The organism is Ruegeria sp. CRTD044, assembly GCF_059613485.1.
On record NZ_JBXWSP010000005.1, the window covers coordinates 1 to 53,424 of the forward strand.

Below are 53,424 nucleotides of genomic sequence, written 5' to 3' on the forward strand. Positions count from 1 at the left end.
TTCGGCGTCGAGCTGATCGCCCCGATCGCCATGGAAAACGGTCTGCGCTTCGCCATCCGCGAAGGCGGCCGCACCGTTGGCGCAGGCGTCGTGTCCAAAATCATCGAGTAAGGCGCGCTTTTCGCGCCCGGTTGCGGCAGGCGGTTTTCCAAAGCGAAGCCAGCCGAAAGCAACTCGGTGAGAAATCAAAGAAGGCCGTCCCAAACCGGGGCGGCCTTTTTCGTTAAGTTCCCAAAACCATGGCTGCGCCGATCTTGGTGTTGCACGCGAATACGCCAAGCTTGCGTTGAGCGGCACCCCTCGACACAATTGCAGGCAGAAATGTCCTGTAGGGGAGGATGGTGGGATGACCAAGCATGTTGAAATCGGCCGGACTGGAGTCAGCTTGCCGCAAATAGGGTTCGGTTCAACAGGGCTGGGAAGCATTCCACAGATATATGGATACGAAGTAGACGAAAGCCGTGCACTGGATACCATCAGGACAATTCTCCAGCGTCCGGATGGCTTCATTGATACAGCGCGCGGGTATGCGTTGGGCCGAAGCGAAGAACGTATCGGGCAAGTCATTCGTGAACTGGGCGGGTGGCCCGAGGGCCGGGTTCTGTCCACGAAACTGGACCGGGACATGGAGAGTAACAGGTTTGATGCGGCACAAGCGCGAAGGTCGCTTGAAGCAAGCCTTGAAGCCCTTTGCGTTGATCACGTGGATATTCTTCACCTTCATGACCCTGAATACGCTGCAGATCTTTCCGAGGTGACCGGCAAGGGCGGCGCGCTTGATGAGCTGTTTCGGATGAAGGAAGAAGGCTTGGCGAAAGCTGTGGGGCTTGCCGGTGGTCGAATTGACGTCCTGATGCCTATGCTACGCGATCGTGAGTTCGACGTCCTTCTGACGCACAACAGGCATACAGTCGTCAACGTGAATTCCGCTCCGTTGATTGAACTCGCGCGTTCCAAGGGAGTGACCGTTCTGAATGCGGCGCCCTATTCCGGAGGAGTATTGGCCAAGGGAAGTTCCGCGCATCATTTCTACGTCTATCAGCCGGCGACCGAAGCGGTTCTGGGCCCGGTTCGTGCTGTCGAGAGTATCTGTTCCCGCTACGATGTCCCGTTGGGGGCGCTTGCGTTGCAATTCTCGATCAAAAACGCAGATATAGCTTCGACAATTTGCGGCGCGACATGGCCGCAGCACGTGGACCAGACATTCGAATGGGCCGGCTGGTCTATCCCGGATGCGGTCTGGACAGAGCTGGCGGAATTGGGGCAATCCCAAAACGATCCTGAAGCCGGGTAGGGTGTTCAAGGTTCAGCGCGGCGGCCTATCACTCGTTGGACAATCCGCATTTGGGGCTTGGTGGCATTTCCCCCTTGCCAAACAGCGCCAACCCCACTAAACCGCGCGAGTTCTCGGTGAGAACGTGAAGGCGGGGTGATTCCCGCCTTTTGGGTTCGATGAGGGTTGGCGATGAGCGCCCGTCCTCCTCTCAACTCCAACGCCTGAAAAAAGGCTGTTAATATGCAAAGCCAAAACATCCGTATTCGGCTGAAGGCATTTGACTATCGCGTCCTGGATGCCAGCACGCAAGAGATCGTCAACACTGCAAAGCGGACCGGCGCGAACGTGCGCGGCCCGATCCCGCTGCCGAACAAGATCGAGAAGTTCACGGTTCTCCGTGGCCCTCACGTTGACAAGAAATCCCGCGACCAGTTCGAGATCCGCACGCACAAGCGTCTGCTCGACATCGTTGATCCGACCCCCCAGACCGTTGACGCGCTGATGAAGCTCGACCTCGCGGCTGGTGTGGACGTCGAGATCAAGCTGCAGTCGTAAGATCGGAGGGTATTGATGATGCGCTCTGGTATTATCGCAAAAAAAGTCGGCATGACCCGCCTGTTCATGGAAGACGGCAAGCAGATCCCTGTGACCGTTCTTCACCTGGACAACCTGCAGGTCGTTGCACAGCGCACCGCTGACAAAGACGGCTACACCGCCGTTCAGCTGGGCGCCGGTGCTGCCAAGGCAAAACGCACCTCGAAGGCCATGCGCGGTCACTATGCCGCTGCCAAGGTCGAGCCCAAACGCAAGCTGGCCGAGTTCCGCGTGTCGGAAGACGCGCTGATCGAAGTGGGCGCCGAGATTTCGGCAGATCACTTCCTGGCTGGTCAGAAAGTTGACGTTTCGGGCACCTCGATCGGTAAAGGCTTTGCCGGTGCAATGAAGCGCCACAACTTCGGTGGTCTGCGCGCCTCGCACGGTGTTTCGATCAGCCACCGTTCGCACGGTTCGACCGGTCAGTGTCAGGACCCGGGCAAAGTGTTCAAAGGCAAGAAGATGGCCGGTCACATGGGTGCTGCCCGTGTAACCACCCAGAACCTCGAGGTCGTCAAAACCGACGCCGACCGTGGTCTGGTCTTCATCAAAGGCGCCGTTCCCGGACCAAAATCGGGCTGGGTCACCGTCAAGGACGCCGTCAAGAAGAAAGCACCGGAAGGCCTGCCTTTCCCGGCTGCTGTGAAATCGGCTGCAACCGAAGCACCTGCGGAAGAAGCACCCGCGGAAGGTGGTGAAGCATGAAACTTGATGTAATCAAACTGGACGGCGGTAAAGCCGGCAACATCGAGCTGGATGCAGACCTGTTCGGCCTGGAGCCGCGCGCGGACATCCTGCACCGTGTGGTCCGTTGGCAGCGCAACAATGCGCAGGCTGGCACCCACAAGGTGAAGACCCGCTCGGAAACCAGCTACTCGACCAAGAAGATCTATCGCCAGAAGGGCACCGGTGGCGCACGTCACGGTGACCGCAACGCGCCGATCTTCCGCAAAGGTGGCATCTACAAGGGTCCGACCCCGCGTTCGCACGGCCACGACCTGCCGAAGAAGTTCCGCAAGCTGGGCCTGCGCCACGCACTGTCGGCCAAGGCCAAAGCTGGCGAGCTGGTCGTGATCGAAAGCGCCGAAGCCGAAGGCAAGACCGCCGCACTGGCCAAGCAGGTTGCAAACCTGGGCTGGAAGCGCGCTCTGGTCATCGACGGCGCCACCGTGAACGAAGGGTTCGCCCGCGCAGCCCGCAACATCGAAGGTCTGGATATCCTGCCGTCGATGGGCGCAAACGTCTATGACATCCTCAAGCGTGACACCCTGGTGCTCACCAAAGCGGGTGTCGAAGCACTGGAGGCTCGACTGAAATGAGCGCGAAGGCAGAACACTACGACGTGATCCGCAAGCCGATCATCACCGAGAAAACGACCATGGCGTCTGAAAACGGCGCGGTTGTCTTTGAAGTGGCGATCGACAGCAACAAGCCGCAGATCAAAGAGGCCGTCGAGGCGCTGTTTGGTGTGAAGGTCAAGGCGGTGAACACCACCGTGACCAAAGGCAAGGTCAAGCGGTTCCGCGGCCAGCTGGGCAAGCGGAAAGACGTCAAAAAGGCCTATGTGACCCTAGAAGAGGGCAACACCATCGACGTGACCACCGGTCTCTGATCGGACCCGTCTTTGGAGAGAGATGAAGGCCCCCGCCGAAAGGCGGGGGTTTTTTGTTTTTTCCTTCAATTTCATACATGCATAGTCCGCGGGTGTGCGTTACATCCATAACGTGTTCTGAATGCAAACGGAGGATCTTTAAGTTGTCTCGCTGGTCAATAGATTTTGAGAAACACCCTTTGCATGAAACGCTGCGTCAGTCCGTTGAGTGGTTGGATGTTGATACCGGAGATATAGATGCAGAATTTGAAGAAGAGCGGCGGCGTCTCAGGAAGATCCTGAGCAATTTGCAAGAAATACTTGCAGGTATCGATCCAGAATTTTTTCCTCTGGCGTTGTTGAACCAACTCAACCAACACTTGAGGCATGGGAATTTTTTCCAGCAGCTTCAGAATTATTCAAACTCGCCACAAACTGCCCCTCTGCGGGCTGCAAACGATCATATTTCGCAGTATTCTCCTCAGATCTATCACTTGGCAGCTATGTCTAGGCTTCCAGAATCTCAGAAAGTCATTCGTCATACTGAGAAAGCCTTTCATTCGCTCGCTGTCGTGATGAACGACTTTAAAAGTAAGACAAAAGAACAAATCGGGGAGAGCGTGGGGAAACTGTCGGAGCTGACCGGCAAAGCGGACGAGTTCCGCCAGCGGCTTGATCTTTTGTCATCAGAAACGGAAACGAAACTCTCAGAGTGGCAATCAGAGTTTACAGAAAAGCAGACGGAGCGTGCTGAAGAGTTTTCCACGGTGCAAATTGATCGCGAAAAGAAATTTGAGAATCAGCTTTCCGAATGGACGAAGTCCATTGATCGGCAGCACTCCGAGATAGGCGCAGAGCAGGCAAAAAAACTTGAAGAGCTTTTAGTACACTTCGCAAGTGAAGGCGAAGAAATAATGAAAGACGTGAGAGAAAAGCACCAATCTGTGTTGGAAATTCACAGGCTGGTAGGTCGAGATAGCGTTGCCGGAGGCTACCAAAGTAGCGCGGAGGAAGAAAAAATGCAGGCTGACCTTTGGCGCTGGATTTCTATGGCGTCGCTTGCTGCAGCGGTCTTTTGGTTGGGCTTCAAGTACTGGATGGGCTTTGATCCTACTGTTTCCGGCTAGCTGAATTGGGCGAGCATCGTAACGGCGACATCGCTTACTGCTATTTTGCTTGTCGCCGCTGGATACGCCTCCAAACAGTCGAAGATGCATCGCGACAATGAGAAGCAAATGCTATCGTTTGCGCTTGAAACTAAGGCGCTTGATCCTTTCATGGCCGACCTAGAAGCGACAGAGCAACAAAAGATAAAAGCGGAACTAATCAAGCGCATGTTCGGTCAGCAGCACAACCAAACGGTTGCCTCTTCTGCCAGCGTAGACGAGGGAACTGTAAAATCGGTTGCAGCGATTTTGGCGCAGGCGTTTTCGAAAGCGGTGGACAAGGCTTAAAGGCGGTTCGAGAATAACTACTTGAGAAGGCGTTCTAGCTATTGCCCCCCACCCCCAACCCTGCTAAACGCTCCCAATCTTGCGGCCTCGGATTCGTTCCGGGGCCTCTGATATTTGCAACCGGGGACCTTCGGGGCCCTATAACCTGGGCACCTACGGGGGCCTCTCACATAGCGGGGATTGATCCTCGCGCTTGCTAAACGGAAGACAGAAAGCATGGCACTCAAGTCGTACAAACCGACGACGCCGGGCCAGCGCGGGCTGGTGCTGATCGACCGTTCGGAGCTTTGGAAAGGACGTCCGGTCAAGTCTCTCACTGAGGGTTTGACCAAATCGGGCGGCCGGAACAACACCGGACGGATCACTTCACGCCGCCGTGGCGGTGGCGCAAAGCGTCTCTACCGGATCGTTGACTTCAAACGGAACAAACTGGATGTAGCGGCAACCGTCGAGCGGATCGAATATGACCCGAACCGGACCGCGTTCATCGCACTGATCAAATATGACGACGGCGAGCAGGCCTATATCCTGGCGCCGCAGCGTCTGGCGGTTGGCGACAAGGTCATCGCTTCGGCCAAGGCCGACATCAAGCCCGGCAACGCGATGCCGTTCTCGGGCATGCCGATCGGTACCATCGTGCACAACATCGAGATGAAGCCCGGCAAGGGCGGTCAGATCGCACGTGCGGCGGGCACCTACGCCCAGTTCGTCGGCCGCGATGGCGGCTATGCTCAGATCCGTCTGAGCTCGGGCGAGCTGCGCATGGTACGCCAGGAATGTATGGCCACCGTCGGTGCCGTGTCGAACCCCGACAACAGCAACCAGAACCTCGGCAAAGCCGGTCGTATGCGCCACAAGGGCGTGCGTCCGTCGGTCCGTGGTGTTGCCATGAACCCGATCGATCACCCCCACGGTGGTGGTGAAGGCCGGACCTCGGGTGGCCGTACGCCGGTTACGCCTTGGGGTAAAGACACCAAGGGTAAGCGTACCCGCAACAAGAACAAAGCGTCCCAGAAGCTGATCATCCGCTCGCGGCACGCCAAGAAGAAAGGGCGTTAAGACATGTCTCGCTCTGTTTGGAAGGGTCCTTTCGTCGACGCTTACGTGCTTAAAAAAGCCGAAGCTGCGCGCGAGTCGGGCCGCAACGAAGTCATCAAGATCTGGTCGCGTCGTTCCACCATTCTGCCCCAGTTCGTGGGTCTGACCTTTGGTGTGTACAACGGCCAGAAGCATATCCCGGTAAACGTCTCGGAAGACATGATCGGTCAGAAGTTCGGTGAGTACTCGCCGACCCGGACCTATTATGGCCATGCCGCAGACAAAAAAGCGAAGCGGAAGTAAGTCATGGGCAAGGAAAAGAACCCCCGCCGCGTGGCTGAAAACGAAGCAATGGCAAAAACCCGTATGCTTCGCACCAGCCCGCAGAAACTGAACCTGGTTGCGCAAATGATCCGCGGCAAGAAAGTCGAGAAGGCTCTGACCGACCTGACTTTCTCGAACAAGCGTGTCGCGCAGGACGTCAAAAAGTGCCTGCAGTCCGCAATCGCGAACGCCGAAAACAACCACAACCTGGATGTCGACGAGCTGATCGTCGCCGAAGCATGGGTTGGCAAGAACCTGGTCATGAAGCGCGGTCGTCCGCGTGCCCGTGGCCGTTTCGGCAAGATCATGAAGCCGTTCTCGGAGATCACCATCAAGGTGCGTCAAGTTGAGGAGCAAGCCTAATGGGACATAAAGTCAATCCGATCGGCATGCGCCTTCAGGTCAACCGCACCTGGGACAGCCGTTGGTACGCAGATACCAAGGACTACGGTGATCTTCTGCTGGAAGACCTCAAGATCCGTGAGTTCATCAAGAAAGAGTGCAAGCAGGCCGGCATCGCCCGTGTGATCATCGAACGTCCGCACAAGAAGTGCCGCGTCACGATCCACACTGCGCGTCCCGGTGTCATCATCGGCAAGAAAGGCGCGGACATCGAAGTTCTGCGCAAGAAAATCGCGCAGATGACCGACAGCGAACTGCACCTGAACATCGTCGAAGTGCGCAAGCCGGAACTCGACGCGCAGCTGGTTGCCGAGTCGATCGCTCAGCAGCTGGAACGTCGTGTTTCCTTCCGTCGCGCAATGAAGCGCTCGGTTCAGAACGCCATGCGCATGGGCGCCCTGGGTATCCGGGTGAACGTCGCTGGCCGTCTGGGCGGCGCCGAAATCGCACGGACCGAATGGTACCGCGAAGGCCGCGTGCCTCTGCACACCCTGCGTGCCGACATCGATTACGCACATGCCGAAGCGATGACCCCCTACGGGATCATCGGGATCAAGGTCTGGATCTTCAAAGGTGAGATCATGGAGCACGATCCGCAGGCACGTGACCGTAAAGCACAGGAACTCCAGGACGGCCCTGCACCTCGTGGTGCTGGTGGCGGTCGTCGCTAAGGAGGGAAAGATATGCTTCAACCAAAGCGTACAAAATTCCGCAAGATGCACAAAGGCCGGATCAAGGGTGAAGCCAAAGGCGGCTCTGATCTGAACTTTGGCACCTACGGTCTGAAAGCCCTGCAGCCCGAGCGCGTCACCGCACGCCAGATCGAAGCTGCTCGTCGTGCCATGACCCGTCACATGAAACGTCAAGGTCGCGTCTGGATCCGGATCTTCCCGGATACTCCCGTGACCTCGAAGCCGACCGAAGTCCGTATGGGTAAAGGTAAAGGCTCGGTCGACTATTGGGCAGCCAAAGTGAAGCCCGGTCGCGTGATGTTCGAGATCGACGGCGTCAACGATGAAATCGCGCGCGAGGCCCTGCGCCTGGCTGCGATGAAGCTGCCGATCAAGACCCGCGTGGTGGTCCGCGAGGACTGGTAAGCCGGTCTTTCTAAGACTTCAGAAAACCCCGCCGAACCGGCGGGGTTTTTTGTATTTCGGATGGTTTGGGTTAGGCTCAGCTTCAGCTTTTGATATTTCGGAAAAGCCCAAAACAAGGACCCCAAATGACTTTGAAGTCAGAGATTGAAGAGATTGACGACGGCTTCTTTGCCGCACTGAACGCTATGTTCGAGGGTGACGTTGCACCGATGGAGGCGCTGTGGTCGCACGCAGACGACGTCATCTATATGGGGCCATCACCCGATCTGTTCCACATCGGGTGGAAGGTCACGGATCAGGATTGGGTCGCGCAGGGACGGGCGCATCTTGGTGGGTCGATCAAAGTGCTGAACCGGCATGTTGTGCTAGGGGATACGCTTGCCACCGTGCATCACGTCGCCGAGGCATCGGGGCAGGGCGATGGGTCCGGTATCCGGATGCGCGGCACGAATGTCTATCGCCATGAAGGTGGAGCGTGGAAGCTGATCGCGCATCACAGCGACCCGTTGCCCTATATTGACTTGTGACAGCTACAGCGGTTTTCCAAATTCGAAGAAAGTTCCTCTATCGCGCCTTGGCGTCGAATGGGGTAATGGACGCCCATGGCACAGATTGAATCACTCTTTGTTACCCGTCTCTACCGCGCCGCTCTGTCTGAGTTCGATCCAAGGATCGATCCGGAGGAGCTGGAGAACTCGTGCCTTGTCATCGCTGAGGATGACGAGGCCGGGCAGGAGTGGTGCGAAAAGAACGGCTATCCGGGTTACACCAGCTATGCCTCGTTGACTGATCTGCCCTGGCGGTTTCCGATCTTTCAGGATTTGGTGAAGACTTTGGATCAGCACGTGGCTGCATTCGCAAAAGACCTTGAGTTTGATCTCGATGACCGGGAATTGAAGCTGGAGGATCTTTGGATCAACATCCTGCCCGAGGGTGGAATGCATGCCAGCCACATCCATCCGCACAGTGTGATTTCTGGAACGACCTATGTGTCAATGCCGGAAGGCGCCAGCGCGCTGAAGCTTGAAGACCCCCGCTCAGGCCGCATGATGGCCGCGCCGGTGCGCCGCAAGGGCGCCCGACGCGAATTGCAGCCCTTCATTTATATGAAGCCGAAGGTCGGCGACGTTCTGCTGTGGGAAAGCTGGCTGCGCCACGAGGTGCCGATGAACATGGCCGAGGAAGAGCGGATTTCGGTAAGTTTTAACTATAAGTGGGAGTGAACCCCTAGGGGCGTATTCAACTGCCCGCATTGCGCCGGTTTGATCTGCGCCCATAGGCGACGACTGTCGTCGTCCTGCGAACCGAAATTGATGCGTGGCCGAATGCCCCATTCCGCAGCCGTTCTCTGGCGCCGGTCGGTTCGAGATGCCTATACCTTCCCTTTGAAAAGAAAGGCAGGTCCAGCGCAAGCCCCCTTTTGACCAGCTCCGCGCCGATGTCCTGCCCATTGGGTAGGTATCCAATTCCTACTAGCCGGTCGTAAGATGTTTCGCCGTTCAGCTTGACGGTAATCTCCTGACCTTTGCAGATTTCGACCATCGTCCACTTTGCCTTTAGACCCCATGGCATGTCCAGCTCGGGCGCATCAATGCCGGCTAGACGGATCTTTGTTCCACGGACAATGATTGTGTCGCCATCGATCACATAAGCGCGCCCCGTCAGAACGCGGTTGGAGGGAGCAACACTAGGCTGTTGTCGCGGGATTGCGCGTTTCCGTGTGGAGGCTTGCGGAGGTTTTTGAAGGCCTCTATGACGGGCGACAAAGCGTGGCTTTCTTGGTATTAAAACAACTAGAAGTGCCGCGAACCCAATTAGGACAACCAATTCCATTTTTTCCACCGTTCCTAAGTCAGCGGGATAAAGATACTTCAAGGGTTTCAAGTGTCTTTTGAGTTTCGGCCAAACCCGTTTCCACAAACGACAACGCGCAAGTGGTCAGGTTCTGACGTGACCCGTTGGTTGCCCGGTTCTGGCTGCAAAACTTTCCCTTGCCACCCACCCACCAAACCCTTATACGGCGGCATCCTGCGGTCTCCCGGCGTTGTCGGGCGATTCGCATGTCTATCATTCATCCACCAGGTCCAAGGTGACCCGTGTACGGGGCCTTCTGGTGTTTTGAGCAAAGGAAAAGGCGATGAACGCCCAAGAACTGCGTGAAAAGACCCCGGACCAGCTCCGCGAGGAACTGGCCAACCTGAAGAAAGAAAGCTTCAACCTGCGCTTTCAACAGGCCACCGGTCAGCTGGAAAACACTGCTGGTATCAAAGCGGCCCGCCGCAATGCTGCCCGCGTCAAAACCATTCTGAACGAAAAGGCCGCTGCCGCGGCATCCGAGGAGTAATCAGATGCCCAAGCGTATCCTGCAAGGCACCGTGACCAGCGACGCCAACGAACAGACCATCACCGTTCTGGTCGAGCGCCGCTTCAAGCACCCTCTGCTGCAGAAAACCGTTCGTAAGTCCAAGAAATACCGGGCTCACGACGAAAAGAACGCCTTCAAGGTCGGCGACACCGTACGCATCATCGAATGCGCGCCGAAATCGAAGACGAAACGTTGGGAGGTTCTGGAGGCCTAAGCCTCCGGGATTTTTCCATTTGTCGAAACCCTGGGGGATTTAACAAGACCAGCCCCCACAGGTCGGGAGAAACCACATGATCCAGATGCAGACCAATCTGGATGTCGCTGACAACTCCGGCGCCCGCCGAGTTCAGTGCATCAAGGTCCTGGGTGGTTCCAAGCGTAAATACGCCTCCGTCGGCGACATCATTGTCGTCTCGGTGAAGGAAGCCATCCCGCGCGGCCGCGTGAAGAAAGGTGACGTCCGCAAGGCCGTCGTCGTGCGCACCGCCAAAGAAGTCCGTCGCGAAGACGGCACCGCGATCCGCTTCGATCGCAACGCCGCCGTCATCCTGAACAACAACAACGAGCCCGTCGGTACCCGTATCTTCGGCCCCGTTGTTCGTGAACTGCGCGCGAAGAACTTCATGAAGATCATCTCGCTGGCTCCGGAGGTGCTGTAATCATGGCTGCTAAACTCCGCAAAGGCGACAAGGTCGTCGTGCTGGCCGGCAAGGACAAGGGCAAAGAGGGGACTATCACCTCGGTCGACCCCAAAGCCGGCAAAGCTGTCGTTGATGGCGTGAACATCGCCATCCGCCACACCCGCCAGTCGCAAACGTCGCAAGGTGGCCGCCTGCCCAAGGCTCTGCCGATCGACCTGTCGAACCTGGCCCTGCTGGACAAGAACGGCAAGGCAACCCGGGTCGGCTTCCGCATGGAAGGTGACAAGAAGGTTCGTTACGCTAAGACCACGGGGGACGTGATCGATGCTTGATGCTGCAACCTACACCCCGCGTCTGAAAGCTCAGTACGCTGAAACCATCCGTGCCGCTCTGAAAGAAGAGTTTGGCTACAAGAACGATATGCAGATCCCCAAGCTGGAGAAGATCGTTCTGAACATCGGCTGTGGTGCCGAGGCGGTGAAGGACTCGAAGAAGGCGAAAGCCGCGGTCGAAGATCTGACGGCGATTGCCGGTCAGAAGGCCGTTTCGACCAAGGCGAAGAAGTCGATCGCGGGTTTCCGCGTCCGTGAAGACATGCCGCTGGGCGCCAAGGTGACCCTGCGCGGCGACCGGATGTACGAATTCCTGGACCGTCTGATCACAATCGCGATGCCTCGCGTACGTGACTTCCGCGGTGTGAAACCGTCCTTCGATGGCCGTGGCAACTTTGCCATGGGCATGAAAGAGCACATCGTGTTCCCGGAAATCGACTTCGACAAGGTCGACGAGGTCTGGGGCATGGACATCGTAATTGCCACCACAGCGAAAACCGACGCTGAAGCAAAGGCACTGTTGAAAGCTTTCAACATGCCGTTCAACGCGTAAGCGCCGGGAGGATTGAGACATGGCTAAAAAAGCAATGATCGAACGCGAGAAGAAGCGCGCACGCCTGGTGGCACAGTATGCCGAAAAGCGTGCGGCTCTGAAAGAGATCGCGAATGACGAGAGCAAGCCGATGGAAGAGCGTTTCAAAGCGCGTCTGAAACTGGCGAAACTGCCGCGCAACAGCTCGGCTACCCGTCTGCACAACCGTTGTCAGCTGACCGGTCGTCCCCACGCTTACTACCGTAAGCTGAAGGTCAGCCGTATCGCGCTGCGCGAGCTGGGTTCTGCTGGTCAGATCCCCGGCATGGTGAAATCGAGCTGGTAAGGGAGAGACAGATATGAACGATCCTATCGGCGATATGCTCACCCGCATCCGCAACGCGCAAATGCGCGGCAAGTCCACCGTGATCACTCCGGCGTCGAAACTGCGCGCCTGGGTGCTGGACGTGCTGGCGGACGAAGGCTATATCCGCGGCTATGAAAAGACGACCGGTGAAAACGGTCATCCGGCTCTGGAAATCAGCCTGAAATACTACGAAGGCACCCCTGTCATTCGCGAACTGAAGCGGGTCTCGAAGCCCGGCCGTCGCGTATACATGGGCGTCAATGACATCCCGCAGGTTCGTCAGGGCCTGGGCGTGTCGATTGTCAGCACTCCGAAAGGTGTGATGTCGGACGCAAACGCTCGCTCCAACAACGTTGGTGGCGAAGTGCTCTGCACCGTCTTCTAAGGAGGTCTGCAATGTCTCGTATTGGTAAGAAACCGGTCGAGCTGCCCAGCGGCGTTACCGCCTCTGTGTCGGGTCAGACCATCGAAGTCAAAGGTCCGAAAGGCACCCGCAGCTTCACCGCAACCGACGACGTCACCCTGACGGTCGAAGACAACGTGGTCAAAATCGACCCGCGTGGTTCGTCCAAGCGTGCGCGTCAGCAGTGGGGCATGAGCCGCACCATGGTCGCCAACCTGGTGACCGGTGTGACCGAAGGCTTCAAGAAGGAACTGGAAATCCAGGGTGTGGGTTACCGCGCTCAGATGCAGGGCAACACCCTGAAGCTGAACCTGGGCTACAGCCACGATGTTGATTTCGTTGCTCCGGAAGGTGTCACCATCACCGCGCCGAAGCAGACCGAGATCGTTGTGGAAGGCATTGACCAGCAGCTGGTGGGCGAAACCGCGGCGAAAATCCGCGAGTGGCGCCGTCCCGAGCCTTACAAAGGCAAAGGTATCCGCTACAAGGGCGAGTTCATCTTCCGCAAGGAAGGCAAGAAGAAGTAAGGACGAACACAATGGCAAACAGCAAAAGAACCCTGTTTCTGAAGCGCCGCCTGCGCGTTCGGAACAAACTTCGCAAGGTCAACGCGGGTCGTCCGCGTCTGTCCGTACACCGTTCGAACAAGAACATCTCCGTTCAGCTGATCGACGACGTACGTGGCGTGACCCTGGCCTCGGCCTCGACCCTGGAAAAGGATCTGGGTGTTGTTGGCAAGAACAACGTCGAAGCGGCCACCAAAGTGGGCGCAGCCATCGCCGAGCGGGCCAAGAAGGCCGGCGTCGAAGAGGCTTATTTCGATCGTGGTGGCTTCCTGTTCCACGGCAAGGTGAAGGCAGTTGCCGACGCCGCGCGTGAAGGCGGCCTGAAAATCTAAGACCTGTGGGCGGGTTTCGATCCGCCCCGATGATCCGGGGGCCTCGGCGTCAGTCGAGGCTCACTTGGATTGAAGAAAACGGCGCCAAGCGCCACATGAGAAAAGGGATGCCAAATGGCAGAACGTGAAAACCGTCGGGGCCGTGGCCGCGACCGTGAAGAAGCACCGGAATTTGCCGATCGTCTGGTCGCAATCAACCGCGTGTCGAAAACCGTAAAAGGTGGTAAGCGCTTTGGCTTCGCCGCTCTGGTGGTTGTTGGCGATCAGAAAGGCCGCGTGGGCTTTGGCAAAGGTAAAGCGAAAGAAGTACCTGAAGCCATCCGTAAGGCGACCGAGCAAGCCAAGCGTCAGATGATCCGCGTGCAACTGCGCGAAGGTCGGACTCTGCACCACGACATCGAGGGCCGTCACGGCGCTGGTAAAGTGGTCATGCGCACCGCACCGGAAGGTACCGGTATCATCGCCGGTGGTCCGATGCGTGCCGTGTTCGAAATGCTGGGCGTGAAGGATGTTGTGTCCAAATCGCTGGGCTCGCAGAACCCGTACAACATGATCCGCGCCACCATCGACGGCCTTAAGAAAGAACAGAGCCCGCGTTCGGTTGCCGCGCGTCGTGGCAAAAAGGTCGCCGATATCCTGCCCAAGCGGGATGAAGCACCGGCTGAAGCCGAAGCGTAAGGAGAGCGAGCAATGGCAAAAACCATCGTCGTCAAGCAGATCGGTTCCCCGATCCGTCGCCCCGCCGAACAGCGCGCAACCCTGATCGGTCTGGGCCTGAACAAGATGCACAAGACCCGCGAATTGGAAGACACTCCGTCGATCCGCGGCATGGTCAACAAGATCCCGCATCTGGTTGAGATCATCGAAGAGCGCGGCTGAGCGCCAGCTTCGAAAGCCTAATGAACGCCTCCGATCTGATCGGGGGCGTTTTCTTTTTTTAGCCGTCGCCTGTGCGGAATGTCGGAAGGCCGCCTTTTGCGGTGAACTAGGCCACGGCCTGGCCAGGAACTCGCAGATAGACACCTTTTTGCCCTCTGTCCTGACCTAAAAATCAAAACATAGCCAAACGGCTAACTTTTTATTGACGTAAGCGTTGCATTGAAATACTTAGCCTTATGGCTAACAAACTCGATACATTTTTTTCTGCGCTGGCCGATCCGACCCGGCGTGCCGTGATCGAACGGCTGATCACTGGCCCAGCGGCCGTGTCAGAGCTGCACGAAGCGCACGACATGGCGCTGCCATCGTTTCTGAAGCATCTCGGCAAGCTGGAATCCGCTGGAATGATCCGTTCGGAGAAGATCGGTCGGGTTCGCATGTTGCATATCGAAGCCGCCCCGATCGCCGAGGCGGAAGGTTGGTTGAAACAACAACGTCACCTCTGGGAAGGCCGGCTGGATCGCCTGTCCGCACTTGCCGAGCAAATAGAAAAGGAATCCGATGATGGCTGATTACGAAACTTTGATCCTGGAACGCGAGATTGCCTGCGCTCCCGACCGGCTGTTTCAGGTGTTGACCGACCGCGAGATGCGCCAGAAATGGGCCGCACCAGACGATGAAAGCGTAGTTTTGATCGATGTTTTCGACTGTCGACCCGGAGGCCGTGAGGAAACGCGATGTGGACCGAAAGAAGCGCCCGAGTTCAATACGACCAGCCTGTTCCACGTAGTCTCGCCGGAGTTTCTTTCATTGACCGAAACGCTGGTCATTCAGGGAGAGTTGGTCTCGGTCTCGCTGTGCGGCCACGAAATCATGCCGAATGGCCGTGGCAGTACGCTGCGCGTCACGTTGCAGATCACAAGCCTGGCCGGGCCAGAACTGTTTCAGGACTACAAAGGTGGCTGGTCTGCTGCTTTGGACAACCTGTCCCGGCTTGCGGCCAGTAGCGGTCACTCCTGATTTGTGCCGCCATGCCAAAAATGCATAGCGGCCAGTCCAAAACCATCGTTGTTAGCGGTAATTGAAGTGCCTATCTCAACCCTGTCCAAGACAGGAACCAAGTAAGTGACATCGGGGAATACGCCCCGACATTCGAAAGGAAATGAGATAATGGCACACACAGCGACCCTGACACATGGCGGCTTCAACCTGACCGCCCGTATCGCAAACCTGATCGAGCGCGTGAAAGAAAACCGCGCCCGGGCCAGCGAGTACACCCGCACGTATACCGAGTTGCAGCGTCTGAGCGACCGCGAGTTGAACGACATCGGCATCCGCCGGTGCGACATCGCCGACATCGCTCGCGAGCATGCCTACTGCTCGTAAAAAACGGGACGACAACAGAAGAAGCAGAGGCGCCCAAGTGGCGCCTCTTTTGTGTTTACGGATCCCACGCAGGCAGGAAAATAGTTGTCACCACAACTGCGACGTTGCGCGGCGCCGGGAATTGGGTCACTCCAATGCAGGCAAGCCGTCAGGGCACGAACACATTGGGCAGAGAGGGCAGAACATGGCACGGGACTTCCAGATTGCAATGCTGTGGGTCGAGGGGCCGCTCAGCTTTTTGGAACTGCTGTGCATCCAGTCTTACTTGGATATGGGCCACAGCGTGCGGCTATATACCTATAGCAATGTGACGAACATCCCTGAGGGTGTCGAGCACCGTGATGCCCGCGAGATTCTGCCGGATTCCGAATTTATCACTCATGAGCGCACCAACAGCCCCGCGCCGCATTCCGACAAGTTCCGTTACCGAATGCTGGCACAGGAGCCCGACCTGATTTGGGCAGACACCGATGCCTATTGCCTGAAACCCTATTCAACGGCGAATGGTCATTACTATGGGTATCTTGAGGGTGAGGTGGCGATCGGGGTTCTGGGTCTGCCGCAGGACAGTGAAACTCTGGCCAAGCTGATCGAGTACACGAATGATCCCTACCGTGTCCCGCCCTGGCTGCCCCCGCGCCACCGCCGGCCGTTGGAAGAGGCGCGCGACGCTGGAAACCCGACCAACGTTCCCGAGGCGTTGTGGGGCGTTTGGGGACCAAAGGCATTCACCTGGGCGCTGAAGGAAACAGGCGAGATAAAATACGCCCTGCCAGAGCATGTTTTTTACCCGATCAACTTTTCGCGGCGCCGGGCCCTTGCCCGGCCGAACGAAAATCTTGACCGGTTTTTCCACGAGGATACCGTCTCGATCCATTTGTACGGGCGCCGGATGCGGGCGATCATGCGAAAGAACCATGGCGGAATACCACATCCTGACAGCCTGGTCGGGCGACTTGTGGCCAAACATGGAATTGAGCCCCAAGATGCGCCCATCGCTGGCCGCGACGACTGAGCCGCTGCTGCAAGGCAATCAAAACTTGCAACTCGGGGCCCGAGGCTGTACTGCGCTCCGGTGGCGTGTTTGCCACGAGAATCAAAACCAAGAAATGCCGTGTTTGACCCATCACGCTTCGGGGTCAATTCCGGCGAAGGAGAAGCGACATGAAACTGCACGAATTGCGCGACAATCCCGGCGCGGTCAAGAAACGGACCCGCGTTGGCCGTGGTCCTGGCTCGGGCAAAGGTAAAATGGGTGGCCGTGGTATCAAAGGCCAGAAATCCCGTTCGGGTGTGGCCATCAATGGCTACGAAGGCGGCCAGATGCCTCTGTATCAGCGCCTGCCCAAGCGCGGCTTCAACAAGCCGAACCGCAAGGAATTCGCCGTCATCAACCTGGGCCTGATCCAGAAATTCGTCGATGCCGGCAAGCTGGACGTTAAATCGGCCATCACCGAGGACGCACTGGTTGCCTCGGGTCTGGTGCGCCGCAAGCTGGACGGTATCCGCGTTCTGGCCAAGGGCGAAATCAGCGCCAAGCTGAACCTCGAAGTGACCGGCGCCTCTAAGGCGGCGATCGAAGCCGTGGAAAAAGCGGGCGGTTCACTGAAGGTCACAAAAGCCGCTGCGGCAGAGTAAGCGCTTGTGAGCGGGCGCCGACCCGCTTACATAGACCTCAGAGTTTTCCAAGACGCCGCCCGAGCCGGAAAACGGTTCCGGGCGGCGTTTTCATAAGAGAGACCGATTTATGGTATCAGCAGCAGAACAAATGGCAGCCAACACAAGCTGGGCTGCTCTGGGCAAGGCCACCGATCTGCGCAACCGCATCCTGTTCACGCTGGGTTTGCTGATCGTCTATCGTCTGGGCACCTTTATTCCGGTGCCGGGGATCGACGGTCAGGCGCTGCGCGAGTTCATGGAGCAGGCGGGGCAGGGCATCGGTGGGATGGTTTCGATGTTCACCGGCGGGGCGCTGGGGCGGATGGGTATCTTTGCCCTCGGCATCATGCCCTATATCTCGGCATCGATCATCGTACAGCTGCTGACCTCGATGGTGCCCGCGCTCGAACAACTCAAGAAAGAGGGCGAGCAGGGCCGCAAGAAAATCAACCAGTACACCCGTTTCGGCACCGTGGCGCTGGCCACCGTGCAGGCCTATGGCCTTGCGGTTTCGCTGGAATCGGGCGATTTGGCCACCGATCCGGGCCTGTATTTCCGCCTGTCGACGATGATCACGCTGGTCGGCGGCACCATGTTCCTGATGTGGCTGGGTGAACAGATCACCGCGCGCGGCATCGGCAACGGTATCTCGCTGATCATTTTCGTCGGCATCATCGCCGAGGTTCCGGCCGCGCTGGCCCAGTTCTTGGCCTCGGGCCGTTCGGGCGCGATCAGCCCTGCCGTGATCGTCGGCGTGATCGTGATGGTGATCGCCGTTATCACCTTCGTGGTGTTCATGGAACGCGCGCTCCGCAAGATCCACATCCAGTACCCGCGCCGCAATGTCGGCATGAAGGTCTACGAGGGCGGCTCGAGCCACCTGCCGGTCAAAGTCAACCCGGCCGGCGTTATTCCGGCGATCTTCGCCAGCTCGCTGCTGCTGCTGCCGGTCACGATCTCGACCTTCTCGTCGGGCGCTGCAAACGGGCCGATCATGTCGTGGCTGCTGGCCAATTTCGGACCGGGACAGCCGCTGTACCTGCTGTTCTTCGCTTCGATGATCGTGTTCTTTGCCTATTTCTACACGTTCAACGTGTCGTTCAAACCGGATGACGTGGCGGACAACCTGAAAAAGCAGAACGGCTTTGTGCCCGGCATCCGTCCCGGAAAGAAGACCGCCGAGTATCTGGAATACGTGGTCAACCGCGTACTGGTTCTGGGCTCGGCCTATCTGGCGGCGGTCTGCCTGCTGCCTGAAATTCTACGCGGCCAGTTCGCCATCCCGTTCTATTTCGGCGGCACCTCGGTTCTGATCATCGTCTCTGTGACCATGGACACGATCCAACAGGTTCAGAGCCACCTCCTGGCGCATCAATACGAAGGGCTGATCGAAAAGTCCCAGTTGCGCGGCAAAGGCAAGAAACGCGGCAGGAAGGGACCCGCTCGTCGATGAATATCATTCTTCTGGGCCCCCCGGGGGCAGGCAAGGGTACGCAGGCACGTCAGCTGGTTGAAACGCGGGGCATGATCCAGCTCAGCACCGGTGACATGCTGCGCGAGGCCCGCAACTCGGGAACCGAGATGGGCAAGAAGGTGGCCGCGATCATGGACGCGGGCAAGCTTGTCACCGACGAGATCGTGATTGGCCTGATCGAAGAGAAGCTGACCACCGAAAAGGGCGCCGGCTTCATCTTCGACGGCTTTCCGCGCACCTTGGCCCAGGCTGACGCCTTGTCGGCCCTTCTGACCAAGCTGGGCCAGTCGCTGCACACCGTGATCGAAATGCGCGTGGATGACGAGGCTCTGGTTGAACGGATCACTGCCCGGTCGACCTGTGGCGGTTGCGGCGAGGTCTACAATGACAAGACCAAACCGATCCCAGCCGATGGCAAATGTACCAATTGCGGCAAGGAAAACGATTTCGTCCGTCGTGCCGACGACAACGAGGAAAGCCTGCGCACCCGGCTTATGGAATATTACAAGAAGACCTCACCGTTGATTGGCTATTACTACGCCAAGGGCGATCTTCGACCGGTGAACGGGCTGGCGGACATCAAGGAAGTCCGGGCCTCGATCGCAGCCATATTGGGTTAAGCTTGCAAAGGGCTTGACGCCAAGCCCAAAAGCCCATATCGACCCCCATCCCTTTGGGGAATCAATCGCGCATGCGGGATTCGTTCCGCATGTATAGACCACCTCGAATAATGCTGAACCCTCTGGCCACACTGCCACGGTTAGGCGTTGTGAAAAAAGGTTCTGGAACTACGGAACCGCAACGAAAGGAAAGTGACACGTGGCACGTATTGCCGGCGTAAACATCCCGACTGCAAAGCGGGTACCAATCGCCCTCACATATATCACCGGTATCGGCAACACCTCGGCCAAAGCGATCTGCGAAGCCGTTGGCATCGACACGACTCGTCGCGTCAATGAATTGTCGGATGCCGAAGTTCTGGCCATCCGCGAATACATCGACGCCAACTTCACCGTCGAAGGTGACTTGCGTCGCGAAGTTCAGATGAACATCAAGCGTCTGATGGACCTGGGCTGCTATCGCGGTCTGCGTCACCGCCGCAACCTGCCGGTTCGCGGTCAGCGTACCCACACCAACGCTCGTACCCGCAAAGGCCCCGCAAAGGCCATCGCTGGTAAGAAGAAATAAGGGAGGGTCTGACTGATGGCACGTGACAAGACTCGCGTTAAGCGTAAAGAGCGTAAGAACATCGCATCGGGCGTCGCCCATGTGAACTCGACCTTCAACAACACCAAGATCCTGATCTCGGACGTGCAGGGCAACGCCATCGCTTGGTCGTCGGCCGGCACCATGGGCTTCAAGGGATCGCGGAAATCGACCCCCTACGCCGCTCAGATGGCTGCAGAAGACGCAGGCAAGAAGGCGCAGGAACATGGCGTAAAGACGCTGGAAGTCGAAGTTCAGGGCCCCGGTTCGGGTCGTGAATCGGCTCTGCGTGCGCTGGCTGCCGTGGGCTTCAATATCACGTCGATCCGCGACGTGACCCCGATTGCCCACAATGGCTGCCGCCCGCCGAAGCGCCGCCGCGTCTAACCGATCGAATTACCAGGCTGGGGCCGTGTTTTTACACGGCCCCGGTTCGCCGTTTTGAAACCTCGGGCGTCTGCACCTGATTGGTCATGGGGCGCAGACAGGAATGGAGGGATTACATGATCCACAAGAATTGGGCAGAATTGATCAAGCCGACCCAGCTGGAAGGCAAGCCGGGCAACGATCCCGCGCGGCAGGCAACCCTGGTTGCGGAGCCGCTTGAGCGTGGCTTTGGTCTGACCCTGGGCAACGCGCTGCGCCGTGTTCTGATGAGCTCGCTGCAAGGCGCGGCCATCACCAGCGTCCAGATCGACAACGTCCTGCACGAGTTCAGCTCGGTCGCAGGCGTTCGTGAAGACGTCACCGACATCATCCTGAACCTCAAGCAGGTTGCTCTGCGCATGGAAGTCGAAGGGCCCAAGCGCCTGTCGATCAATGCCAAAGGCCCCGCAGTTGTCACCGCCGGTGATATCAGCGAAAGCGCCGGCATCGAGGTTCTGAACCGTGATCACGTCATCTGCCACCTGGACGATGGCGCCGAGCTGTTCATGGAACTGACCGTCAACACTGGCAAAGGCTATGTCTCGGCCGAGAAGAACAAGCCCGAAGATGCGCCCATCGGCCTGATCCCGATCGACGCGATCTATTCGCCGGTCAAGAAGGTCGCCTATGACGTTCAGCCGACCCGTGAAGGCCAGGTTCTGGACTATGACAAGCTGACCATGAAGATCGAAACCGACGGCTCGATCACGCCCGAGGACGCGCTGGCCTTCGCCGCGCGCATCCTGCAGGATCAGCTGTCGATCTTCGTCAACTTCGACGAACCGGAATCGGCTGGCCGCCAGGACGAGGACGATGGTCTGGAGTTCAACCCGCTGCTGCTGAAGAAAGTGGACGAGCTGGAACTGTCGGTCCGTTCGGCAAACTGCCTGAAGAACGACAACATCGTCTATATCGGCGATCTGATCCAGAAGACCGAAGCTGAGATGCTGCGCACGCCGAACTTCGGCCGCAAGTCGCTGAACGAGATCAAGGAAGTGCTGTCCGGCATGGGTCTGCACCTCGGCATGGATGTCGAGGATTGGCCGCCCGACAACATCGAAGATCTGGCGAAGAAATTCGAAGACGCGTTCTAAGCGCGTCTTCGCCAATGCCCGGGCTGCCGGGGACCGTATGGGCATTTCCGCCCCAAGGAGAGCCGGTGACACGCATCGCCGGCCAGACAAAGCAAAACGCGAAATAAGGAATTGAAAAATGCGTCACGCACGTGGTTACCGCCGCCTGAACCGTACTCATGAGCACCGCAAGGCCCTGTTCTCGAACATGGCCGGCTCGCTGATCGAGCACGAACAGATCAAGACGACCCTGCCCAAGGCAAAAGAACTGCGCCCGATCGTTGAAAAACTGATCACGCTGGGCAAGCGCGGCGACTTGCACGCCCGCCGTCAGGCCGCAGCTCAGCTGAAGGAAGACAAGGACGTCGCCAAGCTGTTCGAGGTTCTGGGCCCGCGCTACAAGGACCGTCAGGGCGGTTATGTCCGCATCCTGAAAGCCGGCTTCCGCTATGGCGACATGGCTCCGATGGCGATCATCGAATTCGTTGATCGTGACATCGACGCCAAAGGCGCAGCTGACAAGGCCCGCGTTGCCGCTGAAGAAGTGGACGTTGACGAAGAATAAGAACCGGCTACATTGCCGTTTCATGGCCCCTGTCCGGACATCCCGGGCAGGGGCTTTTTCTTATGGATCGCCTCGGTCGCGGCGGACATGGCAGCGGCAAGGTTTCGCGTGCTCTATTGCATTCGCGTGCCGACCTCCGCATATCTTCGGCGGATGATGAACGGAGCTGTCATGATACGCACGATCCTGGCCTTATGCCTGATGACACTGGCCACCCATGCCGGTGCCGAGACGCGGGTTCCTCAGTCACAGGTCGAGATTTCGATGGGTTTTGCCCCGGTGGTCAAAAAGGCGGCCCCGGCGGTGGTGAACATCTATGCCAAGATCGTCCGGCCCGGGCGCAGCAGCCCGATTTTCACGGATCCGTTCTTTCGCGACTTTTTTGGCGGCGGGTTCGGTGTGCCGCGGCCGCGGGTTCAAAACTCGCTGGGGTCGGGCGTCATCCTGACCGAGGACGGCTATGTTGTCTCGAACTATCACGTTGTTGGCACCGCGACCGAGATCCGGGTCGTGACCACGGATCGTCGCGAGTTCCAGGCCGAGGTCGTTCTGGGCGACGAGGAAAGCGACATCGCCATCCTGCGCCTGCAGGACGCGCAGGGACTGCCGTTTCTGCGTCTGCGGGATTCTGACCATGTCGAGGTGGGGGAGTTGGCTCTGGCCATCGGCAATCCGTTCGGCGTCGGGCAGACCGTTTCGTCTGGCATCATCTCGGGGCTGGCGCGGTCTGGCACCGCCACCGGCAATGCGCGGGGCTATTTCATTCAGACCGACGCGCCCATCAACCCGGGCAATTCCGGCGGCGCCCTGATCGACGTGAATGGTGACCTGATCGGAATTAACACCTCGATCCTGACGCGGTCGGGTGGATCCAATGGGATTGGCTTCGCCATTCCGGCCAATCTGGTCGCAGAGTTTCTACGGCAGGCTCAGGAAGGAAACGACGGTTTCGTCAGCCCTTGGGCGGGTATGGCCGGACAGACCATGAGCGCGGACATTGCCGAATCCCTTGGGCTTTCGCTGCCGCAGGGCGTTGTGATCTCGGATCTCCATCCGCTTAGCCCGTTGGCCGAAGCCGGCTTGCGGGTCGGCGACATCGTCACGCATGTGGACGGCGAAGAGGTGAATTCTCCGGCTGAGATGAAGTTCCGCATGTCTGTGGCGGGTGTTGGCGGGACATCCGTTCTGACCCGGCTCCGCGGCAGCGAGCGTGCTGAGGTCAGCGTCGATCTGGTGCCCGCGCCCGAGACGCCTCCGGCCGAGGAAACCACTCTGGACGATCGCACGGTTCTGCCGGGTATGACGGTTGCGCGCATCAACCCGGCAATGATTGCCAAGATGGGCCTGCTTCTGTCGCAGACCGGGGTGGTCGTGGTCGACCCCGGCCCATATGGTGCGCGGGCCGGCTTGCGGCCCGGCGATGTCATTAATGCCGTGAACGGGCGACAGGCTGAACGCCCGCGCGACATCGTTCGGGCGCTGCGCGACCCGGGGCGGCGGGTGCAGATCGATCTGGTGCGCGGTGGCAAGCCTGTGTCGTTGCGGTTCAGGCTCTGACGGCATGAGTGACCTGTTCGACACCGAAGACCAGGCCTCCGAGCCGGCCCCGAACCGCCCGCTGGCCGACCGGCTGCGGCCCCAGGCGTTGTCCGAGGTGATCGGGCAGCAACAGGTTCTGGGCCCCGAGGCGCCGCTGGGGGTGATGCTGGCGTCGGGCAGCCTGTCCAGCCTGATCTTCTGGGGGCCGCCGGGGGTGGGCAAGACCACCATCGCGCGGTTGCTGGCCAAGGAAACCGACCTTCATTTCGAACAGATCAGCGCGATCTTCACCGGCGTTCCCGACCTCAAGAAGGTGTTCGAGGCCGCCAAGTTGCGGCGGCGGAACGGTAAGGGGACATTGTTGTTCGTGGACGAGATCCATCGCTTCAACAAGGCCCAACAGGACGGGTTCCTGCCGCATATGGAGGACGGGACGATCCTTCTGGTGGGCGCGACCACGGAAAACCCTTCGTTCGAGTTGAATGCCGCCGTGCTCAGCCGCGCGCAGGTTCTGGTGCTGGAACGGCTGGACCTGACCGATCTGGAACGCCTGACTCAGCGTGCCGAAAAAGAGCTGGGCAAGGCTCTGCCCCTGGCACCCGCAGCCCGCGATGCGCTGCAGGAAATGGCGGATGGAGACGGTCGGGCGCTGTTGAACCTGATCGAGCAAATCGCGGCCTGGTCGGTTGACGCGCCGCTGGACCCCGACGCGCTGGCCAAGCGCCTGATGCGTCGCGCCGCGAAATACGATAAGTCGGGGGACGAGCACTACAACCTGATCTCGGCGCTGCACAAATCGGTGCGCGGGTCCGACCCGGATGCGGCGCTGTACTGGTTCGCCCGGATGCTGACCGGGGGCGAGGATCCGCGGTACCTGGCCCGCCGCATCACCCGGATGGCGGTCGAGGATATCGGTCTGGCCGATCCGCAGGCCCAGTCGATCTGCCTGCATGCCTGGGAGGTGTACGAGCGGCTCGGGTCGCCCGAGGGTGAGTTGGCGCTGGCGCAGGCGGTCGTGTATCTGGCGCTGGCGCCCAAATCCAACGGGGCCTATGTGGGCTACAAGGCGGCGATGCGCCTGGCCAAGCAGTCGGGCAGCGAGCCGCCGCCCAAACACATCCTGAATGCGCCGACCGGATTGATGAAGGATCAGGGCTACGGCGCGGGCTATGCCTATGACCATGATGCCGAGGACGGGTTCTCGGGGCAGAACTACTTTCCCGAGACCATGAAGCGGCCGGTTCTGTACCAACCGGTCGAACGCGGGTTCGAGCGCGAGTTGAAAAAGCGTCTGGACTACTTTTCGAAACTGCGCAGCCAACGCAAAGGGTCGTGACGCAAGGTCAGATCAGACCGTGCCGTCGCGTTCTGCGCGACACCCAAGGCGCGCCCGGGTTTCCCTAGGGTTACATGCCGCCAGGGAGGAGCGCAGATGACCGTTTCCATCGACAAGACAGACGACGTGTGGACCATCATCCACGACCGGCCCCAGGCCAGAAACGCCGTGGATGCCGAACACGCGGCAGCCCTGGCCGAGGCCTTCATCGCCTTCGAGGACAGCACGGCCAAGGCCGCCGTATTCTGGGGCAAGGGCGGCAATTTCTGCGCGGGCTGGGACCTCAAGATGGCAGCCACGCTGTCTGACCCGGACCTGCGCGAGCCCTATTTCGACAGGCACGCCTTTCCAATCGGGGCCGCGCCGTCGCTGCTGGGCCCGATGGGCCCATCGCGGCTGGAGCTGTCAAAGCCGGTCATCGGCGCGATCGAAGGCGCCGCGGTGGCCGGCGGCATGGAACTGGCCCTGTGGTGCGACATCCGGGTGATGGCCGAGGACGCCTATATGGGCGTCTATTGCCGCCGCTGGGGGATCACGCTGATGGATGGCGGTCCGGTGCGGCTGCCGCGGCTGGTCGGGCAAGGCACTCGAGATCGCGCTGACCGGGCGCAAGGTCAAGGCTGACGAGTGCGAACGGATCGGGCTGGCCGAGAAAATCGTGCCGCAGGGTGAAACACGCACGGCGGCGGAAGCGATGGCGCACGAGATTGCCCGGTTCCCGCAGGAGGCCGTCCGCGCCGACCGCCGCTCGATCATCGAAACCCGGGGGATGCCGATGCGCGAGGCGTTGAAGGTCGAATGGGCCAACGGGCTGGACGCCATCCGCCGCGAGGGCACATCCGGCGCGGCTCGGTTCCGCGATGAGTCCGGGCGGCACGGGGATTTCACCGATATCTGAACGGCCTTGGTCCCGCGAACCCGTCAGCCTGCTTGACTCTTGCCTTGCGGCGCGCGACAGACGCGGATGTTTTCTGAGGCACTGACACGGGCGGTTTTCCGGGCGCGCAGCATCCGGTCGCAAGGGGTATTGGCATGAGCGGCGTACAGATGATCACGGTCGAGCCGGGGGACGGCGACCAACGGTTGGACCGCTGGTTGCGGCGCCTGTTCCCGCATGTGAGCCAAGGCCGGATCGAAAAGATGTGCCGCAAGGGTGAACTGCGCGTGGACGGCGGGCGGGTCAAGGGCTCGACCCGGCTGCAGGCGGGACAGGTGGTGCGCGTGCCGCCCCTGCCGGACCCGGATCACAAACCGGCCCCGGCCCGCCCCCGCGTGACCGATGCCGATGCGAAAATGATCCAGTCCTGCGTGATCTATCGCGACGACCACGTGCTGGCGCTGAACAAACCCCACGGCCTGCCCGTTCAGGGCGGCAGCGGTCAGGCCCGGCATGTGGACGGCCTCGCCGAGGCGCTGCGCTTTGGCTATGACGAGAGCCCGCGGCTGGTGCACCGGCTCGACAAGGACACTTCGGGTGTGCTGCTGATGGCGCGTACGCGCGAATCGGCCAAGGGCCTGACCGCGGCCTTCCGGCATCGCAACACGCGCAAGATCTACTGGGCGCTGGTGGCCGGCGTGCCGACCCCGTATCTGGGCGAGATCAAGACCGGGCTGGTCAAGGCCCCCGGTCATGGCAAGCAGGGCGAGGGCGAAAAGATGATCGCCGTTCACCTGAACGAGATCGACAGCACGCCGGGCGCCAAACGGGCGCACACGCTTTATGCCACGCTGTATCGGGTGGCGGGGCGCGCATCTTGGGTGGCGATGGAGCCCGTCACCGGCCGCACGCACCAGCTGCGCGCGCATATGGCGGCCATCGGGCACCCGATCATCGGCGATGGGAAATATGGCGGCTCGGGTCAGGAAAACCTAGGCGATGGCTGGGGCGCGCAATTGGGCGGGGTCATCAGCAAAAAGCTGCACCTGCACGCCCGAACCGCGTCGTTCAAGCATCCGATGACCGGCAAGCAGATCACGATCAACGCTCCGCTGCCACCGCACATGAAGGACAGCTGGGACACCTTGGGCTGGACCGAGGATCTGGCCGCCGAGGACCCGTTCGAGGAGTTGCAATGACCGCGCCTCTGCGCCTGGTTCTGTTCGATGTCGACGGCACGCTGGTGGACAGCCAGGCCAGCATCGTGTCGGCCATGACCGCCAGTTTCCAGGCTCTGTCCCTTCCGGTGCCGGATCGCGCGGCGATCCTGTCGATCGTGGGGCTGTCCTTGCCAATTGCAATCGCACGCCTCGCGCCGGATCAGTCACAGGCAACTCAAAGCCGGTTGGTCGAGGGTTACAAAGAGGCGTATCACGCTCATCGGCTTGAGATGGGGGCGGCAAGTTCACCGCTCTATCCCGGCGCGCGCGAGGTTATAGGATCGTTGCAGGCCGTGCCCGAGATCCTTCTGGGCGTGGCGACAGGTAAATCGCAGCGGGGGTTGGATGCTTTGCTCGAGGCGCACGGGTTGGATTCTGTCTTCGTTACCCGTCAGGTGGCGGACCATCATCCATCCAAGCCGCATCCCTCGATGATCGAAACGGCGCTTTTTGAAACAGGGGTTTCGGCCGGTGATGCCGTGATGATCGGCGACACCAGCTTTGACATGGAAATGGCGCGGGCCGCCGGGGTTGCGGGGATCGGTGTGGGCTGGGGCTATCATGATCGGTCGCAGCTGAGTGCGGCGTCAGCGGTGATCGACCGGTTCGAGCAGCTGCCCGGCGTCCTGACCGCAGTCTGGGGATAACGACATGAGTGAGTGGAAACCGAAACGCTTTTGGACAGGCAGTGCCGTGGTCGCGACCGATGGCGGCTATACCATCGAATTGGACGGCCGCCGCGTGCGGACACCGGCCAAGGCTGCTCTGGTCCTGCCCACCCGGGCCATGGCCGAGGCGGTGGCCCGCGAATGGGACGCGCAGGAAAAGGAAATCGATCCGGCGACGATGCCCTTCACCCGATCAGCCAACGCGGCAATCGACAAGGTGCAGCATCAGCACACGGAAGTCGCCGACATGTTGTCGGACTATGGCGATTCGGACCTGCTGTGCTATCGCGCAACGCACCCCGAAGCCCTGATCGAACGTCAGCACCACGAATGGGATCCCGCGCTGGACTGGGCCGCGGAAACGCTGGGCGCCAGACTGATCCCAGTTGAAGGCGTACGGCATCAGCCTCAAGCCCCCGAGGCACTGGACAGGCTGCGTCGGCAGGTTCACGGCCTAGACGCGTTCCGTCTGGCGGCGTTTCACGACCTTGTGAGCCTGTCGGGTTCGTTGATTCTGGGTTTTGCCGCTGCCCAAAACTGGCGCAAACCGGACGAGATATGGCGCATTTCTCGGCTCGATGAATCTTGGCAGGCCGAGCAATGGGGGGATGACGACGAGGCGGTCCAAGCCGCCGAACTCAAGAAGATTGCCTTTTTGCATGCGAAAACCTTCTACGATCTATCGGTTTGAGCCTTTCTGGTCCTGATTTGAGAGGCTTGGGCGGCTGCCTTGCCGGGAACATATCGTTTTCACTGATCCGACCCTTGACGTTTGTTTATGAATGCGCCCAAACTCGGGCGCACTAAAGGGGAGACACCTTTGGGGTAACCTATCCGGCTACCTTTGTGTGTCGGACAAGATCCGTCCCGGGATGGGGCGGGAAATCAGGAAGAGGTAAAAATGAAAAAATCCGTAATCTTGGGCGCGGCGACGATTGCCGGTCTTGCTGCCGGCGCGGCCGCGGCAGGAACCATGGACGACGTCAAAGCGCGCGGCAAGCTGAACTGCGGTGTGACCACCGGTCTGGTTGGCTTTGCTGCACCTGACGCGAATGGCGAATGGCAGGGCTTTGACGTTGCTGTATGCCGCGCAGTAGCCGCCGCCGTTCTGGGTGACGCGAACGCCGTTGAATTCGTTCCCACCACCGGCAAAACCCGCTTCACCGCTCTGGCTTCGGGCGAAGTTGACATGCTGGCCCGTAACACCACCTGGACCTTCAGCCGCGACGTCGACCTGAAGTTCGAATTCGTGGGTGTGAACTACTACGACGGTCAGGGCTTCATGGTTCCCAAGGCATTGGGCGTCAGCTCGGCCAAGGAACTGGATGGCGCAACCGTCTGCATCCAGACCGGCACCACCACCGAGCTGAACCTGGCGGACTTCTTCCGCTCGAACAACATCAGCTACGAGCCGGTTCCGATCGAGACCAACGCCGAAGCGCAGCAGCAGTACCTGGCAGGTGCCTGTGACGTTTACACCACCGACGCCTCGGGCCTGGCCGCAACCCGCGCCACGTTCGAAAACCCCGGTGATCACGTTCTGCTGCCCGAAATCATCTCGAAAGAGCCGCTGGGCCCGCTGGTCCGTCACGGCGACAACGAGTGGGGCGACATCGTTCGCTGGACCCTGAACGCGCTGATCTCGGCCGAAGAGCTGGGCATCACCTCGGCCAACATCGACGAGATGGCTGCAGGTACCGAGAACCCGGAAATCAACCGTCTGCTGGGTAGCGAAGGCACCCTGGGCGAGATGCTGGGTCTGGACGCACAGTGGGCCATGCGCGCCGTCAAGGCGGGTGGTAACTACGGTGAAGTGTTTGCCAAGAACATCGGTGAGGAAACCCCGATCGGTCTGGCACGCGGTCTGAACGCACAGTGGACCGATGGTGGCCTGCTGTACTCGCCGCCGTTCCGCTAAAATCCACGGAAAAGGGCGCAGGGCAACCTGCGCCCTTTTTTGCAAAACAGAATGCTACGGGCTGCTCGGGAGCGGGGAAAACCCTGCCGGGAAGGAAGCGTCCGAAAAGCACGGGGATCCCAAAATATGTCGACTATGACTGACCCACCGAAGGCTGACTTTCGGTTGTCGATGCTCATAAACGATACACGCTATCGCTCTCTTACATTTCAGGTGATCGCGGCAATCGTTATTGCGCTCAGCATCTGGTATCTTGGTAACAACCTGATCCAGAACCTTAGGGCCGCAGGGCTCAATATTTCCTATTCTTTCCTGGGCGATCCGTCCGGGTATGACATCAACCAGCGTTTGATCGAATATGACAGCCAGTCCTCGCATGGGCGTGCGGCTGTCGTCGGTATTCTCAACACGCTTTTGGTTGCAGTCCTGGCTTGTATCACTGCGACGGTGTTTGGCGTGATCGCAGGCGTTTTGCGCCTGTCAAACAACTGGCTTGTATCCAAGCTGATGGCGGTCTACGTGGAAATCTTCCGGAATATTCCGGTTCTGATCTGGATCATCATCATCTTCACGATCATGACCGCCGTGCTGCCGGGACCGAGGGAGTTCCGCGGCGATAACCCAACATCCAGCATGCTGTTTGATCTGTTCGCCTTTACCAACCGCGGCGTCTATGTCCCGCGCCCCGAGTTTGCGAATGGGCTGTTCGGTTCGACCTTTCTGAATTGGCTGCTGGTCATCGCGGTTTTGGTCGCTTCCTGGTTCGCGTCTCGTGAAATTGAGAAACGCGCCACGCTCAAACAGGAACAGACGGGCGAGCGTCCAAAGACCGGCCTTGTGAAGCTTGCAGTTTGGCTCGTGCCTTTTGCGCTGCTGATGATTTTGATGGGCCTGATCTGGGATGTCCCCGCTCTGAAAGGTTTTAACTTCAGCGGTGGTATCAAGGTCGGCGGTCCGCTGATCGCATTGTGGTTCGCTTTGTCGATCTATACCGGCGCCTTCATCGCAGAAAACGTACGTGCGGGTATTCAAGCGATTTCAAAAGGTCAGACCGAGGCTGCGGCCGCGTTGGGCCTGCGTCCCGGTCGGATCATGAATCTTGTGATCCTGCCTCAGGCGCTGCGGGTCATCATCCCGCCGTTGATCTCGCAATACCTGAACATCACCAAGAACTCGTCTCTGGCGATTGCAGTCGGCTATGCGGATATCACCGCAACACTGGGTGGCATCACGCTGAACCAAACCGGTCGCGCGATCGAGTGCGTCTTGCTGCTGATGCTGTTCTATCTGACAGCCTCGCTGCTGATTTCGATGGCGATGAACATCTACAACGCATCCGTCAAGTTGAAGGAGCGCTGAGCCATGGCTGATCAAACAACAAATCCGATCGCATTTGTGGCCGACGGAACCATTCCTCCGTCGCCTCCGCCGGCAAACCAGACGGGTATCGTCAAATGGCTGCGTGAGAACCTTTTCTCGGGTGTCACAAACACGATCCTTACCCTTCTGTCGATTCTGCTGATCTATGTGCTTCTCAAGAACACCTTGCCGTGGATTTTGAACGGAGTTTGGAATGCGGACTCGCTGGCGCAATGCCGCGAGATTCTGGACGGCAAGACCGGGGCCTGTTTCGCAGTTCTCACCGAACGCTGGCATCAACTGATCTACGGGTTCAAATATCCGGTAGAAGCGTATTGGCGCCCGAACTTGGCGTTTGTGCTGATGCTGGTGGCTGTGGCACCTGTTCTGTTCTTCGACCTGCCTCGAAAGTTGCTGCTGTTCACGGCGCTCTACCCGTTCATCGCTTTCTGGCTGATTTGGGGTGGAACCATCATGGTGCCCATCGTGGCCCTGCTGGGCTGTGTCGCGGCAGGCGTGGTATTCCAGAAATTTGGCCGCAACAGCTTTGCAGCCGGGTTCTTTGGGGCCATTGTCGTGGCGCTGGTCGTGTGGAATGTCGGCGGGGCGCTAATTCCCGAAGACGCCAACGAAGGTGCGCTGCTGACTGCGGTGCCCAGCCGTGACCTAGGTGGTTTTATGCTGAACCTGATGCTGGGCGTGACCTGTGTTTCACTGTCCTTGCCCCTGGGTATTGCACTGGCTCTGGGTCGTCAGTCCGATATGCCGCTGATCAAGTGGGTTTGCGTCATCTTCATCGAATTCATCCGTGGCGTGCCGTTGATCACGCTGCTGTTCGTGGCTTCGGTGATGTTGGCCTATTTCTTCCCGCCTGACAGCACGGTCGACCTGTTCCTGCGCGTTGTGATCATGATCACCATGTTCTCTGCCGCCTATATCGCCGAGGTGATCCGCGGCGGTCTGGCTGCGCTTCCGCGCGGTCAGTATGAGGCAGCAGACAGTTTGGGTCTGGACTACCCGCAGGCGATGCGTCTGATCATCCTGCCACAGGCCTTGAAGATCTCAATCCCTGGTATCGTAAACGTGGCCGTTGGCCTGTTCAAAGATACCACGCTGGTTTCGGTCATCTCGATGTTCGATCTGGTGGGCATGATCCGGGGTCCCATCCTGGCGTCGACCGAATGGAACGGCGTCTATTGGGAGCTTCTGGGCTTTGCCGCGCTTCTGTTCTTCGTCGTCTGTTACGGCATCTCTCAATATTCCCAGTGGCTCGAGCGTCGCCTTGCCACGGATCATCACTAAGGAGTTCAACACATGTCTGAACTTGCAATCGACCGCGAAATTGACCGCTCTAAAATGCAGGTGAGCGACGAGGTCGCCATCGAAATCACCAACATGAACAAGTGGTACGGGTCCTTCCACGTGCTGCGCGACATCAATCTGACCGTCAATCAGGGCGAGCGGATCGTGATCGCGGGGCCGTCGGGCTCGGGCAAATCCACTCTGATCCGCTGCCTGAACGCGCTGGAAGAACACCAGCAGGGCAAAATCGTGGTGGACGGAACCGAGTTGTCGAACGATCTGAAGAACATCGACAAGATCCGGTCCGAGGTTGGCATGGTGTTCCAGCACTTCAACCTGTTTCCGCATCTGACGATTCTGGAAAACTGCACGCTGGCCCCGATCTGGGTGCGTAAAACGCCCAAGAAAGAGGCCGAAGAGCGCGCGATGCATTTCCTTGAGAAGGTCAAGATCCCCGAACAGGCCGACAAGTATCCCGGTCAGCTGTCGGGTGGTCAGCAGCAGCGTGTGGCGATTGCACGAAGCCTGTGCATGATGCCGCGGATCATGCTGTTTGACGAACCGACATCCGCTCTGGACCCCGAGATGATCAAAGAGGTGCTCGACACGATGATCGAGCTGGCCGAGGAAGGCATGACCATGCTCTGCGTAACGCACGAGATGGGCTTTGCCCGCCAGGTGGCGAACCGGGTGATCTTCATGGATGCCGGTCAGATTGTGGAACAGAACGAACCGGAAGAGTTCTTCAACAACCCGCAAAGCGAACGGACCAAGCTGTTCCTCAGCCAGATTCTGGGTCACTGAGGCGGGTTGAAAACGACGTTGGAAAGGGCGGGGTGATCCCGCCCTTTTTTTATTCCAGCAACGCGCGCGGCGTGACGAATTCGATCACCTGGCCGTCGTACCAACCGATTCCGGACCAGTCCGCCATATCAAATTGAAGAACCGTGGTCGCACAGGTCGGATAGTCGAGGAACCGCGGGTGCTCCGGTGCAGACTGAGCAATACGTTCCGCAAACTCCGCGATCCCCGGATTGTGGCCCAGCAGCAGGACCGTTTGGCCCGTCGCGCTGGACAGCGCCTGCCGGATCTGGTCGGGCGAGGCATGATAGAGTTCGGGGAGGAACCGGATGTTGCGCGCGCTCAGCCCCATCCGAAGCCAGGTCTCGCGCGTGCGCTCGGATGAAGAACTGAGGACCTCGTCGGGCTTATACCCCTTGCGTCGCAGCCAATCGCCGATGGCGGAGGCCGAAGCTCGCCCGCGCTTGTTCAGTGGTCGGTCATGATCGGGCAGGCCGGGATGGTCCCAACTGGATTTTGCGTGGCGGGTCAGGATAAGCGTGCAGGTCATTCCGGGTGAAAGGCTCTCATGTGATGGGCGGATTGCTCGGCCCGACGTCCGGCCCCCGCGCTGAGCGGACAGGCCAGCCGGGCTGCGCATCCCTGTGTCATGCAGGCCTGACCGGGCGGAGCTCTCAGGTAGCCGTGGCAGGCGTCGACGTCATAGAACGTTTTGGCGTTCAAGGCCCCGACCGGGCAGGCCGATGCGCAGGGCGCAGGGCAATTGATACATGGCGACGGGTCGTCTGCGACGGGAATGTTGAACTCGTGATCAAAGTGCAGGGCTCCACGCAATGAAATCATCATTCCCACCGTGTCGTGCACCAGCGCGCCCACCGGGCTTTGAAACGCACGTCCCGATTTCAACGCCCAATCTATGAATGGCGCATACGGGGGGCCGCCGAATGGATACCGCGCCTGGGCGCCCAGGTTTTCCGCAAGGGTGCCGACCACTCGGAGCGACCAACGGTCGACCGGGTCTGGCTTGCCGTCCAACCACTCGGCCGAAGCGGTGAGGACCGGCCAAAAGCTGCTGCCTGCCCCGAGCAGAATGAGCGTGCCGCGATCCAACTGTTTGGCGCCACTCACCCGCGGGTGTTGCGCGCCCATAACGATCAGGCCCGCTGCCTCGGATGTGGCCACCACTTGATCATAGGTCACCTGCGCCGAAACGGCAGAGCGAGGCTCCACCCCAGCTTCGTCGGTCGATCGTCCTGCCATTCAAGCCCCACGGTCATGTCGTCGTGGCCGGCCTCGGGCTGCGCCACATATGTCCCCATCAAACGATCCCAGATGGATAATGCAAAGCCATAATTGCTGTCATGTTCCCTGCGCAGCACCGAATGGTGGACCCGGTGCATGTCCGGTGTGACCAGTATTCGGCGCAGAGGGGCATCGACGACGGCGGGCAGACGGATGTTCGAATGGTTGAACAAAGCGGTGCTGTTCAGCAGGACTTCGAACAGGATGACCGCCAGCGCACTGGGCCCCAGCAGGTAGACGAGACCGATCTTCAGACCCATCGACAAGGCGATCTCGATCGGATGAAAGCGAACGGCCGTGGTGACATCCATATCCCGGTCGGCATGGTGCACACGATGAAGACGCCACAGGATCGGCACCTTGTGGGTGATCAGATGTTGCGCCCAGATGGCGAAATCCAGCACCAGGACACAAAGGGTGACCTCGACCCATTCGGGCCAGTCGAGAGCGTTGAAGACTCCGACGCCCAACCGGCCGGCATCCAGGGCAGCCCCGACCGCAAGCAAAGGGAACCCGATCGCTATCGCCCGCAGTGTCAGCGTGTTCAGAAGGGTGATCGACAGGTTGGTCAGCCAGCGGCGCGATCGAGGCACGCGCAGTGGGCGGCGCGGGGCAAGCCTTTCGGCCAACGCGAAGGCCAGAAACAGCGTCAGAAAGATGCCCAAGCGGATGATGAGTTCACGCTCCATGCATTCAAATTTAAGCATGTGAATCTGAACTGCAAGGGCGGGCTTGCCCGCGTCAGTCGGGGCGGATCAGAGATCCCGCACCATGTTCGGTGAACAGTTCCAGCAGCACGGCATTGGGGGCACGGCCGTCCAGAATGACCACGGCGCGCACGCCGCTGTGCAGCGCGTCCAGCGCGGTTTCGGTCTTGGGGATCATACCGCCTGCAATGGTGCCCTCGCGGGTCATCTCGCGGATCTGGCCGGCCTTCAACTCGGTCACGACCTCTCCGGCGGCGTTCTTGACGCCGGACACGTCCGTCAGCAGCAGCAGGCGATCGGCCTTCAGCGCCGAGGCGATCGCGCCGGCGGCGGTATCGCCATTCACGTTGAACGTCTCGCCGTTTCGACCGGCCCCCAGCGGGGCGATCACCGGGATCACGTCGTGCGAAAACAGATCATGCAGGATCTTGGGGTTCATTTCGGCGGGCGTGCCGACATAGCCCAGCGACGCATCGGTCTGGTCACAGGTCATCAGGTTGGCATCCTTGCCCGACAGGCCAACGGCCGTTCCGCCCTGAGCATTGATGGCCTGCACGATGCGCTTGTTGACCACGCCGGACAAAACCATCTCGACCACTTCGACCGTGGCGGCATCGGTGACGCGCTTGCCGTTCACGAAGTCCGACTGGATGTCCAGCTTGTCCAGCATCGCGTTGATCATCGGCCCGCCGCCATGCACGACAACCGGGTTCACGCCGACCTGACGCATCAGCACCACGTCGCGGGCAAAGCTCTCCATCGCTTCGTCGCTGCCCATGGCGTGCCCGCCCAGCTTGATCACGACGATTGCCCCGTCATAGCGCTGCAGATAGGGCAGGGCGCTGTTGAGCGTGGCGGCGGTGGCTATCCAATCCCGGTTCATATCCTGTTTCTTCATGGCTGTCGTCCCTCTGGCCTTCCCTGTTAGGGCCTTTGGCCGGACCTGCCAAGCCCGGAACGGGCAGGCTGCAGGTTTTGTTGCGTGGCGCGCCAAAAGGGGGACGCTGTCGCGCCACGCAGCCGGACGGCGCCACAGTGGTACCGCCCGAACCGATCAGCTGAATGCGCGCCGAACCGCGGGGATGTTGCTGACCACCAGCAGGTCGACGGTCAGCACCGCAAGCAGCGTCAATCCGACCAGCGGAAAGGCCACGGCCGTGAACAGCCCGATCAGCACCGCGCCCTTCCACAGGGGCATCTCAGCCGGCATCGGCGGCGCCGCCAGACGGCTGGCCCCGGACGGCCGCCGCTTGATCCACATGACCACGCCGGACGCGCAGACAAAGATCACCGACAGGCAGAACACCACGTTCAGGACAAAGTTCCACAGACCCGCCAGACCCATATGCAGCGGGATACCCACCGCCATGGCCTTGCCCATCAGCGAGTAGTCCTGAAACCGCACGTCAGCCAGAATCTTGCCGGTGTACTGGTCGACATGGACGGTGCGGTCCTCGGTGGCGTCGGTCGAATCGCCGCTCATGCTGTCGCGGTTCAGGGTCCACACGCCCGTGTCACCGCTGGGGTAGGCGACGCGGAACCGGTTCTGCATGCCCAGGGACTCACCCAGCGCAACCATCGCATCGATATCGACCGGAACACCCGCCGGTACCCCGGCACCGCCCGCTTCCGAACCCGAGGCCGGCATCGGCGTCTGTTCCAGCGCCCACGGCACGTCGTTCTGGCTGCCGTGGTTCATGCTGGCATGCAGATCGTCCGACAGTGGGACGTTGTCCCATTTCTCGGCCGGAAAGCTGCTCCAGGCCTGCACGAACTTGCCGCCCCAGATCCCGGTCCACGACATGCCCGAGATCAGGAGCCCGACCAGCAGAACCGACATCCAGAACCCGGTGACCGCGTGCAGCGATTTCCACAGGGCCCGGCGCCGCGCCCGCAGGTCAGGCACCAGGGCCGCCACAACGTTTCCGCGCGGCCACCACATGTAAAGGCCGGTGAACACCAGCAGCAGCGCCATCCCGGCCGCGATTTCCAGAATGCGGTCGCCGGTATCGCCCATCAGCAGGGTCGAGTGGATGTTATCCGCCAGATCGTACCACCCCGCGCGACGGTCCCAGACCTGGATCACCTCGCCGGAATACTGGTCGATCGCCACCATGCGCTGGCCGGTTTCGGCCTTGAAGCGGAACACGGTCGCCAGATCCGGCGCCTTGGGGCCGATCCATTCGACCACGCGGCCCGGAACGCGGGCCTGCACCAGATCGGCCAGTTCGGATGCGGGCATCGCCTGGCCCGTGATCTCGACCGCGATCTTTTCTCCGTCGCGACCATCGGCTTGGGTAATGAACATCATCATCAGGCCGGTCACCGCCAGGATGATCAGGAAGGGGACAACAAAAAGTACCGCATAGAAGTGCCACCGCCAGGCGGCCCAATAGAATTTTTGCGCGTGCTCGCGCCGGGCTGCCTGAGCGACCCCGGTTTGGCTGTTTTGTGCCATTTCAGTCTCCAGAAATTCGGAACATCCCCGGCCGGGCGGCCGAGGTTTCAGGTCTTGTTCGCGGTCTCAGGAGAGGTGGGGCGGACCCCGTGCGTCATACCGGGCGTAGAACCCGGCGCTGCGATGGGTGAAAGCCACATGCGCCCAGCGCGCGGCAATCGGCCAGTCGACCGGCAACACTGCGCCCACTTCGGGCAATTGGGTTGCCAGATTCACCCCGCCATAAGGGCAGGCGCTGCGTTCGTCGGTTTCGTCGTGGTCTGGGGCGTCCTCGCCCGGGTCGATCCAGCGCTCGACCGGGCCGTCGCCGGTGCAGATCACCATAAGGATCGCCCCGTCCGAGCTGCGCGTGGGCATCCAGCCCATCGGGATAGCACCGGATACCATCACGGCAACCAGCGTCAGCACCTAAATGACGCGCATCAGCAGCATCATTCCAGATTGGCGATGATCGAACGCAGCGTCGGGATGCCGTCGCCTTTTTCGGACGAGGTCAGCACGATTTCGGGATAGGCGGCGGGGTGTTTGGACAAAGCACCGCGCACCTGTTCCAGAACCTTTTCGCGGTCCTTGGCCTTGACCTTGTCGGCCTTGGTCATCACGCATTGAAAGGTTACGGCGCTGGTGTCCAGCAGCTTCATGATCTCGTCATCCACGGGTTTCACGCCGTGGCGGGAATCGATCAGCACGAAGGCCCGGCGCAGGGTCTGACGCCCGCTCAGGTACTGTTTCAGAAGGCGTTGCCACTTCTCGACCACCTTGACCGGCGCATTGGCATAGCCATAGCCGGGCAGGTCAACCAGATACAGCTCGGGGCCTTGAGTGAAGAAGTTGATCTCTTGCGTGCGGCCCGGCGTGTTCGACGCGCGGGCCAACCCCTTGGTGCCGGTCAGAGCATTGATCAGGCTGGATTTACCCACGTTCGAGCGGCCGGCGAAACAGACCTCGATCCGGTCGGGGGCGGGCAGACCATTCATTGCCACGACGCCTTTGACGAATTCGGACGGCCCGGCAAACAGCTTGCGGCCGGCCTCTATTGCGTGGTCATCGGGATCGGCCGCCAGGGGAAATGGCAGAGCTGTCATAGAACCTGCACCTTGTCTCGGGGGCAGACTGTGCCTTGGCGAATGACTTCGGCGTATACTCCGAAATCCTGATGGTCCCAGCTGCGCAGAGCACCTAGCGTATCTGCGTCCCGCACTCCGGTGTCGGGGTTCGCAGTCGTTGCCATGCAGCGCGTAATCCGTTCGCGTACGTGAAATACGGCCTCGCCGATCTGCACATCCTTATCAAGCCAATCAAATTCTTCCCAAAGAGGAAGGCCATCGAACCAGATGTTGCCACGCCAGCGGCAGATCGACAGCTCGCGGCCCAGACGCTGCTCGACCGCCCGATGCGAGGCCATGTTGCACAGGCTGACCGAGGGATAATCACTGTCGGTCATACCACGGCCAGGAACCCGGACGATTCGTGCAGATGCGGCGCGGTCGGCGGGCATCAGCGGGCTGACCCACTCCAGAAACAGGTCTTGTTCTGTGTCCGGGTGGAAGGTCAGGTCGGGCCGATCCGGGTGGCTGAGGGTCACGCGATCCCCATCCAGAACAGCCGATATCGCCATCAGCTGGGGCGCCTTCGAGCCGCGGCTGAAATTGGCGCAAGGCGCCCACTCGGACCCGTCGGCCTTGGACATTTCATGCGCCACCGCCCAAACGCGATCCCCGGGCATGGTCTGCCCGGGGATAACGGTGACTTCCTGCAGGGGTTCCCTGCCATGGCTTTTGATCGGATGGCGCCAGATCTGCGTGACTTGTCCGGTCATTTCTTGTCCGTCTTGGGGGTTTTCTTGAACCCCGACTTGATGTTGCCAAACACATCCGGCGTATAGCCCTGGCTGCGCATGATCAGGTATTGCTGGGTGAACGTGATGGTGTTGTTCGCGATCCAGTAAACGACCAGCCCGCTGGCAAAGCTGCCGAGCATGAACATGAATACCCATGGCATCCAGGCAAAGATCATGGCCTGGGTCGCGTCGGTGGGCGCCGGGTTCAGCTTTTGCTGCAGCCACATCGAGATCCCCAGCAGCAGCGGCAGGATGCCGATGAAAATCGTTGCCATCAGCGTGCCAGGCTCAGGTCCGGCCCACGGCAGCCAGCCGAAGAAGTTTATGATCGAGGTCGGATCCGGCGCACTCAGGTCCCGGAAAGGACCGAACCAGGGGGCTTGCCGAAGTTCGATGGTGACGAAGATCACCTTGTAAAGAGAAAAGAAGATCGGGATCTGCATCAGGATCGGCAGACAGCCGGCGGCCGGGTTGACCTTTTCCTTTTTGTACAACTCCATCATGCCCTGCTGCATCTTCTGACGGTCGTCGCCAGCAGCTTCTTTCAGGGCTTCCATCTGTGGCTGCAATTCCTTCATCTTCGCCATCGAGACGTAGGATTTGAACGCCAGCGGGAACAGGATTGCCTTGATGATCAGGGTCAGCCCGATGATCGACCAACCCATGTTGCCGATCAGAGCGTTGATGTTGTGCAGCAGCCAGAAGATCGGCTTGGTCAGGAAGAAGAACCAACCCCAGTCAATGCTGTCGATAAACTTCTGAACGCCCTGGGCCTGATATTCGCGGATGGTTTCCCATTCCTTGGCACCGGCAAACAGTCGGGTGGTAACCTCGGCGGATTCGCCGGGGGCAACCGTCATCGTCGGCAACACCGTTTCCGCCTGGTAGATCTTGCGACGCGCGTCATATTTCGCGGCCGCCTTGAACGCCGATCCGGGATCGGGGATCAGCGTGGTCATCCAATAGTGGTCGGTAAAGCCGATCCAGCCGTTTTCCTTGACCTGATAGACCTCGGCCTGCGCCCGTTCGTTGGGGTCGATGTCGAAATCGCGGACATCGCCATAATCGACCTCGGACAGGGTCCCGTCGGCCATGCCGATCACACCTTCATGCAGGATGAAGAAGTTCTTCAACCCCGGAAGATCGCCATCCTCGCCTATGCCGTGGCGTGCCAGAATGCCGTATGGGGCCATTCCGACCTCGGCTCCAGTGCCGTTTTCGACGGATTGGGTCACGGTGAACATGTAATCCGCATCCACACCGATCGTGCGGCGGAATGTCAGACCCGCGCCATTCTCCCATTTCAGGGTTATGGGGCTGTCTACCGACAGGGTTTCGCCCTGTTCCAGCGTCCAGTTTGTATTCGGGCCCGGCACGTCCGAGCCAGCCAAACCGGCACCGGGCGCCCACCCGTAGAGGGCGTAGTAGGCCGAGTTGGACCCAACCGGCGACAGCAGTTCGACGATCGGCGCGCCCTCGTCGATCGAGACCTTGTAGTCTTTCAGATACAGTTCGTCGATCCGTCCACCCGAAAGCGACAGGCTGCCCGACAGACGCGGCGTGTCGATTTGGATCCGCGGCGCGGTGGCTTCCGGCAGGGTTTCCTCTGCGGTGGCGGTTGCCTCGCCGACAGTCGTGCTTCCGGCGCTTGGCGTCTGAACCTCGTTCCCCTCCGAGGCGCTGATCTCGGCCTGCTCAGGCGTTGTGGTCGGTTCTGGCGGAGGGAACAGCACAAACCAGACTAGGATCACAAGGAAACTAAGCGCGGTTGCAAGGATGAGATTCTTGTTCTGATCGTCCATCTGGGACAGCCACCTTGAGCAGTGAAAGACACCGCAGGGTTCAACAGAGTGCAGCCCAAAAGGTCAAGCGGAATCGCCCCGGAAATCGTGAGTGTAGGGCAATCCAGTCCCCGAAATCAGGATTCCCGGCCCATTTCGCGGCCAATCCGCGGTGCGCCTCCCAGTTTCGCGCGGCGGTCCTTGATCCAGTCTAGCGTATGCTCGACCGGCATCGGCTTGCCGATCCCAAACCCTTGGACATGGCGACACCCCAATTGCGCCATCAGCGCGTGCTCGCCAGGGGTTTCCACCCCCTCAGCCAGGGTTTCAAGGTTCAACCTCTCGGCCATCATCAGAATGGCGCTGACCATTTGCTGCTGGGACGGATCCCGATCTGCATTGGACACGAAAGACCGGTCGATCTTGATGCGGGAGACATCAAAGCGCTTGATCGACGAAAATGATGCGTGACCAGTGCCGAAATCGTCCAGATCGATGCAACAGCCGAGCTTGGACAACTGGGTCACGTTGCGGGTGATGACATCATCGGGTCGGCGCGAAAAAACGGTTTCAAGGATTTCCACGGCCAGCCGGTCCGGCGAAAGGTCGAACTGGTCCAACTCCCATCGCACCCGGTCAACAAGTGAGGGGTCCCGCAATTCGTCCGACGAAAAGTTGATGCCGATCCGAGGAATGACGGCGCCAGCGCAGTCCCAGTCACGCATCGCGCGAAAGGCGTGGTGGCGGATCGTCTGGCCCAGCTTGTCCATCAGCTTGGCCTGTTCGGCAAAAGGCAGAAACACCTGCGGCCCGACAACTCCCTTGGAAGGGTGCTCCCATCGAGCAAGGGCCTCAAACCCGGTGATGTCGCCGGTGTCCGTTGAAACCTGTGGTTGAAGCCAAGGGCGGATCTGACCGGTTTCCAGAGCGGTCTCCAACTCCTTGCGGAAATTGATATGGACGACTGATCTGCGTCGCGTGGCCTCGGAGTAGGCGCGGATCGTGGAAGGCCCGTTCCGCTGTGCTTCGGCCAGCGCGGCCCGAGCGGCCTCGATCCATCCGTCCGGCGCTTCGTCGGCAACGGCAGAGTGCAGGCAAAATCCGGCAGAGCAGGACAGATAGAGGCTGGCATTGTCCAGCGGGATCGGTTCCTCCACCGTGCTTTGTATGCGGCCCGAGGTCTGGATGCAGCTTTCCAAGTCCAGATGCCGTGAGGGGCGCAACCCGATCAGAAACGTGTTTCTCGACAGGCGTGTTGCAATGTCCTCGCTCCGGATCACCGCCAGGAGGCGGTCGCAGAAGCGCCCTGCCACATAGTCGGCTGCCGCGGTGCCGTGCAGCTCTTCGACATCGTCGAAATCATCTAGAGACACAACGATGCAGGCTGAATCCTCTCCGGTTGCCCGCGATGTGCTGTGCAGATACTCCATCTCGGCGCAGAAAACATCACGTGGTAACAGTCCCTTGGGCCGCATGTGCGTCGCCAAAGCAGGACCGGCGCCCGGTTGCAGCCGTTGGGCGGCCGAAAACAACAAGGGCAGCCCCAGGGCGACAACGACCAACGCCGTGTCGCCGCCCAGCCAGAAAGCAGCTAGGCACAATGCAGGTACGAACGCCAAAACCTGCGGCATTGCCAGAACGGTCAGCAGAGCATTCTGAAAACTCTGGAGTGAGAACCTTTTCAGCATCGATTCCGGCCTTCCAATTGGGAGAACTGAGTCCAATCGGAGGCTAGGAAATCAATCTGAGTCAGACGTTAACGCAGAAGCGGAATTTCTTCCGGATTTTCGCCGTTTTTGTCGGGGTTCAGCGTCAGTCCGGGAAAATCGAACAGCTTCGAATCCAGAAGGTGCGAGGGCCGGGCATTGGTCAGTGCGCGGAACATCACCTGCCGCCGGCCAGGGCTGTTCTTTTCCCATTGGTCCAGAATCTGTTTGACCTGCTGGCGTTGCAGGCCGTCCTGACTGCCGCACAGATCACAGGGGATGATCGGATAGTTCATCGCTTTTGCGAATTTCTCGCAATCAGCCTCGGCCACATGGGCCAGCGGGCGATAGACGAACAGGTCGCTTTCTTCGTTCACCAGTTTCGGAGGCATGGTCGCCAGACGGCCGCCGTGGAACAGGTTCATGAAAAAGGTTTCCAGGATGTCATCGCGGTGATGCCCCAACACCACGGCCGAGCACCCTTCCTCGCGCGCGATCCGGTACAGGTTACCGCGGCGCAGGCGCGAGCACAGCGCGCAATAGGTGCGGCCCTGCGGCACCTTGTTGACCACGATGGAATAGGTGTCCTGATACTCGATCCGGTGCGGCACGCCCATGCGTTCCAGAAACTCGGGCAGCACGGTGGCCGGAAAGCCCGGCTGCCCCTGATCCAGATTGCAGGCCAGCAGGTCCACGGGCAGCAGGCCGCGCCACTTCAGCTCGTACAGAACGGCCAGCAGGGTATAACTGTCCTTGCCGCCCGACAGGCAGACCAGCCAGCGCGGCGGCTTGCCGTCCTTGTCTTGGGCCGACGGGTCAACCATGCCGTATTGCTCGATCGCTTCGCGCGTCTGGCGCACGATGCGTTTGCGCAGCTTCTTGAACTCGGTGGTCGAGGGCGCACCGGCAAACAGCGGATGGATATCGTCAGCTTCGTCGAACATGCGCAGCCCCTACCGCAGATGCGCCGACCGGGCAAGGCCCGCCTATCCGGACAGCCGGCCCAGCAGGACGTCGGTGTCCAGCCCCGAGACCGATCCGGGTATGCGCCCGCTTTCGCCCAGAACCCGCGTGGCAATATATCCATCGGCCACCGCACCGGGCGCATGGCGCAGCAGCAGCGCGGCGGTCAGCAGATGCGCGGTGGCCTCGGCGAACCAGCGGGCCTCGGCCTCGGGGGGCAGGGTGGACCAGCGGTCGCGATGCGCCTTCAGGGCGGCGTCATAACGGCGGTCGGCTCCGGTTGCCGCGTCCAGTTCGGCCTGCAAGGTCTGGGCGGCCAGCGGGTCGCGCGCAAGGCTGCGCAGAATGTCCAGGCAGATCACGTTGCCCGACCCCTCCCAAATGCCGTTCAGGGGCGCTTCGCGATAGATCATCGGCATCGGCGTGTCTTCGACATAGCCCATGCCGCCCAGCACCTCCATCGCCTCGACCGCCACGACCGGGCAGCGTTTGTTCGACACGAACTTGGCCAGCGCCACCCCGATCCGGGCAAAGGCGCGGTCTTCGGCGGTGTCCCCGTCAAAGGCGCGGGCCACGCGCAGGCCCAGGGTCAGCGCGCCCTCCCAGTCCAGCACCAGATCGGCCAGAACGGCGCGCATCAGCGGCTGGTCAATCAGGCGGCGCTGAAAGGCGCTGCGGTGGCTGACCCAGTGATGCGCTTCGGACAGGGCTGCGCGCATCAGGCCGGCGGGGGCCATCGCGGTGTCGAGCCGGGTGTGATGCACCGTCTCGATGATCGTGCGCACGCCGGCCCCCTCGTCGCCCAGCTGATAGGCCAGCGCGTCATGGAACTCGACTTCGGACGAGGCATTGGCGCGGTTGCCCAGCTTGTCCTTGAGGCGCATCAGGTGGATGGCGTTGCGCTCGCCTTCCAGCCAGCGGGGCAGCAGAAAGCAGGTCAGCCCGCCCGGAGCCTGCGCCAGCGTCAGGAACCCGTCGGACATCGGGGCCGAGCAGAACCATTTGTGGCCGCGCAGCCGCCAGGCATCGCCGTCACGGTTGGCGGTGGTGGTATTGGCACGCACGTCCGAGCCGCCCTGTTTCTCGGTCATCGCCATGCCCAAGGTCGCCGAGCGTTTTTCTCCGATCGGGCGGGGGGCCGGGTCATAAGTGTCGGCGGTCAGTTTCGGGCGCCAGATTTCGGCCAGTTCGGGGTTGGCGGCCAGCGCCGGCACGGCGGCATAGGTCATGGTCAGCGGACAGCAATGGCCCGGCTCGACCTGGCTGGCCAGATAGACCATCGTGGCATGGGTGGCGTGACCGCCCGGCGCTCCGTCCCAGGCGAGCGCGGCATAGCCTGCCGATTGGCTCAGATCCATCATGTGATGATAGGCCGGGTGGAACCGCACCTCGTCCAGGCGGCGGCCACCCCGGTCGAAGAGGCAGAGTTCGGGCGGGTGCAGGTTGGCGTCGCGCCCGGCCTCGCGCGTTTCGGCCCGGCCCAAAGCGGCCCCGTAGGCGGCCAGCAGGGCCGCCCGTGCCCCGGCGCGCGTGGCGCAATCGCGCAGAACCAGATCAGAGGCCCACAGGTCAACGTCCCCTCGGTCGGGCGGTTGGTTCGTCACCTCATGCGTGGGCAGGGTCTTGCGGGCGTGGGATTTGGACATGGGCGCCTCGGGCGGTTGTTGCTGAAACCGATGTTCAGCGGCGCAGCCCCCTTGGGTCAAGCGTGACGGGGTGTCAGATCAGGGCGCATCGGGCGTGTCGTCGGGCACCGGGTCATAGCCGTCGCCGCCCCAAGGGTGGCAGCGCCCGATGCGGCGCGCGGCCAGCCATGCGCCCTTGATGGCGCCATGTTTCTGCAACGCTTCCAGCGCATAGGCCGAGCAGGTCGGCTGATAGCGGCAATTGAACCCCACCCAAGGGCTGAAGATCAGCCGGTAGGCCCGGATTGGCAGCGCGAGGATATGGGCAAGAGGGGTCATTTGCGCGGGCTGTGGACCTTGCGCAGGGCCTGGCGCAGATCATCCAGCAGAGCGTCAAAGGTGCGGGCGGCGGTCACCTCGGCCCGTCCGATCAGGACGTAATCCCATCCGTCCCGGCCATGGTCCGGCAGAACGGCGCGGGCCGCCTCGCGCAGCCGGCGCTTGGCCCGGTTGCGGGCCACGGCATTGCCGACCTTCTTCGAGCAGGTGAACCCGACACGAATGCCGTCGGCCTCATCCGGTGCGCGCTTGCGGGCCTGCACCATCATGGAAGGCGTGCCCTGTCGGCGCGCCCGAGCGGCCCTGAGGAAATCGCTGCGCTTGCGCAACACCGACAGGGCAGGCGCGCAAACGGACGCCGCCGGGGGCATATCCCCGGGGTGGTCAGTGCCATCCACAGGGGCCTCCGGCGGCGTCATGTTCAAAACCTGAAAGGTCGCGCGGTTTATGCGCTCAGCGACTTGCGGCCACGGGCACGGCGTGCGTTCAGGATCTTGCGGCCGGCCTTGGTGGCCATGCGCGCGCGGAAACCGTGGCGGCGTTTGCGAACCAGGTTCGAAGGCTGATAGGTGCGTTTCATCGCTCCGTCTCCAATCTTTGGCGGTCGGGTGCGGCGCGGATTCGCCTGCCCGTGGTGTTCGAAGCCCGTCCTCTACTGGGAACCGGCGGGCAAGTCAAACCCCATCGCAACGGTTTTCGTGCCTTTTGCAACAATTCTGTCGGGCGACGGGGCAAAAGTTTCAGAATCAGCCCGTGGATGGCGGATTTCTCACATTGAACCGGTGCGTGTTCAACCCGGCGTGAGGACCCTGTTGCACAGAAGGCCAAGCGCGCATCTTGTGGGGCAGATGAAGCATTCGAACCCGGACGACAAAATGACCGAAACCACCCAAGTGCCGCGCAGCGGGCTGGCGCGACATATTCCCCTGGTCGTGATCCTGACGGTTGCCGTCGTCGGGTTCTTTGCGCTGGGCGACTACCTGACCTTTGAAACCCTGCGCGACAATCGCGAGGCGCTGTTGGCCTGGCGCGACGCCAACTACTGGTCGTTGGCGGGGGTTTTCATCCTGGTCTACGTCCTGATCGTCACCTTTTCTTTGCCCGGTGCGGCCGTGGCCTCGATGACGGGCGGGTTCCTGTTCGGACTGTTCGCGGGCACCGTGTTCAACGTCTTCTCTGCAACCGTGGGGGCCTCGGCGATCTTTCTTGCGGCCCGCTGGGGGTTGGGCGAGGCGTTGACGGCGCGGCTGGAGGCCTCGGAAGGCACCGTCAAGCGAATCAAGGACGGGTTGCGCGAGAACGAGATCCCGGTGCTGTTCCTGATGCGGCTGGTGCCGGTGGTGCCGTTCTTCGTCGCCAACCTGGTGCCAGCGCTGGTGGGGGTGAAGTTCCGGAACTTTCTGCTGACCACGGCGCTGGGCATCATTCCGGGCGGCATCGTCTATACTTGGATCGGTGTCGGCCTGGGCGGCGTGTTCGACCGGGGCGAGACGCCGGACCTGTCGCTGCTGACCGAGCCTTTCGTGATCGGCCCGATCCTGGGGCTGTGCGCGCTGGCGGCTCTGCCGATTTTCCTCAAACTCATGCGCGGCCGAAGGGGCCTTTGATCCATGCAAGAACTCAAGACCGACATCCTGGTGATCGGGGCCGGGTCGGGTGGCCTGTCGGTGGCCGCTGGGGCCAGTCAGATGGGCGCCGACGTGATCCTGCTGGAAGGGCACAAGATGGGTGGCGACTGTCTGAATTATGGCTGCGTCCCGTCCAAGGCGCTGCTGGCCAGTGCCAAGCTGGCCAATGCGCAGAGCCATGCCGAGCCGTTCGGCGTTGCCGACCGCGCGCCACAGGTGGACTATGCCGCCGCCAAAAACCATGTGCGGGACGTGATCGCCCAGATTGAGCCCATGGACAGCCAGGAACGGTTCGAAGGGTTCGGCGTGCGCGTCATTCGCGACTGGGGGACCTTTCTGTCGCCCACACAGGTTCAGGCCGGCAATTTCGTCATCACCGCCCGCCGCGTGGTGCTGGCCACGGGCTCGTCCCCGCTGGTGTCGCCGATCCCGGGGCTGGATGAGTTGCCGTTTGAGACCAACGAGACCATTTTCGAGTTGCGCGACAAGCCCGACCACCTGCTGATCATCGGCGGGGGCCCCATCGGCATGGAGATGGCGCAGGCGCATGTGCGACTGGGCTGCAAGGTAACGGTGATCGAAGGCGCGCGGGCGCTGGGCAAAGATGACCCCGAGGCAGCCGCAGTGGTATTGGAGGCCCTGCGCGCCGAAGGGGTCGAAGTTCTGGAACATGCGATGGTGGCCCGGGTGCGCGGGAAGGCCGGCGCGGTCGAGGTCATCACCGAGGATGGCGCGGTCCATGCGGGCTCGCACCTGCTGCTGGCGGTGGGGCGCAAGGCCAACACCGACCGCCTGAACCTGCAGGCTGCCGGGATCGACCGGACACACACGGGCATCAATGTGGATGACAGCCTGCGCACCACCAACCGGCGGGTCTATGCGATTGGCGACGTCGCGGGCGGAATGCAGTTCACCCATGTGGCTGGATATCATGCCGGGGTCATCATCCGTTCGGCCCTGTTCGGGCTGCGGTCCAAGGCCAAGACGGCGCATATCCCCTGGGCAACCTATACCGACCCCGAACTGGCCCAGGTCGGCCTGACCGAGGCGCAGGCGCGCGACCGCCACGGCGACAAGGTCGAGATCGCCCGGTTCGACTATGCCCACAACGATCGCGCCGTGGCTGAACGCAGAACGACCGGGTTCATCAAGGTCATGGTCGTCAAGGGGCGACCGGTGGGGGCCACAATCGTGGGGCATCAGGCCGGCGAACTGATCAACTTGTGGTCTCTGGCGCTGGCCAATAACCTGAAGATGAGCCAGATCGCGGCGATGGTGTCGCCCTATCCCACGATCGGAGAGCTTAACAAACGGGTGGCGGGCGCCTATTTCTCGCCAAGACTGTTTGAGAATCAGATGGTTGAACGAGTGGTCAGGCTGGTCCAGCGCTGGATCCCCTGATCGGGAAAGGAGCGCCACTTGAACTCGCTGTCGGGTCGTTTCCTGATCTTGACGACGGTCTTCGTGATGTTGGCCGAGGTGCTGATCTTCGTGCCGTCGATCGCGCGCTTCCGCGAGGATTTCCTTCTGAACCGGCTGGAACGCGCCCAGATCGCCTCGCTGGCGCTGCTGGCCGACGACATGCTGGCCGAGGAGTTGGAGGCCGAGCTTCTGGCCAATGCCGGGGTCTACAACGTGGTGCTGCGCCGGGACGAGGTGCGCCAGCTGATGCTGTCTTCCCCTATCCCAGACCAGGTCGCCAAGACCTATGATTTGCGAGGCGCCGGGCCTTGGGTTCTCATTCGGGACGCGATGATCCGTTTCTTCACGCCCGAGAACCAGGTCATTCGCGTCATCGGGCAGCCTGTGCGGGATGCGGGTTTGCTTATCGAGGTTACCATGGACAGCGCGCCGCTGCGTATGGCGATGATCGATTATGGCCTGCGCATCCTCGGTCTGTCCTTTGTCATCTCGATCATCACCGCGTTTTTTCTGTTTCTCGCGGTGCGAGTGGTTCTGGTTCGCCCGATCAAAAGCGTGGTGGGCTACATGCAGCGCTACGCCCGGGCACCCGAAGATGCGCGCGGCATCATCTCTCCCCAATCCAAGGTGACCGAACTGCGTGAGGCTGAAGAAGCCCTGCAGATGCTGCAGACCGACCTGACCCAGGCCCTGAAACAGCGCGAGAGGCTGGCACAACTGGGTGGCGCGGTGGCCAAGGTCAGCCACGATCTGCGCAACATCCTGACCTCGGCCCAGCTGTTCACTGACCGGATCGAGGCCAGTGACGACCCGCTGGTCAGACGGATGGCGCCCAAGTTGGTCAACTCGATCACCCGGGCGGTGTCCCTGTGCGAAAGTACGCTGGCCTTCGGGCGGGCCGAAGAGCCCGCGCCCACCCTGACCATGGTGCGGTTGCGCGATATCGCTGCCGACGTAGCGTCCAGCGAGGCTCTGGCCGTAGACGGCGGCTGTATTGAAATTGCCAACGACGTTCCCGAAGACCTGGTCGTTCGGGCCGATCCGGAACAGATGTTCCGGGTCATCATGAACCTTGTGCGCAACGCACGCCAAGCACTGATGATATCCGGCCAACCAGGAAAAATCACGATCTCGGCCTGCGAAGATCAGGACGCATGGGTCATCGAGGTTCGGGATACCGGTCCCGGTTTGCCGCCACGAGCGCAGGAGAATCTGTTCACGCCGTTTCAGGGCGGTGTGCGCAAAGGTGGCTCGGGCCTGGGTCTGGCGATTTCTCAGGAACTGGTGCGCGGCCACGGGGGAGAGTTGGTGCTGACCTGCACCGGCCCCGAGGGCACGGTCTTTGAAATAAGGCTCCCACGGGGGGAGATGGGTTTTTGAATTATTTTTGAAGAATCGGGTTGCACGTCCCGAACGCCGGGTCTAAATACCGCCTCACCAACGCGGACCGATAGCTCAGCTGGATAGAGTACTTGACTACGAATCAAGGGGTCGGGGGTTCGAATCCTCCTCGGTCCGCCACTTGGTAATTCTCCCTGATTTCGATGAGATATACTAGGTCGTTTGAACCTTTGTGTTTTATGGCCATAGTCGTGCTTCTGGGTTTTGTTGGATTTTGTCCGGTCATACTCGTATACTTCCATTGAGTGGTATATTTTGTGGTATTTTCATGTCTGCGCTCAGCGGGAAGCTGACAAAGAAGCTGGTAGAGAATCTGGGCCCGGGCCGGCATGGCGACGGTTCTGGCTTGTACCTTGTTGTTGATCCATCAGGCGCACGGCGTTGGATCGTACGCGTAACGGTCAAAGGACAGAAGAATCGCAAGGGCGCTCCGCTGAGAACGGACTTCGGTTTGGGCGGCGCCGACGTCGTCACATTGAACCAGGCCCGAGAAAGAGCGCTCGAATACAGGCGAATGGCGAAAGCTGGGGTGAACCCTCGTTTTAATGCCCAGCGTGAAATTCCTACTTTCGAAGAACTCAGCCGTCAGGTTCACATCGACCGGTTGCCGACGTGGAAGAATGCCAAACACGGTCAGCAGTGGCTCAACACTTTGCGCGACTATGCGTTCCCCAAGATCGGACGAATGCCTGTGGATAGCGTCGATCAGCCCGAAGTGCTGATGTGCCTATCGCCCATCTGGACTGAGAAACACGAAACCGCAAAGCGGCTGTCGCAGCGGATTAAGACGGTGCTCGACGTGGCAAAGTCCAAGGGCTTCCGCTCGGGCGAGAACCCGGTGACCGCGATCCGCGAAGGCAAGGTGCTGCCCACCGTCAAAGCCAAGGTCCAGCACCACGACGCAATGCCTTGGCAAGAGGTGCCCGCGTTCTATGCCGAGTTGCAGACCCGCTCGGCCATGGCCGCCAAAGCGCTGCAGTTCACCATTCTGACCGCCTGTCGGACTTCAGAGGTCCTAGATATGAAATGGCCCGAGGTCGATGTCGACGCACGTCTGTGGACCATACCAGCGGAGCGCATGAAGGGCGGGCAGGTCCATCGTGTCCCCCTCACCAACGAAATGCTGGCCATTCTGGAACCGCTGCGCGCGTTGGCCTCTGACTATGTGTTCGAGGGGCAAAAGCGGCATCAGCCCCTGTCAAACATGTCCATGCTGATGCTGCTGCGCCGGATGCGACAGGATGGCGTCACCGTACACGGATTCCGCAGTTCGTTTCGGGATTGGGCAGCGGAAGCTGCTAATGCACCGCGTGAATTGGCAGAGGCGGCTTTGGCCCATCAGGTTGGGTCAGACGTGGAGAGGGCCTATGCGCGTTCGGATTTGTTGGTAAAGCGACGGCGTCTATGCGACGCATGGTGCGGCTATGTATGCCCAATAAAGAAGGTGTAGATCGACTGTGTTTTGTCCTCCCGGCTATATCGACTGGAAAGAAATGCGGTCAAACGTTCGCAATCTGGCAGAACGACTGTATTTAGCTGATGCACTCGAGATGTTGGATGAAAATCCCCAGGTTGCCTTGGATGAGAATATCAACCCTAAGAAAAAATACTCTCTCTAAGTAACCATAAATGGGCGCGTAAAAAGCTAAGTCTCAGTAGTTCCAACTTCGAAATAGAACTGATTGCGTTCTGGATTATGAACCGATTAGACGAAGATTATGGTGCTGTTCTGTGTTCAAGTGCTGGGAACCTTCTAAAGGCAAACCACCCAATACTCTTTCACCCTGATCAGTTTTTCTATTTTTTCCTTGAATTTCTGTTGCGCGACATGACTGAACTATTGACGATCTTCAAAGAGTTTGATGCCAAAAGAATGTCTGGTCGCGACCTTTGGGACAGATATTGCTGCATCGACGGTGAAACAGGCGTAGTGAAGCAAAAGAACCAAACCAAACGGCTGTTTGCTAACTATTTTGGCCAGTCTCCAAGCGATGAGTGTGACGGTGGCGTTTTTGATCAATACGTAAAACCATTTATTGGTTGGTATGTAGTTTTTGATCCTGACGTATATCCGGATGGCTACTACGACACTTTTGAAGCGTTGAATCTGCTGAACAAACACTGGGTGAAACCAAAACAAGAAAATGAGCAGCAGCCCATAACCAAAAAACGAGGTCCCAAACCCTCGCCTGCCAAACGCGAATTTATTGCGCGCTACCCAGATGGACTACCGGACGAATTGAGTGCAGATGCGGTTGCCGCGGAGCTTACCGAAGACGGTTACCCGATAACGGGACGCTCGATACAAAACTACGACCGTGAACGAAAGGTTAGGAAATAATTCTTTCCTTCCAATTCTTTCTCCTTCGATGCCTGCCCAAAAGGCTAAACCAATCGCATAGTTCAGCCATCGCAACTGATCCAAGAGGATTTCAACGATGGCAAACGTCTTCAATGACGACCGGGTCTATTTCCCAGAAGACCCTGAAATGCGATTGCTGGGAAACCGCGAAAAGCTGGCTCAATGGCGCCATCGCATGTGTGGTCCGGCCTTTATCCGCATAGGTCGGCGGATCGCCTATCACGGCGCCGACTTGAACGCCTGGCTGGCCGCCCGGCGCACCGATCCCAACAACGAGGCTGCATAATGAAAAACCCCAACTCCAAGCGCGGAGATGGGGCTTTTCCAGTGACATCGACTGCCACCCTAGCAAGTACAGTTGATGCCACAGGATGCCCCGCGCCGACAAGACAAAACGAGCGGCGGTACTACTGGTCGCCCCTGAGCCACTCGGTCGAACGGGTGATCGTACGGAAAGGACGGATCGAGCATGGCTGATATGTCCTTTTCCAAATCGACCAATGCCAGTCACGCAAGAGGGGCCGAAACAGGCCCTCTTCCACAAATTGATCATCGGGAAACCGCCGAGAACTACAGCGGCGAGCTCTTTCGTCTCGGCATCTACCGGGTTGCCGTATGCCGAGATGGCGTCCAATGGCTGTTTCAGCGTCAGAGACCCCATTTTCCGGCCGGGGGAGCGGCCTGGGACACGCTCGGGTACTGTGTGTCCAAATCCGGGCTAACCCGGCTCGTCCGGGCGCATATCGGTTGCGACGTTCCGGAATTGGATGTCCTTCCCGAGCATTTCCCGCGGAGGTCTCGAGATGAGTAGGCGGCGGACTCCCAAGGGTAAACGGTCGGATGACGGTCAATACATCCCTCTGCCCTACGCAATGATCAAGTCCCCGG

General features: G+C 60.2%; 71 protein-coding genes and 1 tRNA gene (1 of these 72 only partly in view). 56 read left to right on the forward strand and 16 right to left on the reverse strand.

From position 1 onward, the window contains the following. From AC2FNL_RS06950 to AC2FNL_RS07020, 15 genes are all read left to right on the forward strand, one after another. Window positions 1–111: EF-Tu C-terminal domain-related protein (locus AC2FNL_RS06950; protein ID WP_480428719.1), on the forward strand; the 111-nt coding region annotated here is incomplete at its 5' end. A gap of 235 nt (window positions 112–346) precedes the next feature. Beyond that, complete coding sequence (locus AC2FNL_RS06955; RefSeq protein WP_496832946.1) at window positions 347–1,294, forward strand: aldo/keto reductase; 948 nt, start codon at window positions 347–349, stop codon at window positions 1,292–1,294. A 222-nt stretch (window positions 1,295–1,516) separates the two neighbouring features. Then, window positions 1,517–1,831, forward strand: coding sequence for a 30S ribosomal protein S10 (gene rpsJ / locus AC2FNL_RS06960; protein WP_008756422.1), 315 nt, complete (start codon window positions 1,517–1,519; stop codon window positions 1,829–1,831). 18 nt (window positions 1,832–1,849) lie between these two features. Next, window positions 1,850–2,575, forward strand: a complete 726-nt coding sequence (rplC, locus tag AC2FNL_RS06965) for a 50S ribosomal protein L3 (protein ID WP_496833026.1) — start codon at window positions 1,850–1,852, stop codon at window positions 2,573–2,575. After that, window positions 2,572–3,189: a 50S ribosomal protein L4 gene (gene rplD, locus AC2FNL_RS06970; RefSeq protein WP_170370228.1), complete on the forward strand. Its 618-nt coding sequence runs from the start codon at window positions 2,572–2,574 to the stop codon at window positions 3,187–3,189. The genes rplC and rplD overlap by 4 nt, the downstream gene beginning before the upstream one ends. Then, complete coding sequence (locus AC2FNL_RS06975; protein WP_093965341.1) at window positions 3,186–3,482, forward strand: 50S ribosomal protein L23; 297 nt, start codon at window positions 3,186–3,188, stop codon at window positions 3,480–3,482. Before rplD ends, AC2FNL_RS06975 begins: the two co-directional genes overlap by 4 nt. A gap of 143 nt (window positions 3,483–3,625) precedes the next feature. Further along, window positions 3,626–4,588 carry a hypothetical protein gene (locus AC2FNL_RS06980; protein WP_496832947.1) on the forward strand — a complete coding sequence of 321 codons (963 nt, stop codon included), beginning with the start codon at window positions 3,626–3,628 and terminating at the stop codon, window positions 4,586–4,588. An 84-nt stretch (window positions 4,589–4,672) separates the two neighbouring features. After that, a complete protein-coding gene (locus AC2FNL_RS06985; protein WP_496832948.1) occupies window positions 4,673–4,915 on the forward strand; it encodes a hypothetical protein in 243 nt (80 codons plus the stop codon). A gap of 216 nt (window positions 4,916–5,131) precedes the next feature. Next, complete coding sequence (gene rplB / locus AC2FNL_RS06990) at window positions 5,132–5,974, forward strand: 50S ribosomal protein L2 (protein WP_093965344.1); 843 nt, start codon at window positions 5,132–5,134, stop codon at window positions 5,972–5,974. A gap of 3 nt (window positions 5,975–5,977) precedes the next feature. Beyond that, window positions 5,978–6,256: a 30S ribosomal protein S19 gene (gene rpsS / locus AC2FNL_RS06995; protein ID WP_005980699.1), complete on the forward strand. Its 279-nt coding sequence runs from the start codon at window positions 5,978–5,980 to the stop codon at window positions 6,254–6,256. Window positions 6,257–6,259: 3 nt separating this feature from the next. Next, window positions 6,260–6,640, forward strand: coding sequence for a 50S ribosomal protein L22 (rplV, locus tag AC2FNL_RS07000; RefSeq protein WP_039538267.1), 381 nt, complete (start codon window positions 6,260–6,262; stop codon window positions 6,638–6,640). After that, the gene (rpsC, locus tag AC2FNL_RS07005; RefSeq protein ID WP_093965346.1) at window positions 6,640–7,350 is read left to right on the forward strand and encodes a 30S ribosomal protein S3; all 711 of its coding nucleotides are present in this window, start codon (window positions 6,640–6,642) and stop codon (window positions 7,348–7,350) included. The genes rplV and rpsC overlap by 1 nt, the downstream gene beginning before the upstream one ends. Before the next feature lie 12 nt (window positions 7,351–7,362). Further along, window positions 7,363–7,776, forward strand: a complete 414-nt coding sequence (gene rplP, locus AC2FNL_RS07010) for a 50S ribosomal protein L16 (RefSeq protein ID WP_005980704.1) — start codon at window positions 7,363–7,365, stop codon at window positions 7,774–7,776. Between the two features lie 125 nt (window positions 7,777–7,901). Next, window positions 7,902–8,303, forward strand: a complete 402-nt coding sequence (locus tag AC2FNL_RS07015) for a YybH family protein (protein ID WP_496832949.1) — start codon at window positions 7,902–7,904, stop codon at window positions 8,301–8,303. A gap of 75 nt (window positions 8,304–8,378) precedes the next feature. Next, a complete protein-coding gene (locus AC2FNL_RS07020; protein ID WP_170392161.1) occupies window positions 8,379–8,999 on the forward strand; it encodes a 2OG-Fe(II) oxygenase family protein in 621 nt (206 codons plus the stop codon). A 16-nt stretch (window positions 9,000–9,015) separates the two neighbouring features. Here AC2FNL_RS07020 and AC2FNL_RS07025 read toward each other — a convergent pair whose 3' ends face one another. Beyond that, the gene (locus AC2FNL_RS07025) at window positions 9,016–9,651 is read right to left on the reverse strand and encodes a thermonuclease family protein (RefSeq protein WP_496832950.1); all 636 of its coding nucleotides are present in this window, start codon (window positions 9,649–9,651) and stop codon (window positions 9,016–9,018) included. A 262-nt stretch (window positions 9,652–9,913) separates the two neighbouring features. Here AC2FNL_RS07025 and rpmC point away from each other — a divergent pair, with 262 nt between their 5' ends. The 33 genes from rpmC to AC2FNL_RS07190 all read left to right on the forward strand — a co-directional run bounded on the left by rpmC (window position 9,914) and on the right by AC2FNL_RS07190 (window position 33,005). After that, a complete protein-coding gene (gene rpmC / locus AC2FNL_RS07030; RefSeq protein ID WP_093965352.1) occupies window positions 9,914–10,120 on the forward strand; it encodes a 50S ribosomal protein L29 in 207 nt (68 codons plus the stop codon). Between the two features lie 4 nt (window positions 10,121–10,124). Beyond that, window positions 10,125–10,355, forward strand: coding sequence for a 30S ribosomal protein S17 (rpsQ, locus tag AC2FNL_RS07035; protein ID WP_170342963.1), 231 nt, complete (start codon window positions 10,125–10,127; stop codon window positions 10,353–10,355). Between the two features lie 76 nt (window positions 10,356–10,431). Beyond that, a complete protein-coding gene (gene rplN, locus AC2FNL_RS07040; protein ID WP_005621870.1) occupies window positions 10,432–10,800 on the forward strand; it encodes a 50S ribosomal protein L14 in 369 nt (122 codons plus the stop codon). Window positions 10,801–10,802: 2 nt separating this feature from the next. Beyond that, on the forward strand, window positions 10,803–11,114 hold the full coding sequence (gene rplX, locus AC2FNL_RS07045) for a 50S ribosomal protein L24 (RefSeq protein ID WP_093965356.1): 312 nt from the start codon (window positions 10,803–10,805) through the stop codon (window positions 11,112–11,114). Then, window positions 11,107–11,667: a 50S ribosomal protein L5 gene (rplE, locus tag AC2FNL_RS07050; protein ID WP_093965358.1), complete on the forward strand. Its 561-nt coding sequence runs from the start codon at window positions 11,107–11,109 to the stop codon at window positions 11,665–11,667. The genes rplX and rplE overlap by 8 nt, the downstream gene beginning before the upstream one ends. 19 nt (window positions 11,668–11,686) lie before the next feature. Beyond that, the gene (gene rpsN, locus AC2FNL_RS07055) at window positions 11,687–11,992 is read left to right on the forward strand and encodes a 30S ribosomal protein S14 (RefSeq protein WP_093965360.1); all 306 of its coding nucleotides are present in this window, start codon (window positions 11,687–11,689) and stop codon (window positions 11,990–11,992) included. Between the two features lie 13 nt (window positions 11,993–12,005). Then, window positions 12,006–12,398: a 30S ribosomal protein S8 gene (rpsH, locus tag AC2FNL_RS07060; protein WP_093965361.1), complete on the forward strand. Its 393-nt coding sequence runs from the start codon at window positions 12,006–12,008 to the stop codon at window positions 12,396–12,398. An 11-nt stretch (window positions 12,399–12,409) separates the two neighbouring features. Further along, a complete protein-coding gene (gene rplF, locus AC2FNL_RS07065; protein WP_093965363.1) occupies window positions 12,410–12,943 on the forward strand; it encodes a 50S ribosomal protein L6 in 534 nt (177 codons plus the stop codon). A gap of 11 nt (window positions 12,944–12,954) precedes the next feature. Beyond that, window positions 12,955–13,314: a 50S ribosomal protein L18 gene (gene rplR / locus AC2FNL_RS07070; RefSeq protein ID WP_010437103.1), complete on the forward strand. Its 360-nt coding sequence runs from the start codon at window positions 12,955–12,957 to the stop codon at window positions 13,312–13,314. A 114-nt stretch (window positions 13,315–13,428) separates the two neighbouring features. Then, complete coding sequence (rpsE, locus tag AC2FNL_RS07075; protein ID WP_093965365.1) at window positions 13,429–13,992, forward strand: 30S ribosomal protein S5; 564 nt, start codon at window positions 13,429–13,431, stop codon at window positions 13,990–13,992. A gap of 12 nt (window positions 13,993–14,004) precedes the next feature. Further along, on the forward strand, window positions 14,005–14,193 hold the full coding sequence (gene rpmD / locus AC2FNL_RS07080; protein ID WP_093965366.1) for a 50S ribosomal protein L30: 189 nt from the start codon (window positions 14,005–14,007) through the stop codon (window positions 14,191–14,193). Between the two features lie 236 nt (window positions 14,194–14,429). Further along, window positions 14,430–14,765 (forward strand): ArsR/SmtB family transcription factor, encoded by a 336-nt coding sequence (locus AC2FNL_RS07085; RefSeq protein WP_170342961.1) that lies wholly within the window; start codon window positions 14,430–14,432, stop codon window positions 14,763–14,765. Continuing rightward, window positions 14,758–15,213, forward strand: coding sequence for an SRPBCC domain-containing protein (locus AC2FNL_RS07090; protein ID WP_496832951.1), 456 nt, complete (start codon window positions 14,758–14,760; stop codon window positions 15,211–15,213). Before AC2FNL_RS07085 ends, AC2FNL_RS07090 begins: the two co-directional genes overlap by 8 nt. A gap of 150 nt (window positions 15,214–15,363) precedes the next feature. Further along, on the forward strand, window positions 15,364–15,579 hold the full coding sequence (locus tag AC2FNL_RS07095) for a DUF1127 domain-containing protein (RefSeq protein WP_170343462.1): 216 nt from the start codon (window positions 15,364–15,366) through the stop codon (window positions 15,577–15,579). Between the two features lie 184 nt (window positions 15,580–15,763). Continuing rightward, complete coding sequence (locus AC2FNL_RS07100; RefSeq protein ID WP_496832952.1) at window positions 15,764–16,594, forward strand: hypothetical protein; 831 nt, start codon at window positions 15,764–15,766, stop codon at window positions 16,592–16,594. A 149-nt stretch (window positions 16,595–16,743) separates the two neighbouring features. Next, entirely contained in the window at window positions 16,744–17,217 is a 474-nt protein-coding gene (gene rplO / locus AC2FNL_RS07105; RefSeq protein WP_170342955.1) for a 50S ribosomal protein L15, read from the forward strand. Between the two features lie 109 nt (window positions 17,218–17,326). Continuing rightward, complete coding sequence (gene secY, locus AC2FNL_RS07110; protein ID WP_093965375.1) at window positions 17,327–18,691, forward strand: preprotein translocase subunit SecY; 1,365 nt, start codon at window positions 17,327–17,329, stop codon at window positions 18,689–18,691. Beyond that, a complete protein-coding gene (locus tag AC2FNL_RS07115; protein ID WP_496832953.1) occupies window positions 18,688–19,332 on the forward strand; it encodes an adenylate kinase in 645 nt (214 codons plus the stop codon). The genes secY and AC2FNL_RS07115 overlap by 4 nt, the downstream gene beginning before the upstream one ends. A 199-nt stretch (window positions 19,333–19,531) precedes the next feature. Further along, a complete protein-coding gene (gene rpsM / locus AC2FNL_RS07120) occupies window positions 19,532–19,900 on the forward strand; it encodes a 30S ribosomal protein S13 (RefSeq protein WP_093965378.1) in 369 nt (122 codons plus the stop codon). Between the two features lie 15 nt (window positions 19,901–19,915). Continuing rightward, the gene (rpsK, locus tag AC2FNL_RS07125) at window positions 19,916–20,305 is read left to right on the forward strand and encodes a 30S ribosomal protein S11 (protein ID WP_093965380.1); all 390 of its coding nucleotides are present in this window, start codon (window positions 19,916–19,918) and stop codon (window positions 20,303–20,305) included. A 116-nt stretch (window positions 20,306–20,421) separates the two neighbouring features. After that, on the forward strand, window positions 20,422–21,438 hold the full coding sequence (locus AC2FNL_RS07130) for a DNA-directed RNA polymerase subunit alpha (RefSeq protein WP_170342951.1): 1,017 nt from the start codon (window positions 20,422–20,424) through the stop codon (window positions 21,436–21,438). A gap of 118 nt (window positions 21,439–21,556) precedes the next feature. Then, window positions 21,557–21,982: a 50S ribosomal protein L17 gene (gene rplQ, locus AC2FNL_RS07135; protein WP_093965383.1), complete on the forward strand. Its 426-nt coding sequence runs from the start codon at window positions 21,557–21,559 to the stop codon at window positions 21,980–21,982. 171 nt (window positions 21,983–22,153) lie between these two features. After that, on the forward strand, window positions 22,154–23,539 hold the full coding sequence (locus AC2FNL_RS07140; protein WP_093965493.1) for a trypsin-like peptidase domain-containing protein: 1,386 nt from the start codon (window positions 22,154–22,156) through the stop codon (window positions 23,537–23,539). Window positions 23,540–23,543: 4 nt separating this feature from the next. Then, on the forward strand, window positions 23,544–24,857 hold the full coding sequence (locus AC2FNL_RS07145; RefSeq protein ID WP_093965385.1) for a replication-associated recombination protein A: 1,314 nt from the start codon (window positions 23,544–23,546) through the stop codon (window positions 24,855–24,857). 96 nt (window positions 24,858–24,953) lie between these two features. Continuing rightward, window positions 24,954–25,481: an enoyl-CoA hydratase-related protein gene (locus AC2FNL_RS07150; RefSeq protein WP_496832954.1), complete on the forward strand. Its 528-nt coding sequence runs from the start codon at window positions 24,954–24,956 to the stop codon at window positions 25,479–25,481. Then, entirely contained in the window at window positions 25,402–25,755 is a 354-nt protein-coding gene (locus AC2FNL_RS07155) for a Clp protease/crotonase-like domain-containing protein (RefSeq protein ID WP_496832955.1), read from the forward strand. Before AC2FNL_RS07150 ends, AC2FNL_RS07155 begins: the two co-directional genes overlap by 80 nt. A 134-nt stretch (window positions 25,756–25,889) precedes the next feature. After that, window positions 25,890–26,933: an RluA family pseudouridine synthase gene (locus AC2FNL_RS07160; protein WP_496832956.1), complete on the forward strand. Its 1,044-nt coding sequence runs from the start codon at window positions 25,890–25,892 to the stop codon at window positions 26,931–26,933. Further along, window positions 26,930–27,601 carry an HAD-IA family hydrolase gene (locus AC2FNL_RS07165; RefSeq protein ID WP_496832957.1) on the forward strand — a complete coding sequence of 224 codons (672 nt, stop codon included), beginning with the start codon at window positions 26,930–26,932 and terminating at the stop codon, window positions 27,599–27,601. The genes AC2FNL_RS07160 and AC2FNL_RS07165 overlap by 4 nt, the downstream gene beginning before the upstream one ends. A 4-nt stretch (window positions 27,602–27,605) precedes the next feature. Beyond that, window positions 27,606–28,313, forward strand: a complete 708-nt coding sequence (locus AC2FNL_RS07170; protein WP_496832958.1) for an ATP12 family chaperone protein — start codon at window positions 27,606–27,608, stop codon at window positions 28,311–28,313. A 210-nt stretch (window positions 28,314–28,523) separates the two neighbouring features. Beyond that, a complete protein-coding gene (locus AC2FNL_RS07175) occupies window positions 28,524–29,540 on the forward strand; it encodes an amino acid ABC transporter substrate-binding protein (RefSeq protein ID WP_093965393.1) in 1,017 nt (338 codons plus the stop codon). 126 nt (window positions 29,541–29,666) lie between these two features. Continuing rightward, window positions 29,667–30,899 carry an amino acid ABC transporter permease gene (locus tag AC2FNL_RS07180; RefSeq protein ID WP_496832959.1) on the forward strand — a complete coding sequence of 411 codons (1,233 nt, stop codon included), beginning with the start codon at window positions 29,667–29,669 and terminating at the stop codon, window positions 30,897–30,899. Between the two features lie 3 nt (window positions 30,900–30,902). Then, window positions 30,903–32,201 carry an amino acid ABC transporter permease gene (locus AC2FNL_RS07185; protein WP_170342939.1) on the forward strand — a complete coding sequence of 433 codons (1,299 nt, stop codon included), beginning with the start codon at window positions 30,903–30,905 and terminating at the stop codon, window positions 32,199–32,201. A 12-nt stretch (window positions 32,202–32,213) separates the two neighbouring features. After that, window positions 32,214–33,005, forward strand: a complete 792-nt coding sequence (locus AC2FNL_RS07190; protein ID WP_093965397.1) for an amino acid ABC transporter ATP-binding protein — start codon at window positions 32,214–32,216, stop codon at window positions 33,003–33,005. A gap of 49 nt (window positions 33,006–33,054) precedes the next feature. On the opposite strand, the gene AC2FNL_RS07195 is transcribed toward AC2FNL_RS07190, so the two are convergent. From AC2FNL_RS07195 to rpmH, 15 genes are all read right to left on the reverse strand, one after another. Next, the gene (locus tag AC2FNL_RS07195; RefSeq protein ID WP_496832960.1) at window positions 33,055–33,552 is read right to left on the reverse strand and encodes a SixA phosphatase family protein; all 498 of its coding nucleotides are present in this window, start codon (window positions 33,550–33,552) and stop codon (window positions 33,055–33,057) included. Continuing rightward, entirely contained in the window at window positions 33,549–34,232 is a 684-nt protein-coding gene (locus AC2FNL_RS07200) for a ferredoxin (RefSeq protein WP_496832961.1), read from the reverse strand. The genes AC2FNL_RS07195 and AC2FNL_RS07200 overlap by 4 nt, the downstream gene beginning before the upstream one ends. After that, a complete protein-coding gene (locus AC2FNL_RS07205) occupies window positions 34,199–34,993 on the reverse strand; it encodes a sterol desaturase family protein (protein ID WP_093965402.1) in 795 nt (264 codons plus the stop codon). Before AC2FNL_RS07205 ends, AC2FNL_RS07200 begins: the two co-directional genes overlap by 34 nt. 52 nt (window positions 34,994–35,045) lie before the next feature. Continuing rightward, window positions 35,046–35,909 (reverse strand): acetylglutamate kinase, encoded by an 864-nt coding sequence (gene argB / locus AC2FNL_RS07210; protein WP_093965404.1) that lies wholly within the window; start codon window positions 35,907–35,909, stop codon window positions 35,046–35,048. Between the two features lie 156 nt (window positions 35,910–36,065). After that, window positions 36,066–37,469 (reverse strand): PepSY-associated TM helix domain-containing protein, encoded by a 1,404-nt coding sequence (locus tag AC2FNL_RS07215; protein WP_496832962.1) that lies wholly within the window; start codon window positions 37,467–37,469, stop codon window positions 36,066–36,068. A gap of 66 nt (window positions 37,470–37,535) precedes the next feature. Next, complete coding sequence (locus tag AC2FNL_RS07220; protein WP_496832963.1) at window positions 37,536–37,877, reverse strand: DUF2946 family protein; 342 nt, start codon at window positions 37,875–37,877, stop codon at window positions 37,536–37,538. A gap of 23 nt (window positions 37,878–37,900) precedes the next feature. Continuing rightward, entirely contained in the window at window positions 37,901–38,554 is a 654-nt protein-coding gene (gene yihA, locus AC2FNL_RS07225) for a ribosome biogenesis GTP-binding protein YihA/YsxC (RefSeq protein ID WP_496832964.1), read from the reverse strand. Further along, window positions 38,551–39,288 (reverse strand): MOSC domain-containing protein, encoded by a 738-nt coding sequence (locus tag AC2FNL_RS07230; protein WP_170589854.1) that lies wholly within the window; start codon window positions 39,286–39,288, stop codon window positions 38,551–38,553. The genes yihA and AC2FNL_RS07230 overlap by 4 nt, the downstream gene beginning before the upstream one ends. Next, the gene (gene yidC / locus AC2FNL_RS07235; protein ID WP_496832965.1) at window positions 39,285–41,111 is read right to left on the reverse strand and encodes a membrane protein insertase YidC; all 1,827 of its coding nucleotides are present in this window, start codon (window positions 41,109–41,111) and stop codon (window positions 39,285–39,287) included. The genes AC2FNL_RS07230 and yidC overlap by 4 nt, the downstream gene beginning before the upstream one ends. A 116-nt stretch (window positions 41,112–41,227) precedes the next feature. Next, window positions 41,228–42,778 carry a putative bifunctional diguanylate cyclase/phosphodiesterase gene (locus tag AC2FNL_RS07240; RefSeq protein WP_496832966.1) on the reverse strand — a complete coding sequence of 517 codons (1,551 nt, stop codon included), beginning with the start codon at window positions 42,776–42,778 and terminating at the stop codon, window positions 41,228–41,230. Window positions 42,779–42,846: 68 nt separating this feature from the next. Continuing rightward, entirely contained in the window at window positions 42,847–43,740 is an 894-nt protein-coding gene (gene ttcA / locus AC2FNL_RS07245; RefSeq protein ID WP_496832967.1) for a tRNA 2-thiocytidine(32) synthetase TtcA, read from the reverse strand. A gap of 42 nt (window positions 43,741–43,782) precedes the next feature. Then, entirely contained in the window at window positions 43,783–45,405 is a 1,623-nt protein-coding gene (locus AC2FNL_RS07250) for an acyl-CoA dehydrogenase family protein (protein ID WP_496832968.1), read from the reverse strand. Window positions 45,406–45,483: 78 nt separating this feature from the next. Next, window positions 45,484–45,723, reverse strand: a complete 240-nt coding sequence (yidD, locus tag AC2FNL_RS07255; protein ID WP_496832969.1) for a membrane protein insertion efficiency factor YidD — start codon at window positions 45,721–45,723, stop codon at window positions 45,484–45,486. Then, on the reverse strand, window positions 45,720–46,142 hold the full coding sequence (gene rnpA / locus AC2FNL_RS07260) for a ribonuclease P protein component (RefSeq protein WP_496832970.1): 423 nt from the start codon (window positions 46,140–46,142) through the stop codon (window positions 45,720–45,722). The genes yidD and rnpA overlap by 4 nt, the downstream gene beginning before the upstream one ends. Window positions 46,143–46,168: 26 nt before the next feature. Continuing rightward, on the reverse strand, window positions 46,169–46,303 hold the full coding sequence (gene rpmH / locus AC2FNL_RS07265; RefSeq protein WP_005980833.1) for a 50S ribosomal protein L34: 135 nt from the start codon (window positions 46,301–46,303) through the stop codon (window positions 46,169–46,171). Between the two features lie 268 nt (window positions 46,304–46,571). On the opposite strand from rpmH, the gene AC2FNL_RS07270 reads away from it, so the two are divergent. The 8 genes from AC2FNL_RS07270 to AC2FNL_RS07305 form a co-directional block, all read left to right on the forward strand. Beyond that, window positions 46,572–47,330: a TVP38/TMEM64 family protein gene (locus tag AC2FNL_RS07270; RefSeq protein ID WP_496832971.1), complete on the forward strand. Its 759-nt coding sequence runs from the start codon at window positions 46,572–46,574 to the stop codon at window positions 47,328–47,330. Window positions 47,331–47,333: 3 nt separating this feature from the next. After that, the gene (locus AC2FNL_RS07275; RefSeq protein ID WP_496832972.1) at window positions 47,334–48,752 is read left to right on the forward strand and encodes a dihydrolipoyl dehydrogenase family protein; all 1,419 of its coding nucleotides are present in this window, start codon (window positions 47,334–47,336) and stop codon (window positions 48,750–48,752) included. Between the two features lie 18 nt (window positions 48,753–48,770). Beyond that, window positions 48,771–50,153, forward strand: coding sequence for a sensor histidine kinase (locus tag AC2FNL_RS07280; protein WP_496832973.1), 1,383 nt, complete (start codon window positions 48,771–48,773; stop codon window positions 50,151–50,153). A 64-nt stretch (window positions 50,154–50,217) separates the two neighbouring features. Then, a tRNA-Arg gene (locus AC2FNL_RS07285) sits at window positions 50,218–50,294 on the forward strand. 148 nt (window positions 50,295–50,442) lie between these two features. After that, window positions 50,443–51,624 carry a tyrosine-type recombinase/integrase gene (locus AC2FNL_RS07290; RefSeq protein ID WP_496832974.1) on the forward strand — a complete coding sequence of 394 codons (1,182 nt, stop codon included), beginning with the start codon at window positions 50,443–50,445 and terminating at the stop codon, window positions 51,622–51,624. 378 nt (window positions 51,625–52,002) lie between these two features. Continuing rightward, complete coding sequence (locus AC2FNL_RS07295; protein WP_496832975.1) at window positions 52,003–52,515, forward strand: hypothetical protein; 513 nt, start codon at window positions 52,003–52,005, stop codon at window positions 52,513–52,515. Window positions 52,516–52,612: 97 nt separating this feature from the next. Next, entirely contained in the window at window positions 52,613–52,822 is a 210-nt protein-coding gene (locus tag AC2FNL_RS07300; RefSeq protein ID WP_170368045.1) for a MerR family transcriptional regulator, read from the forward strand. 586 nt (window positions 52,823–53,408) lie between these two features. Continuing rightward, window positions 53,409–53,424: the start of a helix-turn-helix domain-containing protein gene (locus AC2FNL_RS07305; RefSeq protein ID WP_496832976.1), read on the forward strand. The gene runs 443 nt beyond the window's last position; the window shows 16 of its 459 coding nt (coding positions 1–16); its start codon is at window positions 53,409–53,411; its stop codon lies beyond the right edge, outside the window.

Coding starts and splice junctions, on each gene's coding strand:
- rplN (WP_005621870.1), top strand. CDS start 10,432: ATGATCCAGATGCAGACCAATCTGGATGTCGCTGACAACTCCGGCGCC.
- AC2FNL_RS07165 (WP_496832957.1), top strand. CDS start 26,930: ATGACCGCGCCTCTGCGCCTGGTTCTGTTCGATGTCGACGGCACGCTG.
- rpsS (WP_005980699.1), top strand. CDS start 5,978: ATGTCTCGCTCTGTTTGGAAGGGTCCTTTCGTCGACGCTTACGTGCTT.
- AC2FNL_RS07020 (WP_170392161.1), top strand. CDS start 8,379: ATGGCACAGATTGAATCACTCTTTGTTACCCGTCTCTACCGCGCCGCT.
- rplV (WP_039538267.1), top strand. CDS start 6,260: ATGGGCAAGGAAAAGAACCCCCGCCGCGTGGCTGAAAACGAAGCAATG.
- AC2FNL_RS07205 (WP_093965402.1), bottom strand. CDS start 34,993: ATGGAGCGTGAACTCATCATCCGCTTGGGCATCTTTCTGACGCTGTTT.
- rpsJ (WP_008756422.1), top strand. CDS start 1,517: ATGCAAAGCCAAAACATCCGTATTCGGCTGAAGGCATTTGACTATCGC.
- ttcA (WP_496832967.1), bottom strand. CDS start 43,740: ATGTTCGACGAAGCTGACGATATCCATCCGCTGTTTGCCGGTGCGCCC.
- AC2FNL_RS07300 (WP_170368045.1), top strand. CDS start 52,613: ATGGCAAACGTCTTCAATGACGACCGGGTCTATTTCCCAGAAGACCCT.
- yidC (WP_496832965.1), bottom strand. CDS start 41,111: ATGGACGATCAGAACAAGAATCTCATCCTTGCAACCGCGCTTAGTTTC.
- AC2FNL_RS07100 (WP_496832952.1), top strand. CDS start 15,764: ATGGCACGGGACTTCCAGATTGCAATGCTGTGGGTCGAGGGGCCGCTC.
- AC2FNL_RS07250 (WP_496832968.1), bottom strand. CDS start 45,405: ATGTCCAAATCCCACGCCCGCAAGACCCTGCCCACGCATGAGGTGACG.
- AC2FNL_RS06985 (WP_496832948.1), top strand. CDS start 4,673: ATGCATCGCGACAATGAGAAGCAAATGCTATCGTTTGCGCTTGAAACT.
- rplB (WP_093965344.1), top strand. CDS start 5,132: ATGGCACTCAAGTCGTACAAACCGACGACGCCGGGCCAGCGCGGGCTG.
- rplE (WP_093965358.1), top strand. CDS start 11,107: ATGCTTGATGCTGCAACCTACACCCCGCGTCTGAAAGCTCAGTACGCT.
- argB (WP_093965404.1), bottom strand. CDS start 35,909: ATGAAGAAACAGGATATGAACCGGGATTGGATAGCCACCGCCGCCACG.
- AC2FNL_RS07130 (WP_170342951.1), top strand. CDS start 20,422: ATGATCCACAAGAATTGGGCAGAATTGATCAAGCCGACCCAGCTGGAA.
- rplO (WP_170342955.1), top strand. CDS start 16,744: ATGAAACTGCACGAATTGCGCGACAATCCCGGCGCGGTCAAGAAACGG.
- AC2FNL_RS07160 (WP_496832956.1), top strand. CDS start 25,890: ATGAGCGGCGTACAGATGATCACGGTCGAGCCGGGGGACGGCGACCAA.
- rplQ (WP_093965383.1), top strand. CDS start 21,557: ATGCGTCACGCACGTGGTTACCGCCGCCTGAACCGTACTCATGAGCAC.
- AC2FNL_RS07270 (WP_496832971.1), top strand. CDS start 46,572: ATGAAGCATTCGAACCCGGACGACAAAATGACCGAAACCACCCAAGTG.
- AC2FNL_RS07090 (WP_496832951.1), top strand. CDS start 14,758: ATGGCTGATTACGAAACTTTGATCCTGGAACGCGAGATTGCCTGCGCT.
- AC2FNL_RS07295 (WP_496832975.1), top strand. CDS start 52,003: ATGACTGAACTATTGACGATCTTCAAAGAGTTTGATGCCAAAAGAATG.
- AC2FNL_RS07095 (WP_170343462.1), top strand. CDS start 15,364: ATGGCACACACAGCGACCCTGACACATGGCGGCTTCAACCTGACCGCC.
- yidD (WP_496832969.1), bottom strand. CDS start 45,723: ATGACCCCTCTTGCCCATATCCTCGCGCTGCCAATCCGGGCCTACCGG.
- AC2FNL_RS07275 (WP_496832972.1), top strand. CDS start 47,334: ATGCAAGAACTCAAGACCGACATCCTGGTGATCGGGGCCGGGTCGGGT.
- rpsK (WP_093965380.1), top strand. CDS start 19,916: ATGGCACGTGACAAGACTCGCGTTAAGCGTAAAGAGCGTAAGAACATC.
- AC2FNL_RS07145 (WP_093965385.1), top strand. CDS start 23,544: ATGAGTGACCTGTTCGACACCGAAGACCAGGCCTCCGAGCCGGCCCCG.
- rpsN (WP_093965360.1), top strand. CDS start 11,687: ATGGCTAAAAAAGCAATGATCGAACGCGAGAAGAAGCGCGCACGCCTG.
- AC2FNL_RS07185 (WP_170342939.1), top strand. CDS start 30,903: ATGGCTGATCAAACAACAAATCCGATCGCATTTGTGGCCGACGGAACC.
- AC2FNL_RS07015 (WP_496832949.1), top strand. CDS start 7,902: ATGACTTTGAAGTCAGAGATTGAAGAGATTGACGACGGCTTCTTTGCC.
- rplX (WP_093965356.1), top strand. CDS start 10,803: ATGGCTGCTAAACTCCGCAAAGGCGACAAGGTCGTCGTGCTGGCCGGC.
- rpsH (WP_093965361.1), top strand. CDS start 12,006: ATGAACGATCCTATCGGCGATATGCTCACCCGCATCCGCAACGCGCAA.
- rplC (WP_496833026.1), top strand. CDS start 1,850: ATGCGCTCTGGTATTATCGCAAAAAAAGTCGGCATGACCCGCCTGTTC.
- AC2FNL_RS07290 (WP_496832974.1), top strand. CDS start 50,443: ATGTCTGCGCTCAGCGGGAAGCTGACAAAGAAGCTGGTAGAGAATCTG.
- rpmH (WP_005980833.1), bottom strand. CDS start 46,303: ATGAAACGCACCTATCAGCCTTCGAACCTGGTTCGCAAACGCCGCCAC.
- secY (WP_093965375.1), top strand. CDS start 17,327: ATGGTATCAGCAGCAGAACAAATGGCAGCCAACACAAGCTGGGCTGCT.
- rpsE (WP_093965365.1), top strand. CDS start 13,429: ATGGCAGAACGTGAAAACCGTCGGGGCCGTGGCCGCGACCGTGAAGAA.
- AC2FNL_RS07175 (WP_093965393.1), top strand. CDS start 28,524: ATGAAAAAATCCGTAATCTTGGGCGCGGCGACGATTGCCGGTCTTGCT.
- AC2FNL_RS07230 (WP_170589854.1), bottom strand. CDS start 39,288: ATGACCGGACAAGTCACGCAGATCTGGCGCCATCCGATCAAAAGCCAT.
- AC2FNL_RS07240 (WP_496832966.1), bottom strand. CDS start 42,778: ATGCTGAAAAGGTTCTCACTCCAGAGTTTTCAGAATGCTCTGCTGACC.
- rpmC (WP_093965352.1), top strand. CDS start 9,914: ATGAACGCCCAAGAACTGCGTGAAAAGACCCCGGACCAGCTCCGCGAG.
- rpsC (WP_093965346.1), top strand. CDS start 6,640: ATGGGACATAAAGTCAATCCGATCGGCATGCGCCTTCAGGTCAACCGC.
- AC2FNL_RS07150 (WP_496832954.1), top strand. CDS start 24,954: ATGACCGTTTCCATCGACAAGACAGACGACGTGTGGACCATCATCCAC.
- AC2FNL_RS07180 (WP_496832959.1), top strand. CDS start 29,667: ATGTCGACTATGACTGACCCACCGAAGGCTGACTTTCGGTTGTCGATG.
- AC2FNL_RS07190 (WP_093965397.1), top strand. CDS start 32,214: ATGTCTGAACTTGCAATCGACCGCGAAATTGACCGCTCTAAAATGCAG.
- rpsQ (WP_170342963.1), top strand. CDS start 10,125: ATGCCCAAGCGTATCCTGCAAGGCACCGTGACCAGCGACGCCAACGAA.
- AC2FNL_RS06955 (WP_496832946.1), top strand. CDS start 347: ATGACCAAGCATGTTGAAATCGGCCGGACTGGAGTCAGCTTGCCGCAA.
- rpmD (WP_093965366.1), top strand. CDS start 14,005: ATGGCAAAAACCATCGTCGTCAAGCAGATCGGTTCCCCGATCCGTCGC.
- yihA (WP_496832964.1), bottom strand. CDS start 38,554: ATGACAGCTCTGCCATTTCCCCTGGCGGCCGATCCCGATGACCACGCA.
- rplR (WP_010437103.1), top strand. CDS start 12,955: ATGGCAAACAGCAAAAGAACCCTGTTTCTGAAGCGCCGCCTGCGCGTT.
- AC2FNL_RS07155 (WP_496832955.1), top strand. CDS start 25,402: ATGGCGGTCCGGTGCGGCTGCCGCGGCTGGTCGGGCAAGGCACTCGAG.
- AC2FNL_RS07085 (WP_170342961.1), top strand. CDS start 14,430: ATGGCTAACAAACTCGATACATTTTTTTCTGCGCTGGCCGATCCGACC.
- AC2FNL_RS07140 (WP_093965493.1), top strand. CDS start 22,154: ATGATACGCACGATCCTGGCCTTATGCCTGATGACACTGGCCACCCAT.
- rplD (WP_170370228.1), top strand. CDS start 2,572: ATGAAACTTGATGTAATCAAACTGGACGGCGGTAAAGCCGGCAACATC.
- AC2FNL_RS07115 (WP_496832953.1), top strand. CDS start 18,688: ATGAATATCATTCTTCTGGGCCCCCCGGGGGCAGGCAAGGGTACGCAG.
- AC2FNL_RS07215 (WP_496832962.1), bottom strand. CDS start 37,469: ATGGCACAAAACAGCCAAACCGGGGTCGCTCAGGCAGCCCGGCGCGAG.
- rplF (WP_093965363.1), top strand. CDS start 12,410: ATGTCTCGTATTGGTAAGAAACCGGTCGAGCTGCCCAGCGGCGTTACC.
- AC2FNL_RS06975 (WP_093965341.1), top strand. CDS start 3,186: ATGAGCGCGAAGGCAGAACACTACGACGTGATCCGCAAGCCGATCATC.
- AC2FNL_RS07170 (WP_496832958.1), top strand. CDS start 27,606: ATGAGTGAGTGGAAACCGAAACGCTTTTGGACAGGCAGTGCCGTGGTC.
- rplP (WP_005980704.1), top strand. CDS start 7,363: ATGCTTCAACCAAAGCGTACAAAATTCCGCAAGATGCACAAAGGCCGG.
- AC2FNL_RS07195 (WP_496832960.1), bottom strand. CDS start 33,552: ATGACCTGCACGCTTATCCTGACCCGCCACGCAAAATCCAGTTGGGAC.
- rnpA (WP_496832970.1), bottom strand. CDS start 46,142: ATGACGCCGCCGGAGGCCCCTGTGGATGGCACTGACCACCCCGGGGAT.